We start from the raw sequence: 54,197 nt of genomic DNA, 5'->3' as shown, positions 1-54,197 counted from the left end.
GGCGGCCATGACGGCTGAGGTACGGCGAAGCCTCGTCCTCGCGACTGCGGGCCTGCTCGGCGGCTTCGCCATGGTGGTCGCGTTGTTCGGGACCGGAGAGCTTCTCAAGCGCAACGCGGCGGTCAATCCTTCTGCCGAAACACCGGCCACGCCGGACAAGCCTTCGGCCGGGACACAGACCGGCGACCGCGCAGGCAACGCGCCCTCGACGGACTCCCCTCATGCCGCCCTCGGCGCCCTCTCGCAAGAGGGGATCGGGCCGGGCGAACCGAGCGCGGCCGATGCGAAGCCGCGTGCGGAGGACGGCACGCCGACCTTCGACATCGTGCGCGTCGAGCCCGACGGAGCGAGCGTGATCGCCGGGCGCGCGGCGCCGAACAGTCGCATCGAATTGCTGCGTGACGGAAAACCCTTCGCCAGCGCCCAGGCCGACGCCGCCGGGCAGTTCGCCCTGACGCCGCCCGACCTGCCGCCGGGCTCGAGCGAAATCGCCCTGCGCGCCACCGGTCCCGACGGAAAGCCGCTGCCGGGGCGTGAGAGCGTGACCGTCGTGGTGTCCGAGAAGCGCAACACCAAGCCGCTGATCGCCCTGACGACCCCGGACGCGCCGACGCGGGTTCTGTCCCAGCCCGACGCGCCGGACGCCTCCGGCAAGCCGCCCGCCGCAATGGCCGCCGAAACGCCCGGCCGGGCCGCGCCCGAGACCCGAGGGCCGGCGGGCTCGCGGGGCGCCGGCAAGACGGGATCGGAAGCGGGCGCCCTTCGCATCGTCAGCGTGGACGCCCAGGAGGGCGGGCGCCTGCACGTCACCGGGCAGACGACGGCGTGGAGCAGCCTGCGCCTCTACCTCAACGACACCATGGTCGCCTCGGGACAATCCGGAGCCGACGGGCGGGTGGCCTTCACGATCGGGCGCGGGGTGAAGCCGGGCGCCTACCGCATCCGCGTCGATTCCGTCGACTCGGGGGGCAGCAAGGTCAAGGCCCGCGCCGAGGTCGCCTTCGCCTATCCCGACAGCGTGCCGCCGACGCGCGTCGCCGACAACAGTCCGGCCGAGAAAGGCGCGTCCGGCGCGGCGGGCAAGCCGGCTGCACCGAACACCCAAACGGCGCCCGGCCTAGCGCGAGCGGCTTCCGAGACGCCCGCCGCCGCGGCGGATCAGCCCATGGCGGGCAGTCCGGCGCAGCCTGCGGCGAAGCTCAAATCCGGGGAGGTGGGCGCCGCGGCGGGAACCGAGCCGGAGCGTCCGGCTGCGTCCGGTACCGCATCGCTGGCCGCGTCGGCGCCGACGCCGGGCCCGGATGGCAGAGCCGCCGCGCTCACACCGCGCCGTCCGGACGGCGCCGAGGCGGGCGCCGTGTTCGTGCCGGAGATCGCCACCGCCCGGATCACCCGCGGCGACAGCCTGTGGCAAATCAGCCGGCGCACCTATGGCCGCGGCAACCGCTACACCGTGATCTACGACGCCAACCAGGACCAGATCCGCGACCCGAATCGGATCTATCCGGGCCAGATGTTCGTGCTGCCGAAGAACGAGGCGAAGCCCGGCGCGCCGTCCGCCCGAAGCGGCTCGGACCGCCGGACCTGACGCAACGGGCGGAGGCCCGAGGCACGGGCAGGATGTGCGATCCCGTGAGAGCGCCTATATGCGCCTCGCGACGGCCGCCTGGCGCCGAAAGATCTCTTCGAACCTCATCATGGCAAATGCACCCGTGCCGGCGGGGGAGGGCGCGTCCGCGCCCCTCGAACGCCCTGGCCTTCTGACGACCTATCGCCGGCTCTGGCCCTATCTCTGGCCCCATGGCCGCGTCGATCTTCAGCGCCGGGTCTTCCTCGCCTTCGGCCTTCTGTTCGTCGCCAAGGCCGCGACAATGGTGATGCCCTTCACCTTCAAATGGGCCACCGACGCGCTGGTCGCGGCCATCGGCTCGAAGGACGGCGCCGGGGAGGCGGCCGCCGCTGCGGTGCCGGCGGGGCTTCTGTCGGCGCCCTTCCTGCTGATCGCCCTCTACGGTCTGTCGCGGATCGCCATGGCCGGGCTGACGCAGGTGCGCGACGGGCTGTTCGCCAAGGTCGCGATGCATGCCGTGCGCAAGCTCGCGCTCCAGACCTTCGAGCACATGCACCGCCTGTCCCTGCGTTTCCATCTCGAACGCAAGACCGGCGGCCTCACCCGCGTGCTGGAGCGCGGCCGCTCCGGCATCGAGGAATTGTCGCGGCTGATGGTGCTGACGCTGGTGCCGACCATCGTCGAACTGGTCCTCGTGCTCGGCATCCTCGCCTACGAGTTCGACTGGCTCTACTCGGCGGTCGTGGCGGCGATGATCGCCAGCTATCTCGGCTTCACCTGGAAGGCGACCGAGTGGCGCATCGGCATCCGCCGCCGGATGAACAACTCGGACACCGAAGCCAACACCAAGGCGGTCGATTCGCTGCTGAACTTCGAGACGGTGAAGTATTTCGGCGCCGAGCGGCGCGAGACTGAGCGCTACGACGCGTCGATGGAGCGCTACGAGAAGGCATCGACCCAGACATACGTCTCGCTCGCCGTGCTCAATGCCGGCCAGGCGGTGATCTTCACCCTCGGCATGACGGCGGTGATGTTTCTGGCCGCCCGCGACATCATGGCGGGCAACACCACCATCGGCGGTTTCGTGCTCGTCAACACGATGCTGGTGCAGCTCTCGATGCCCCTGAACTTCATGGGCATGATCTACCGGGAGATCAAACAGGCCTTGATCGACATCGACGACATGTTCCTGATCCTCCACCGCAACCCGGAGATCGCCGACCGGCCGGGCGCGGCCCCGCTCAGGGTCGAGGCCGGCACGGTGCACTTCGAGGACGTGCGCTTTTCCTACATCCCCGAGCGGCCGATCCTGCGTGGCGTCTCGTTCGAGGTGCCGGCCGGAAAGACCGTGGCCATCGTCGGCCCCTCGGGGGCGGGCAAATCCACGCTGTCGCGCCTGCTCTTCCGCTTCTACGAGCCGGGAGCCGGCCGCATCACCATCGACGGCCAGGACATCACCACCGTCCGCCAGGACAGCTTGCGCGCGGCGATCGGCATGGTCCCGCAGGACACGGTGCTGTTCAACGACACGATCGGCTACAACATCCGCTACGGGCGCTGGGACGCGACCGAGGCCGAGGTGCGCGAGGCCGCCCGCCTCGCCCAGATCGACCGCTTCATCGAAAGCCTGCCGGAGGGCTACGACACGCCGGTGGGCGAGCGCGGGCTCAAGCTCTCGGGCGGCGAGAAGCAGCGCGTGGCGATCGCCCGCACCATCCTGAAGGGACCGCCGATCCTCGTGCTCGACGAGGCGACCTCGGCGCTCGATTCGTTCACCGAGCGCGAGATCCAGACCGCCCTCGACCGGGTCAGCCAGGGCCGCACCACGCTGGTCATCGCGCACCGGCTCTCGACGGTGATCAACGCCGACGAGATCCTCGTGCTCGACCAGGGCCGCGTGGTCGAGCGGGGCAATCACGCCGAATTGCTCGCCCGCGGGGGCGTCTACGCCGCACTCTGGAACCGCCAGCGCGAGGCGGATGCCGCCCGCGAGGCGCTCAAACGGGCCGAGGACGAACGCCTCCTGCTGGAAGAGGCGCGGCGCTCCGAGCCGGTCGCCTGACGGTCGCTCACGAAACGCCCGCTGCGCCGCCGCACCCAAACGGGCAGACGACCGGGCATCGGGCGTTTCGCGAAGACTTCTGGCCGGCTGATCCGAACCGGCCTTCACCTTGCGGAAAGTAGTTTTTGCGAAGGATATCAGTGCATCCAACCGCAACGAGGCCGCCCGATTCGCGCAATCGACCAGAGGCATCCGGATCTGCCGCGAGGGGGACCGGGCGAGAGCGCTGAAATCGAGCGCCTGCGGATGCAGTTGCGCATCCAGGCCGCGATCATCGGCGCGCAGCGGGCGGCCCTGGCGCGGGCCGAGGCACCGTTCGAGCCGGCCCTGCGGGTCGCCGGCATGGGATTGTGGACCTGCAGCCTGCCGGATGAGCGGCTGACCTGGAGCAACGGCGTCTACGATCTGTTCGGCCTGCCCCGCGGTGTTCCGGTCGAGCGGCCCGACACGCTCGCGCTCTATACCGATGCGTCGCGGCGCCGGCTGACGGCGCTGCGCGACCGGGCGATCGCGGAGGCAGGCGGGTTCAGCCTCGACGCGGAACTCGTACCGCCCGGTGGCGGGCATCGCTGGATCCGCATCACCGCCACGGTCGAAACGCGGAACGGCCGGCCCATGCGGCTCTACGGGCTGAAGCAGGACGTCACGGAGGAGCGCCGCCGGCTCGAGGAGCTGCGTCTTCAGGCGGAGACCGACGCGCTGACGGGGCTGGCCAACCGCGCCTGTTTCGACGCCCGCCTGCGGGAGCCTGTGAGCGTCCTGCTCCTGATCGACCTCGACGGCTTCAAGGCGATCAACGACACCCACGGACATCCGGCCGGCGATCACTGCCTTCGCGAAGCCGCCCGGCGAATCAGCCTCACCTGCCCGCGCGCCGAACTCGTGGCCCGCATCGGCGGTGACGAGTTCGCCGTGATTCTCGAGGCCGATGCGACCGAGGCGGCGGACTGCGCCGAACGGCTCGTCGCGGCCCTCGATCGTCCGTTCGACCATGGAGGACGGCGCTACCGGCTCGGCGCCTCGGTCGGTGTGGCCCTGTGCCAGGGCGTGGCGGACCCGTTCATGCTGGCAGACACCGCCCTCTACGCCGCCAAGGCGGCGGGACGGCGCACCTACCGCCTGTTCGACGCGGGCGGCCTTGCCGCGGCCCCACGGGTCGCGCGCCCGCCACGGGGCGGTTGACGGATGCCGAGGCCCCTGCCATCCGGCAGCGGAGCGCCCCGCGCGAAAAGCTACAAGAGACCATGACCGACCTCATCGAGACGATCCGCCGGACGCTCGTGCCGATCCACAAGGAGGGCTACCCCTTCATCCTGATCGGCATCGTGCTCACCGTGGTGCTCGGCTACTTCTCGCAGTTCTTCGGCTGGATCTTCCTGATCCTGACGCTCTGGGTCTGCTACTTCTTCCGCGATCCCGAGCGGGTGGTGCCGGTCGGCGACGGCCTCATCGTCTCGCCCGCGGACGGGCGCGTGAACCTGATCTCGACCGTGCTGCCGCCCGCCGAGCTCGACCTCTCGCATGAGCCGATGCTACGGATCTCGGTGTTCATGAACGTGTTCGATTGCCACGTGAACCGCGTGCCGGTCTCCGGCAAGATCGGGCAGATCCACTACACGCCGGGCCTGTTCCTCAACGCCGAACTCGACAAGGCGAGCGAGGACAACGAGCGCAACGGCCTCGTCATGGAGACGACCCATCGCGGCCAGCCAGTGCGCATCGGCGTGGTGCAGATTGCCGGCCTCGTGGCCCGGCGCATCGTCGGCTTCGTCTCGGCCGGCGAGACCAAACAGGTCGGCGAGCGCTTCGGCCTGATCCGGTTCGGCTCGCGGGTCGATGTCTACCTGCCGGTCGGCACCCGTGTGCTCGTTGGCCTCGGCCAGAAGGCGGTGGCCGGCGAGACCGTGCTGGCCGACCTCGGCGGCGGCGCGGAGCGGGCCTTCCGCCGCATCTGATCTCTGAGCAGAAGAGCGACATGGCGAGAAGCGACGAGCCGAAAGACACGTCGAGAGACGAGTCGAGCGACGACATGGACGATCTGTTCCCGCCCTTCGCGCCGGACGTGAACGATCGGCCGCGCCGGTTCCGGCCGGTGCCGTTCCGGATGATCGCGCCGAACATGATCACCCTGCTCGCGCTCTGCCTCGGGCTGACCGCGATCCGGCTGGCCTTCGAGGGCCGGTTCGAGCCGGCGGTGATCGCGGTGATCGTCGCCGCCGTCCTCGACGGGATCGACGGCCGCGTGGCGCGTCTGCTGAAGGGCACCTCGCGCTTCGGCGCCGAACTCGATTCGCTCGCCGATTTCGTCAATTTCGGCTGCGCCCCGGCGCTGATTCTCTACAGCTTCACCCTGCACAATCTGAAGTCCGTCGGCTGGATCGTCGCCCTGGTCTTCGCCATCGCCATGTGCCTGCGGCTCGCCCGCTTCAACGCGATGCTCGACGATCCCAACCGCCCCGAATGGAAGAAGGATTACTTCGTCGGCATGCCGGCGCCGGCCGGCGCCATCACCGGCATGCTGCCGCTCTATCTGCACTTCCTGGGCCTCGACTTCAGTGCCTGGGGCCGACCGGTGGTCCTCGTCTACGTGCTTGCCATCGCGCTCCTCGTCGTCTCCACCGTGCCGACCTTCTCGGGCAAGACCTGGGGTAAGCGCGTGCCGCGCGACCTCGTGGTGCCGATCTTCCTCGTGGTGGTGGTGGGCTTCGGCCTGCTCATCAGCTTCCCGTTCGAGGCGATGGCGGCGGTGAGCGTAGCCTATCTCGCGATGATCCCCTTCGGTACCGCCCAGTACCGCAAGCGGTTGAGACAGGAGAGCGCGAACGCGCCCTCCGGCGTGGCGACGGAACACCCGGCCGCTCCCAAGGCGTAGCGCGTCGCCGGAACCGACCCGCGCGCCGCGTGCCGCCGGATAGGGTGATGGCACCGCCACCCCATCCCGACATCAATGCCGGGCTCGGTTCAAGCCAACAGAACCCAGTCCTTGTTATCGAATACGATGATGGTGTGCTTTCACGCGGTCCAGGGATTGCTTTAGCCGCTCAGGCGCAAAGTCTGCCTTCTGTCACAGACTTGGCGGAATGGACTGTATTCGGCGGCGTGAACCACTCGTAAAAATCGAGGGGTGATGCGCAGGCACGTCGATCCTGCTGCGACGCGGGACACGGGATGTCGTCGGACACGATCGTGGAGCACTTCCGCCACATCCTGCTCTGGCCCCTGCAACTCGTCCCGACCGGCAAGGAGCCGATGGCCTGCCATTGGCAGAAGCTCGGGCCGCCCTGGCACATTCTCGAGGACAAGTTCTCCGGCGATGGCCATTCGTTTCAGGAGCGCCATTACCGCGAATTCGTCTCGTTCCTCCCGCACGTCCAGCATTTCCTCTACGGCGAGGCCCATCAGCGCGAGGCCGGCCGGGGCTACGGCGTGTCACCGATCCATGTCGTGCGCCGCGACGACGTCAAGGCCGCCCGCGTCACCCTCGGCGAGGATGAGCCACCGATCGATCTCGATGTCGTTCATATCGACCTGTACTTCTTCCACGACTTGGACGTGGCCCTGCTCAGCGTCGAATTCGCGGCCGATCGTCTGCCGCTCGCGACCGCGCAGGATCTCCTGTTCCGCCTCGGCCGCACCTTTCCCTCCGGCTGGGACGATCAGGGGCGAGCGCTCCATTGCCTGAAGCGCATGGAATGGCTCGACACCGGCGGCGCGGTTCTCGCCGCCTCCGATTTCGAGGATCGTGAGCGCTACATCACCGCCGTCTGCCGCTACCGCTCGGCGCAGGTTGCGGCCCATTGGGATTTCCTGCTGGTGCCGATGGTCCCCCACCACTCGGAGGTCGCCGGGGCGCTCCGCTACCGGCATCTGGAAGATTACCGGATCCCCGGCATGGGCTTCCTCGCCATGCGCGATCCCTCGACGATCACGCGCACCGACTATGTCCGCCTCGGCCTCAATACCGGGCCGGGCCATTCGAACGAGCTTCCCTATTCCGACGCGTATCTCGCGCATTTCGAGGAAGAGTATTGTCACGACCGCTTCTATGACCCGGGGCGCGGCGCCGCATCGGGCATGCGCCTGACCTGCAGCGGGTGGGGCCTGACGATGGTGACCGGTGTCTCCCCCGCCTCGGTCGATCCCGAGCGCGGGCTGCTCGGCGAGTTCCGGCACCTTTACTTCCAACTGTTTCTCATCGCCCGGTTCCACAAGGCCGCGCTCCTGATGATGGCCGATCGGCTGGCCGTCTCGGTGAATGCCCTCGACATCACCGACCGCCGCAGCGTCGGGCGCTTCGCGCAGGATATGCGGCTCTCGATGGAGAGCTTCCTGCGCTTCAATCACCGCTACTGGTTCCACCAAGCCTCGAACCAGACGCAGGCGAGCGAGATTTTCTCGCTTCTCACGGGCAAGCTCGGCACGGAGCGCCTCTACGAGGACGTGCGGCAGTCTCTGGGGGCGATGTCGGCCTATCTCGACAGCGAGTCGCTGCGGCGGCAGTCACGGTTCTTCCTCAAACTCACCGTCGTCACGATCTGCTTCATGGTGGGCGCGATCACGGCGACGGTGCTGGGCATGAACGTGCTCGATTTCGCGCACGCGACGCGCCTCGAAAAGCTGGTCGCCGTCGTCGTGGTGTTTGCCGGGGTTTTGGTGCTCACGGCCTATACGGTCGTGAAATCGCGGCGTCTGGCGACCTTCGTCGATGCCCTCTCGGATGAGCGCATGCCCCTGCGCGCGAAGGTGCAGTCGTTCATGGAGATCTGGCACAAAGCGGAGCGTTGACGATCTGCGCGACCGCTCTGCCGATGTGCCACGCTTCGGCATGACGCGCGGAGACGGGCAAGGACGGCGTCGTTCGCTGCCCCGTGAGCGTTGACGAGGTGGCGCGGCGTGACGTCTGCAATCCGTAGCGGCATGGACAGTGCCGCCACCAGAATCGGAGTGATCGCCATGACGGGAACGAGCGCGTTCGTGCGGCGGCTCGGGGTTGGCGTCCCGATCATCCAGGCGCCGATGGTGGGCCCGAAGGCGCCGCTCGCCGCCGCGGTGAGTGCGGCGGGCGGCCTGGGATCGCTCGCCTGCGCCGCGCTGACACCCGAACAGATCCGCAGCGAGGTCGCGGCGATCCGCCGTGAGACCGACGCGCCGTTCAACCTGAACTTCTTCTGCCACACGCCGTCGGCGCCCGATCCGGCGCGGGAGGCGGCATGGCGCGCAGCTCTCGTCCCGTACTACGAAGAATTCGGGCTCGACCCGGCGGCGCCCGTGACGATGGCGAACCGCGCGCCGTTCGATGCGGCGATGGCGGCGGTCGTGTCGGATCTGCGCCCGGCCGTCGTCAGCTTCCATTTCGGCCTGCCGGCCGAACCGCTGCTGCGGCGGGTGCGCGACGCCGGCTGCCTGATCCTGTCCTCGGCCACCACCGTGCGCGAGGCGCGCTGGCTCGCCGAGCGCGGCGTCGATGCGGTGATCGCGCAAGGCGCGGAGGCCGGCGGTCACCGCGGTATGTTCCTCACTGACGCGGCGGCCTCGCAGGTCGGCACCATCGCCCTTGTGCCGCAGATCGTGGATGCCGTGGATGTGCCGGTGATCGCGGCGGGCGGCATCGGCGATCCCCGCGGGGTCGCGGCCGCCTTCGCCCTGGGCGCCCGCGCCGTGCAGGTCGGCACTGCCTATCTGCGCTGCCCCGAGGCCGGCATCTCCGCGCCCTATCGTGCGGCGCTGGCGGCGGCCCGCGACGAGGACACGGCTCTCACCAACGTGCTGACCGGGCGCCCGGCCCGTGGCCTGCTCACCCGTGCTTTGCGCGAACTCGGCCCCGTCAGCCCGCTCGCTCCGGCCTTTCCCGGCGCGGCGGTGGCGCTCCAGCCCCTGCGCATGGCCGCGGAGGCGGCGGGCTCGGGCGATTTCTCGCCGCTCTGGTCCGGGCAGTCGGTCGGCCTCTCGCAGGAGCGGCCGGCGGCGGAACTGACCCGCCTGCTGGCGAGCGGCGTGCCGAGCTAGAGCGCAACGAAAAAGGGCCGCCCCGAGGGGCGGCCCTTTCCGATTTCGAGACGATCTCGAAAAATTAGCGCGAGTAGAACTCGATCACAAGGTTCGGTTCCATCTGCACCGGGTAGGGCACCTCGGTGAGGCCCGGGATCCGGGTGACGCGGGCGGTCATCTTGTGATGATCGACCTCGATGTAGTCCGGCACGTCGCGCTCGGCGAGCTGCGAAGCCACGACCACGATCTCGAGCTGGCGGGAGGCTTCCTTCACCTCGATCACGTCGCCGGCCTTGACCTGGTAGCTCGGGATGTTGACCCGGCGGCCGTTGACCTTGATGTGCCCGTGGTTGACGAACTGGCGCGCGGCGAACGGGGTCGCCACGAACTTCGAACGGTACACCACGGCATCGAGGCGGCGCTCGAGCAGACCGATCAGGTTCTCGCCGGAGTCACCGCGCAGGCGGATCGCCTCGGCGTAGTAACGGCGGAACTGCTTCTCGGTGATGTTGCCGTAATAGCCCTTGAGCTTCTGCTTGGCGCGCAGCTGCGTGCCGAAGTCGCTCATCTTGCCCTTACGGCGCTGGCCGTGCTGGCCGGGGCCGTATTCGCGGCGGTTCACCGGGCTCTTCGGGCGGCCCCAGATGTTCTGGCCCATGCGGCGATCGAGCTTGTGCTTCGCCTGGACGCGTTTTGACATCGCTGTTCCTCTGGAACAAATTTATGAGGAACGCGCCCTCCTCTCCCTCTTCGCCGGAGCGGCGAGGGCGACAGGGCGGCTGTTACCGCCCACGGGTGCGCATGAAATGCGACGGGGCCCCAAACCGGAGCCCCGTACACGAGCCGGTGCCTAGACGAGAACGCGAGCACGGTCAATGCCGGGCCCCGTGCCGCGACTCCGCCGCACCCCGATCCTCACCTTTCGTTAACCCTCGTATCGCCTGAATCGCGCGAGAGAATCCCCGAACTTTGACGGAGCGCCGACCCATGCCGACGCCAGCCACCCGCGCCAGCCTGATCGGGCTTGCCTTGACCGGCGGCCTTCTCGCCGCCCCCGCGCGAGCCGACTTCCAATCCTGCCTTGCCGGCATCCAGGCGCAGGCCGCCGCGGCCGGCGTCTCGGCCCAGACCTTCCGCGCCGCGACGGCCAACATCGCCTACGACGACAAGGTGATCGAGCTGTCCCAGGCGCAGCCGGAATTCAAGACGCCGATCTGGGACTACATGTCGGCGCTGGTCGATGAAGAGCGGGTCGAGGACGGGCGCGCGGCCATGCGCCAGCATGCCCAGGCGTTGGCGAGCGCGGAGGCGCGCTACGGCGTCGATCGTCACACCATCGCCGCGGTGTGGGGCGTCGAATCCAATTTCGGCAAGAACCTCGGCAAGATGCCGTTGGTGCAATCGCTCGCCACGCTCGCCTGCTCCGGCAACCGCCGCCGCGACTTCTTCCGCGGCGAGTTGATCGCGACGCTGAAGATCATCGAGCGGGGCGACATCGAGTCCTCGCGGTTGACCGGCTCCTGGGCCGGCGCCTTCGGCCAGACGCAGTTCATGCCCACCACCTACCAGCGCCTCGCCGTGGACGGCGACGGCGACGGCCGGCGCGACGTGGTCGATTCGGTGGCCGACGCGGTCGCCTCCACCGCCAACTTCCTGCGCGTCGCCAAATGGTCGAACGGGCAGCCCTGGGGCTACGAGGTGCGGCTGCCGCGCGGCTTCAACGTCGCGGCCGCCGGCCGCAAGAACAAGCACGCCATCGGCCACTGGGCCTCGCTCGGTGTGACGCGCGTCGATGGCAAGGCGCTGACGGGGGAGGGGCCGGCCGGCATCATCGCGCCCGCCGGCATCCACGGCCCGGCCTTCCTCGTGACGAAGAACTTCGACGCCATCTATTCCTACAACGCCGCCGAGTCCTACGGTCTGGCCATCGCCGTCCTCTCGGACCGCCTGCGGGGCCGCCCCGGCGTCCAGGCCGACTGGCCGACCGATGATCCGCCGCTCTCGCGCGCCGAGCGCCGCGACCTCCAGACCCGCCTGACCGCCCGCGGCTACGATGTCGGCGAGCCGGACGGGAAGGTCGGCTCCAAGACCCGCGAGGCAATCAAGGAGATCGAGCGCCAACTCGGCATGCCGGCCACCGGGCGACCGGGCGGCAAGGTGCTGGAGGCGCTGCGGCGGGGATGATGTCTCCCCCGTAGCACCGCTGTCTTCGCTCAGAGTTCCGGGAAGCGAACTTTCACCTCGTTGACGAAGGCGTCCGCCTGCTCGACGGCCCAACGGCCGTCGTCCGCAGGCAGCACGTCGCCGAAATAGTCTGAGGAAAGACGAAGCTTCTCGACCTGATTCAGAGAACGTCCGAAAGCCGGATCGATCCGGCCCGTTGCGACAAGATGCTGGCCGAAAGCCGCGATCAGCCCGCGGTGCGTCTTGATGGTCGCGAGCGGACCGACGTCTCCGGGAAGCATCATCAGCGCGGCACGAGCCGAGTCGAACATCGCGTAATACGCGCGATTGCAGGCGCCTTCGGCATCACCATCACGAAGAAGCACCCGCGCGCTCGCTAAGGCCCTCTCAGCCTTCCGCATGAAGGAGGCGGGGATGTCGGGCTGCGGGCTCACACGCGCACCCCGTCGCGCCAAATCGCATCGAGGAGCGCCGGGTTGCTGAACGCAACCCGGCGGTCGAGTTCGTCCTCCCAGAGCGGAAGCGGATCGACGAGCACACCCGTTTCCATCAGAACGTCGAATGCGATTCCGGCCATATCCCGTGACGCGGAACGCCGATCGCCCGACGTGCCTGCGAGCACGACGGCCAAATCCGCATCGCTGTCCGCTTCATGGCTTGCGCGTGCGCGGCTCCCGAACAAGATGCCGCCTCGCACGGGATAGCGGCCATCAAGCCGCTCAAGAAACACCTTAGCGACATCGAGGATCTTGCGATCAACCGACGTGCGAGCTGTGCTGATCGTCCTCATCGCAATGGGTGTCCAGTGCTCGACGTACTCGGGCGACGCCAATTCATGTAACATCGCATGAGGGCCATACTAGCCGCGGATTCCCCTTATGCGGCTTCCGGTGGGTCGCTTCAGGTTGTGCCCCGCTCCGTCATCGCGCGCGTCCGGGAACCGATCTAGGACGCGACATCCCCAGACAGGACTTCACCCTCGATCGCTTTCGCTTCGCCTCGCGATCACGGGCCGTGTCCCGAAGCGATCGACCAGATGCCACATCACACTGCTCTCGGGCCGAAATGTCGAGATTAGAGAGGCGTCGATCGAACGGGGCCGGAAAACAAAAAACCCGCCCCGATCATCTCGGGACGGGCGCATCGGCAAAAGCGGCCCCGTAGGGCCGCTCCTGGAGAAGGATTACTCCGCGGCGGTCGCGGCGGCAGCCTTCTGGGCCTTGGCGGCCTTCTCGGAGCGGTCCGACCGCTCGACGATACGGGCCGACTTACCGCGACGGTCGCGCAGGTAGTAGAGCTTGGCGCGACGGACCTTACCGCGGCGGACCACCTTGATCGAATCGATCATCGGGGAGTGCACGGGGAACACGCGCTCCACGCCCTCGCCGTAGGAGATCTTGCGGACGGTGAAGCTCTCGTTGAGGCCGCCGCCGTTCCGGGCGATGCAGACGCCCTCATAGGCCTGGACGCGGGTACGCTCGCCTTCCTTGACGCGGACGTTGACGATGACCGTGTCGCCCGGCTCGAAATCCGGAATGGTCTTGGCGAGGCGGGCAACTTCTTCCCGCTCAAGCTGCTCGATGATGTTCATTGAAAAAGCTCCGGCCGTTAGCGCCCGTCCGGTAAAGTCCGGGCGTCAGGATTTCGGCATCCTGTTGTGAGTTGGGCGGGGCTGTACAGGATGCGCGCGGCTTTGTCGATGGGGTCCGCGCCCCGGTCCGGCGATCATCCGACCGGGCGCGTCACCGCACGATCACGCTCTCGGCCACCAGCAATCCGCCAGTGGGGATCAGTTCCGCAGGGAACCGGTCGTCGTGACCGCGGCCTGCGGCTTCGCCTTGTGAGCCTCGGGGGCCTTCTCGTCCTTGCCGGGCTTCTTGCCCAGAACCTTGCTGAAGGCGCTCACGTCGCCATCCGCGTCGGCCACGGTGACACGGGCCGGCTTGGCCGAGCCCGGCTTGGCGTGACCCGCCTTGCCGTCAGCCGCCTTGGCCAGCTCCTGCACGGCGACCACCGTCGTCGGCTTCGCGGGCTCCTTGGCCTGCTCCTTACGGGCGGCCGCAGCCTTGGTCGGGCCGGGTGCCTCGGCGGAGGCGGCAGCGATCAGGACGGGCTTGCCCTTGGCATCCACCTCGAACTCGTTCGGCCCGAGCGCGAGGCTCTCCGGCCGGCTGACATCGCCGAGATGGTAGCGGCCGTACTCCTTGGCCGTGTAGGCGAGCTCCTTCTCCTTTTCCTTCTCATTCTCGATGAGCGCCGCGAGGGTCGGCCCTTCCGGCTTCTGGGGGCGGAAGACCGGGTTCTGGCCGCCGTCGTCGTAGACGACGCGGGTCGCGGGCGTGCCCTTGGCAATCAGCTCGGCAACCTCGTGGCTGTCGCGGTCGCGCTTCTCGGCGACGAGCGGATCGACCCGCGGCGTGCAGTTGCCCGCGGCCACGTCGGCACCGCCGAACACGTATTTGGTGCCGCAGGCCGCGACCCGCGGCTCCTCCTTGAGGGTCTCGAAATAGTCCGAGCCCTCCTTGAGGTTCTTCCAGAACGGCGCGTTGGGGTCGTTGCGGAACTTGGCGATGTTCGAAGCCGTCATCCGAAACGGATAGGACTGGAACTGGAAGGCGCGCTGGCCGCCGTTGAAGGCCTCGCGGGCGATCGCGTAGATTTCCGACATCGAGGCGTCGGTCATCGCGAAACAGCCCGAGGACGAGCAGGTGCCGTGCACCATGATGTAGTTGCCGGTGCCGCCCTTGGCCCGGTCGATGGCGTTCGGGTAGCCGACATCGAAGGAGAGGTAGTAGCTGGAATTCGGGTTCATCTGACCCGGCGTGATCGCGTAGAACCCCTCCGGCGCTTGCCGGTCGCCCTGCTTCAGCTTGGGGCCGAGCTGGCCCGACCAGCGGCAGATCGGGAAGGTCTTCAGCAGCGCGTACTGGCCGTTGGCGCCGCGCTTCCACACCTCCATCTCCGCTTCCTTCTTGAAGGCGCGGATCAGAATCGGGTCGGATTGGCTCATGCCCTTGGTCTGCATGAGCGAGAGCGTCTGCGGCGGAATCGGCGTCAGGCTGCGGGTCGAAGCGCCGCCGAGCATGGCGCTGTCCTGGCAGGCACCGAGGGTCATCGCCAGAGCAACGGCAGCAGCCGCCACAAACGGACGCACAGCCATGGGGAACCCGTCCTTACGTGTCCTCGCCCGCAGGGCAATTCCTGCCCTTTTGCGAACGTCACTCCCCGAACCCTATAGGCTCGCTAAGCTTACCCAGAGCTTACCGCAAGGCGGCGATCCACATTGTGGATAGCCGTGGTAAATTCGTCACGGTTCCGCGGGAAATGCGCTGCGCTCGCTCATGAGCGCCTTCACGAAGGCATCATCGGCGGGATCGGCGAAGCGAACTCCCACGGACGGCGAACAAATCTCGATTCGGAGCCAGTCGAGATGCGGTTCCTGCGCCAGCACACTTGCTGTCCGGCTCTCCCCTTGGTGCAACTGAAGCATCACGAGGTGATTCTCCGCACCCCGCGCCGTCAGCGCGTCGCGGATCGCGTGAACCGTCGCCGCCTCGGTGGAAAGGGCGGTCATCAGGTAGAAGCGGTTGCGGGCGCCGGACCGGTTCAGGGCCGCGCGCAGCCGTCGCACGCCGGCTTGCAGGAAACGGTAATCCTCGTCGCTGGCCGCCGGGTCGTGGTGGTTGAACACGAACGGGATCGCGTGCCGCTCGCGGTAGAGGAGATGGCGACAGCGCGTCTCGTTCGGCGCCTGCCGCTCAGGCAGGGGCGTGCTCTCATAGTGGCGCCGGTCGAGCAGATCGGAAAAGTCATCGGCGAGGCAGTCGCGGACCATTCCCGGCGAGGAGAAGATCCAGTCGAAGGGCGCCGACCATGTGCGCAGGCCGAGCCCCTTCAGGATCTGCGCGGTATGGCAGTGGCTGCCGAGCGAGATGTGGTTGACGGCACCGGGCTCGCGGAGGTCGCGCCCGCCGAGACGGCGCAGGCCGTTCAGCAGGCCCGCGCCGAGCCCCCGTTTCACAGTTTGCGGCCGATCTCGAGAAACTTCTGCGCGCGCCGGTCGCGGATTTCGTCCCGGCTCAGGCCTTCGAACTCGGCCAGCGCACGCGAAATGGCGTCACCGGTCGCGTCGAGCGCCGCTTGGCGGTCGCGGTGGGCGCCGCCGGTGGCTTCGGGGATGATGGAGTCGATGATGCCGAGGCGCAGCAGATCCTGCGCGGTGATCTTCATGGCGGTGGCGGCGTCGTGCGCCCGGCCCTGGTCGCGCCACAGGATCGAGGCGGCGCCCTCCGGCGAGATCACGCTGTAGATGGCATGTTCCAGCATCATCACCGTGTTGGCGGTGGCGATGGCGATGGCCCCACCCGAGCCGCCTTCACCGATGACGACGGCGACGTTCGGCACGCCGAGCCCGAGGCAGGCTTCCGTGGAGCGGGCGATCGCCTCGGCCTGGCCACGCTCCTCGGCCTCGATGCCGGGGAAGGCGCCGGCGGTGTCGACGAAGGCGAGGACCGGCAGGCCGAAGCGGTCGGCGGTCTCCATCAGGCGCACGGCCTTGCGGTAGCCCTCCGGTCGGGCCATCCCGAAATTGTGCCGAATCCGCGCCTCGGTGGTGGCACCCTTTTCCTGGCCGAGAACGCAGACCGGGCGGCCGCGGAAGCGCCCGAAGCCGCCGAGGATCGCCTCGTCCTCGCCGAAGGTGCGGTCGCCGGCCAGCGGCGTGAATTCCTCGATCAGACCGGCGCAGTAATCGACGAAATGCGGCCGCTGCGGATGGCGCGCGACCTGCGTCTTCTGCCAGGGCGTGAGGGCGGCGTAGATCTCGGCGAGAGCCTGGGCCGCCTTGGTCTCGAGGCGCCCGACCTCCTCGCTGATCGAGACGGCGCCGTCGCGCTGGCCCAGGGCCTTGAGTTCCTCGAGCTTCGCTTCGAGTTCCGCCACGGGCTTCTCGAAGTCGAGATAGGAGCGCATCACCGCCATCGATCGTCGGTCCAACTTCTTGCTCGGCAGCCGTGCACCCGCCCGGCGCCCTGCGACCGGCGCGAGGTGTTCGGGTAAGCGGGCATGGGTGTCAACCGCCGCTTAGCGTCAGCGCGTGCGGCGCAGCAAGATCGACTTCGCCGAACCATTGGGGCAAGTCGGGGGCGAGAGGGTCCGCGCGGCCCGTGAAACGGAGGGAATTCATGAGCCTGCAAGGGAAATCCGCCGTCGTCACCGGCTCGACGAGCGGCATCGGCCTCGCCATCGCCAAGAGCTTCGCCAAGGACGGCGCGAACGTCGTCCTCAACGGGTTCGGCAATCCCGAAGACGTCGAGCGGACCCGCAGCGGCATCGAGAGCGAGTTCGGGGTCAAGGCGGTCTACTCGCCCGCCGACCTCACCAAGCCCGACGAGATCGGTGGGCTGATCGCGCTCTCGGTCGAGACCTTCGGCAGCATCGACATCCTCGTGAACAATGCGGGCATCCAGTACGTCTCGCCGATCGAGGACTTTCCGATCGAGAAGTGGGACCAGATCATCGCCCTCAACCTCTGCTCGGCCTTCCACACCCTGCGTGCGGCGGTGCCGCACATGAAGGCGAAGGGCTGGGGCCGGGTCATCAATACGGCCTCGGCACACTCGATGGTCGCCTCGCCCTTCAAGTCGGCCTATGTCGCGGCCAAGCACGGCGTCGTCGGCCTCACCAAGACGGCGGCGCTCGAACTCGCGACCCACGGCATCACCGTGAATTGCATCTCGCCCGGCTATGTCTGGACGCCGCTGGTGGAGAGCCAGATCCCGGACACGATGAAGGCGCGCGGCCTCACCAAGGAGCAGGTGATCGAGGACGTGCTGCTCAAGGCGCAGCCGACCAAGGAATTCGTGACGGTCGATCAGGTCGCCGCGCTCGCCCTGTTCCTGTGCTCCGACAGCGCCAGCCAGATCACTGGCACTAACATCCCCATGGATGGCGGCTGGACCGCGCAGTAGCCCCGGCAAAGAGTGGAGCGCGGCGGGAAATGCCGCGCTCCGAACGTGTCGCTCAGCGGCGCGAATGCAGCAGCAGGGCGAGGCCGTAGCCGACGGCGCCGGCGATCAGGAGCGCCAGGAACGGGTTCTCCCCGACCTGGGTCTCGACCCGCTCGCGCCCGTCGCGCAGATACGTGCCGCCGTTACGGCTGACGCGGTCATAGGCGTCCTCCGCATAACCGCCGACATCGTCGGCGATGTCGCGCACGGTGTCCTTCGCCTGCCCGTAGATGCGCTGGGCCCGGCCCTCGGCTTCCCGGTAGCGGCCTTCCAGCGAATCCCGGTCGGAGCCGAGCGCATCGCCCACCACGCCCTGGGCCCGGCCGCCGAGATCCTTCGCGGTGCCGACGACGCGATCCGTATCAACCATGGCGGAACTCCTGTTCTTTTTAGGCCCGCCACCTTGAGAGTTTCGGGCGGGCATCGGACAGGAGAACGTGCGAGGAGGGAATCGGTCCCGCGACGCAGGGAAAAAGCGGCGTCCGCTGCCCCGCTGAGAACGTGGCTCAGCCCGCTTCGGCCAGCACAACCGCCCGCGGCGGCGGCAGGTTGGAGCGTAGTTCGCGGCTCACAGCCGACGAGGTCGCGACGGTGCCGAGATTGACGTAGGTCTCGTGGTTCTTCTCGATCGCCGACAGATCGTAGAGGTAGTTCACCATCAATCCGTAGGACTGCTTCAGACCCTTCTTCGAGGTGTCGCCGAGGAAGTTCATGCGCTCCAGCCGGGCGCCGTTACCGAGATGGAAACGGGCCACCGGATCGATCGGGCGACCCCTCTCGTTCTTGGCGCGCAGGAAATAGGCGGCCGCCGCCGGCAGCATCGCGCGCCGCACCGCCTCGGACTTCGTCTTGTCGCTGCGCCAATCGTCGGTATCGAGCAGGCGCAATGCCTCGACATCCTCCCGGGTCAGGCACTGCGGCGCGTCGGCACCGCGCTCCCGGTCGAGCCAGGTGCGGAAGCCGGGCACCGGCGAGAGGGTGACGAAGGTCTTCAGCGAGGGAATTTCGCGGGCGAGATCCTCGACCACCTGCTTGATGAGGAAATTGCCGAAGGTGACCCCGGCCAAGCCCTTCTGGCAGTTCGAGATCGAGTAGAAGATCGCGGTCGTGGCGCTCCGCGCGGGCACGGGTTCGCGCCCATCCGCGAGAATCGGCTGGATCGCCGGAGCGATGGCGTTGGTGAGCGCCACCTCGACGAAGATCAGCGGCTCGTCGAGCAAGGCCGGATGGAAGAAGGCGAAGCAGCGCCGGTCCGTCGGCTGGATCCGGCGGCGCAACTCGTCCCAATCGGCGATCTCATGGACCGCCTCGTAGCGGATGATCTTTTCGAGGATGTCGGCCGGCGTCGACCAATCGATCGGACGCAGCACGAGGAAGCCGCGGTTGAACCAGGAGGCGAACAGGTGCTCGAAATCGCTGTCGAGGCTCACCGCCGCGTCGATCGTCTCCGGGGCGGCTTCCCGATCCTTCAGGCGCTTGCGCAGCGCGAACAGATCCTCGCGCATCCGCACCAGCGCCAGGGTGCCGCCGCGGGCGAGGTTGAGCCGCCGGATCAGTTCCTGCGAGCGCGGCTCGGCCGCCACGTGCAACCGGCCGAGACGGGCCCGCGTCGGATCGGCCCGGTAAGCGGCGATGGCCGCATCGACCGCCTCGTGATCGGCGCCGAATTCGGTGGCGATGAGTTCCAGGAAGGCGAGCCGATCCTCCACGGGGAAGGCGGCGTAGCGATCGAGGATCAAGCGGGCGAGCGCGACGCCCGAGGCTTCGCCACGCCGGGAAATCAGGTCTTCGCAGAACCGGGCGAGGTCGGCCGCGCTGGCCGTCCGTGCCAGATCGGAGCGGGCCAAGCCGATGAGGTCGCGGCCCCGGTCACTGATGGTCTGGATGAGATCGCCGAGGAACGAGATCGCCGCCATGACCGAACAAGCCCTTGGATCCGCCGAGCCGACGCAGACAAGGCTCGGCCGTTACCGGAACCTAAAGCCTACGCCGCCGCGGCGCCAGATATGGCACGCATGCGGGCGCCCCAGTGGGCGCCTCCGGCAACACCATTCCGCTGAGTGAAGTGCGCTGTGCCGGCAGGCCATGGTCGGCCGAGGCCGACCCGTCGGCAGCCGTCAGAACTCGGCCTCGGCATGCGGCGCGAGATCAACCGTATCTGCGCGCTCGCGCCAATCGTTCACGCCGCGGGAACGGGCGAAACGGATCTCCGCGGCCTTCAGGGCGCGCTCCGGATCGCGGGCGCGGGAGATCTCGACGAAACCGACCGTGAAGGGCACTCCGAGGATCTGCTTCGCGAAGTGGACGCGGTAATTCGGCATACACGACTCCTCATCTTGAAGCGGCCTCCGGCCACCCATACAAAATGTGCGCCACCACGCGCCCATCTGTAAATGATTGGCCGGCCAAGCTGCTGCAAAGGCTGTGTGTTTTTGTTACAATTGATCATATAGGCAGTCTTTTGCGGGATGCTACCGGCATGCGTCCGGGTGTCCCTGGCAAGGCGCCGTCGCCCTTGGAGAAGACGTGCCTTCGACCGGGCGTTTCGCGGGAGCCTGAGCGAAACCGGACATTCTGCCGCGCGACGGCTGCCTCGCACCGTGTCGCCAGGGCTGGCGGTCCGGCGGCGGCCTGCATTATGGGGCGGTCCATGCCGTTTGCCCCGCCCCTCCCTGCCTGTCCGTCCCAGCCCTCCGAGATGCGGGCGGCGCAGCGATGAGCCGTGATGCGGGCGGCGACCGCGCCCTTTCCCCGACGACGCGCATCGGGCTCACCCTGATCGCGGGTGGGGCCGTCGCCAACATCTACTACAATCAGCCTCTGCTCGCGGTCCTCGTCGCCGAGTTCGGCGAGCGCGCGGCCCTGCTCTTGCCCACGGCCAGCCTCGTCGGCTATGGTTTGGGCATCCTGTTCCTCGTGCCCCTGGGCGATGCCCTACCGCGGCGCGATCTCATCGTGTGGCAGTTGCTGGGGCTGGCCGTCGCCCTGGTCGTCGCCGCGCTCAGCCCGAACCTCGCGGTGCTGGCGGGGGCGAGCCTCGTCATCGGCGTGCTCGCCTGCGCCGCACAGCAGGCGGTGCCCTTCGCCGCCGAGCTCGCGCCCGATGCGAGCCGGGGGCGCATCGTCGGCGGCGTGATGACCGGCCTGCTCTCCGGCATCCTGCTTGCCCGCACCGCGAGCGGCTTCGTCGGCGCGCAGTTCGGCTGGCGCGCGGTGTTCTTCGCCGCCGCCGGCCTCGCCGTCGCCATGGCGGGGGTGGCGTGGCGCACGCTGCCGCGCAGCGCACCCAAGCAGCGTCTGCGCTATCGCGCGCTGATGATCTCGCTGCTGCATCTCGTGCGCAGCCAGCCGATCCTCCGCAATGCCAGCCTGTCCCAGGCCCTGCTATTTGCCAGCTTCAACGCGTTCTGGGCGACGCTGGCGCTCCTCGTCGAGGCGCCGCCCTTCGACCTCACCGCGGCGGGTGCGGGCCTGTTCGGGGTCATCGGCGTGGCGGGCGCGCTGATCGCCCCCTATTCCGGCCGCTACAGCGACCGGCGCGGCGCCCGGCCGGTGGTGATCGTCGGCAGCGTTCTGGTCGCGGCGGCCTTCGCGGTGCTGGCACTGGCCGGAGAGGTGTCGATCCTGGCCATCGGAGCGGGCGTGCTGCTTCTCGATATCGGCATCAACGGCGCGCTCATCGCCAACCAGACGCGCGCCTACGCCCTCGCACCGGGCGCCCGCGGGCGCATCAACACCGTGCTGTTCACCGCCATCTTCATCGGCGGGGCGGCGGGCGCCTTCCTCGGCTCGCGGGCCTTCCTCCTCGCCGGCTGGCCCGGCGTCTGCGCCGTGGGCGGTGCCTTCGCACTCGCCGCGCTCGTCGTGTCCTGGCTCGGCGGCCGAACTCAGCCTATTTGAGCACCCGCGAGAGGCGGCACCACGCCGCCTTGTCCGGGGGCAGGCCGAAGCGCAGCCGCTCCGGCGCCTCGACGAAGCGCCGCACATAGATCCCGGCCTCGCCGAGCGCCTGGAACAGGCCGGGCCCGTCGGGGAAATCCGCCGTGCGGAACAGGGCCGTCCCGCCGACGATCCGTCCACCGGCCCGCCCGATCATCCGGTCGAGGCGGCCCGCATCCTTCGCCCGCGCGACTGCGGCCTCGCGGCGCCACGCGGCATCCGGCAAAGCCGCGCAGCCTGCGGCAATGGCGGGCCCCGAAACCGCCCAGGGACCGAGGGCGGCTTCGATGCGCCGCGCCAGGGCCGGCTCGGCGAGCGCGAAGCCGAGCCGAAGCCCTGCCAGCCCGTACGTCTTACCGAACGAACGCAGGATCACGAGGCCGGGCCCCGGCCGCGCGGCCTCCACGGGTTCCAGATCGGCAAAGGCCTGATCGAGCACGACGAGGCCTCCCCCGGCGACGCGCGCCAACGCCTCGGCCGAGAACACGCGCCCATCGGGATTGTTGGGGCTGACCGCGACCACGATGTCGGCGCCCTCGGCCTCGTGCGGATCGGCCACCATCCGCACCGTATGGCCGGAGCGGGTCCAGGCGGCCGCGTGCTCGGCATAGGTCGGGCCGACCACCGCGACGCGGGACGGCGGCATCAGCCGCGGCAGGGTTTCGATCAGGATCTGCGTGCCGGGCGCGGCGACGACATGGTCCGGCCCCGGCGCACCATAGGCCTCCGCCGCCGCGGATTTGAGCCGGGCGAGGTCGGCGGGGGAGGGCAGGCGGTAAAGGGCGCTGGCTATGAGGGGCGGCAGCGGATAGGGCACCGGGTTGATACCGGTCGAAAGGTCGATCCACGGCTCGGGCGCCCCCGGAAACAGCCGGCGGGCCGCGTCGAGATCGCCGCCATGCGCGACACCGTCGCGCGAACCGTCCGTCAGCCCCTCGCGTCCGCCCATCCCGCCCCGCACCGGCCCCTGCCAACGATGTCTTGGATCGCCCTGACCCATCCGCCCGACACCCTCGGCATCCTGGCCCTCGCCCTGCTGATCGAGGCCATGGCGGGTTATCCGGACCGCCTCTACAGGGCACTCGGCCATCCTGTCACCTGGATCGGCCGGCTGATCGCGGCGCTCGAGCGCGGGCTCAACCGAGGCACGCCGCGAACGCGCCGCCTCAGCGGCATCCTGGCGCTCACCGTGCTCCTCGCCGTGGTGGCCACCGTCGCCCTGGGGCTGACGGCGCTCGCCGCGCTCACGGGCCACGGGTTCGGCCTGGTGATCCTCGCGATCCTCGCCGCGAGCCTGCCGGCGCAGCGCAGCCTGTTCGTCCATGTCCGGCGCGTCTCCGTCGCCCTGCGGACGGAGGGGCTGGCGGGCGGGCGCCAAGCCGTGTCGATGATCGTCGGACGAAACCCCGAGAGCCTGGACGAAGCCGCCGTGTGCCGGGCCGCGATCGAGAGTCTTGCCGAGAATTTTTCCGACGGCATCGTCGCACCGGCCGTCTGGATCGGCGCCGGCGGGCTCACCGGCGGCGCGCTCTACAAGGCGATCAACACCGCCGACAGCATGATCGGCCACCGAACCCCCCGCTACGAGGCCTTCGGCTGGGCCTCCGCCCGTCTCGACGACCTCGTGAACCTGCCGGCCTCGCGGCTCACCGCCCTCCTGCTGATCACGGCAGCAGCCCTGAGCCGGGATGTCTCCGCGGTCGGCGCGTGGCGGGCAATCCGCCGCGACGCGGGCCGCCACCGCTCGCCCAATGCCGGCTGGCCCGAGGCGGCCATGGCCGGGGCGCTCGGCTTACGGCTCGCGGGCCCACGCATCTACGGCGACACCCGCGTCGAGGATGCCTGGATGGGCGACGGGCGGGCCGAGGCCAATGCCGACGACATCGTGCGCGCGCTGAAACTCTACCGCACGGCCTGCGCGCTGCAATTCACGCTGGTCGCGGCCGGAACCGGCCTCTGGCTCACCTTCGGCCGGTAGCGTCGCTCAAGCCAAGCGCAGCAGCCCGTCGCAATCGAGATGCGCTTCGAGGTGGTCGGCGAAGCGGTCGAGCACCTCTTCGATGCCGGCCTCGTAGCGGGTGAGACCCGGCGCAGCGCCGAGCCGGGCGAGCCAGGCGGCGCGCTGGCGGTCGTCGGCGAACAGGCCGTGGACATAGGTGCCGGTCACGAGCCCGTCGCCGGAGACGGCCCCGTCGACCCGGCCGTCGGCGAAGCGCAGCAGGGGCCGGGCGGTGTCCGGCCCGGTCGTGTCGCCGACATGCATCTCGTAGCCGGAGAACGGCTCACCATCGGCGAGGGTCGTGCCGGTGGCCGCGACGAGGCGCTTTGCATCCGTCATCACCGTCTCGACGTCGAGGAGGCCGAGGCCCGGCCGGTCACGCGGCGCGCCCTCGATCCCCTGCGGATCGGCGATGGATCGGCCGAGCATCTGGTAGCCGCCACACAGCCCGAGCACGCGGCGGCCACGGCGCAGATGGGCGCGGATATCGATGTCCCAGCCCTGCGCACGGAGACATTCGAGGTCGTCGATCGTGGTTTTCGAGCCCGGCAGGACGATGAGATCGGCTTCCGCCGGAACAGGAGTGCCGGGCGGCACGAAAGTCACCGCGACGCCGGTCTCCTGCCGCAGCGGGTCGAGGTCGTCGAAATTGGCGATGTGGGGAAAGCGCAGCACCGCGATCAGCGGCACGGCGCCGTCGCGGCGCGCTTGCGGGGCGTCGAGCGCCACCGCGTCCTCCGGCGGCAGGCGGGCCGCGTCGGGGAAGAACGGCACGAGGCCGAACGGCGACCAGCCGGTGCGCGCGGCGATCAGAGCCATGCCGTCGGCAAACAGCGTCGGATCGCCGCGAAAGCGGTTGACGATGAAGCCGCGGATCATCGCCGCATCGTCGGGCTCCAGCACCGCCTGCGTGCCGACGAGGCTGGCGATGACGCCGCCTCGGTCGATATCGCCGACGAGCACCACCGGCGTCCCGGTCGCCCGGGCAAACCCCATATTGGCGATGTCGCCCTGTCGCAGGTTCACCTCGGCCGGGGAACCCGCGCCCTCCACGAGCACGATATCCGCCTCGCTGCGCAGCCGCTCGAAGCTGTCGAGCACGGAGGCCATCAGGCGCGGCTTCCAGGCCTGGTATTCCCGCGCCCGCGCCGTGCCGATCATCCGCCCCTGCACCACCACCTGCGCGCCGACCTCGCTCTGCGGCTTCAGGAGCACCGGGTTCATGTGGACGGAGGGCGCGACCCGCGCGGCGCGGGCCTGGAGCGCCTGCGCCCGACCGATCTCGCCGCCATCGGCGGTGACGGCGGCGTTGTTCGACATGTTCTGCGGCTTGAACGGACGCACCGTCAGCCCGCGCCGGGTGAAGGCGCGGGCGAGACCGGCCACCAGCAGCGACTTGCCGACATCGGATCCGGTCCCCTGGATCATCAGGGCGCGGGTCATCGGCGGTTCTTCGGTCGAGGGACGGGCATGACGCTGCCATGGCATCGGGGCCGGGCGGCGTCGAGCCGGATTCACACGGTTCCGCGCTCGGTACGCCGTGCCCTGAGCCAGGGGAGCGCACCCGCGGCATCGGCGACGGCCGGCACATCTGGCAGGGCAGGGCGGGCGACGATCACCACGGGAAGCCCGAGCCGGCGCGCGGCCTCGATCTTCGGATAGGTCGCCGCGCCACCGGAATTCTTCGTCACCAGCACCTCGATGCGCGCCTCGCGCATGAAGCGGATCTCGTCCGCGAGGGTGAAGGGGCCGCGGGCGCTGACGGTCACGAGGTTCGGCACCGGCAGCGCATCGCCCACCGGCTCGATGGTGCGCACGACATAAGCGTGTTGCGGCGCGCGGGCGAAGGCCGCCAGCTCCTGCCGACCGATGGTGAGGAACACCGTTCTCGGTGCGGTCCCGAGCGCGTCGAGACAGTCCGGGACGTTTGCAGCAGCGATCCAGTCGTCGCCGGGTTCGCGCTCCCAGGCGGGGCGGCGCACCGCGAGCAGCGGCACCGCGACAGCTCTACACGCCGCAGCCGCGTTGGCCGAGATCCGCGCGGCGAAGGGGTGGGTCGCATCGATCACCGCCTCGATGCCGTTCTCCGAAAGCCACCGCGCCAGCCCCTCCGCGCCGCCGAACCCGCCGATGCGGGTCGACACCGGTTCGGGCCGCGGCGCGGCGGTGCGGCCCGCCAGCGACAGCGTCACCGCGACCTCCGGCTTCCGCGCCAGCCCGGCGACGAGCGCGCTGGCCTCGGTGGTGCCGCCGAGCACGAGGAGGCGCAGGGGCGGCGCATCGGGATTCGGCGTGGGATGGGACGCGGGAGAACCCTGGTCGGCGGCGCCGGACATTCGTACAACCTGTCTTGCCCGCATCAGCCCGGCAAAGGCCGGGCGAGTTTTTCGACGTGAGACCCTTCTGCCGCGATTGCCTGACGATGCAAGCCGAGGGCGCCCTGCGCTGCCGCGGATGCGGCTCGCCGCGCCTGCTCTCGCACGCGGCCCGCGACGCCCTGAGCATCGCCCATGTCGATTGCGACGCCTTCTACGCGGCGATCGAGAAACGCGACGACCCGTCCTTGCGCGACAAGCCGCTCATCATCGGCGGGGGCAAACGCGGCGTCGTCTCGACCGCCTGCTATCTCGCCCGCATCTCCGGCGTGCGCTCGGCGATGCCGATGTTCGAGGCGTTGAAGCGCTGCCCCGATGCCACGGTGCTGCGGCCGGATATGGAGAAGTACGCTCGCGTCGGGCGCGAGGTGCGGGCGATGATGCTGGCGCTCACGCCGCTGGTCGAGCCCGTCTCCATCGACGAGGCGTTCCTCGACCTCTCCGGCACCGAGCGCCTGCACGGGACGAGCCCGGCGCTCACGCTCGCCCGCTTCGCCGCACGGGTCGAGGCGGAGGTCGGCATCACCGTCTCGGTGGGATTGTCCGACAACAAGTTCCTGGCCAAGATCGCCTCGGATCTCGACAAGCCCCGCGGCTTCTCGATCATCGCAGGCGAGGATGCCGCGACCTTCCTCGCCGACAAGCCGGTCGGCATCCTGCCCGGCATCGGCGAGAGCGCGCGAAACCGCCTCGCTTCGCTCAACATCCACCGCGTCGGCGACATCGCGCGGGCCGATCCGGCGCGTCTCCAGGCATCCCTCGGGCGGGACGCGCTGCGTCTCTTCGACCTCGCGGCCGGCCGGGACCGGCGGCCGGTGCGCCCGACGCGGGAGGCCAAGAGCGTGTCGTCCGAGACGACCTTCTCGACCGATCTCACCCGGTTCGAGGATCTGCGGCCAATCCTCTGGAAGCTCTGCGAAAAGGTGTCGGCGCGGCTCAAACGGGCGGAGCTCGCCGCCGGCAGCGTCACGCTGAAGCTGAAGGATTCTCACTTCCGGCTGCGCACCCGCACCCGCGGCAGCCTGAAACCCACGCAGCTCGCCGACCGGCTCTTCCACGAGGGCGAGCCCATGCTGCGGGCGGCCTGCGACGGCACCGCCTTCCGGCTGATCGGCATCGGCGGCGGTGATCTCTGCGGCGCGATCCATGCCGACCGCGGCGACCTCGCCGATCAGGGCATCGAGCGGGTCGCCCGCCGCGAGGCGGCGCTCGACCGGCTGCGGGAGAAGTTCGGCAATGCCGCAATCCAGCGCGGCCTCGTCTTCACCGGCGAACCGGAGCGGCGCCGCAACTGAGGCGCGACGGCTACTTCTTGCAGGCGGCGTCGGCCTTCGGGTCGGCTTTGGCGAGGTCGAGCCGCGTTAGATTCCCGTCGATGGCGAAATCCCCGTAATCAAGGTGCAGCCGCCCGCTGACGCCGTCCTCGTAGAGATCGAAGGTGAGAGTGTAGATCGGCGTGCGCTCACCCGCTCCGGCGGTGAAGTAGCTCAACGTCACCGGCCACCGGCGCATGGTGCCATGGTCGCCCTCGCGCAGCGGCTTGTCGCGCTCGGTGTCGGCGGCGGGCGCCGCGTTCGGGCGGCCGATGATCGCCAGCGTGTCGTAGACCTTGCGCCCGTCATCCGAGCCGTCGAACACCTTGGCCGAAACCGTCGTCTCGCCGGCCTTGGCCGCCTCGATCAGGCGGATCATGTGGTGGATCGGAAACAGGACCGCACCCTCGGCCTGGAACTGGTCGCGCTTGGGCTCCTTGAGCTTCACCTTGAGCGCGTCGGCGGCCTCCGCCGTTCCATCGACGGCCGGGGAGGGCGCATTGTTGAGGATGGTCGTGGTGCGGAAGCGGAAGCCCTTGCCGTCGCCGTTCTCGAAGGTGGTGCTGCGCAGGTCCGAGGTGCGGTCGCCGGACTCGCCGGAATTGAGCATCGTCACCTGACGCGTCTGCATGGTGTAGCCACGGCAGGCGTCGCCCGAGAAATCGATGACGATGCGCCCGCGCACGCCCTCGACCGCCCGCGTCCCCTCGGATCGGGCCAGCGACAGGTCGTAGACCGCGCGGTGGTTGGTGAGCCGGATGGCGGCCTCGGCCGGAACCGGCGCGGCCGGCCCCGCGGCCATCGCGCTTCCCGGCATCGCGGCAAGGAGGAAAAGGGCCGGCGCGAGGCGCAGTCGCATGCGATCTCCCAAAGTCCGTTCAAGGTCCGTTGTCCACAGGCGGTGGGCCGGCGGATGACGTCCGTCACATAGTCATCCCGTCCGCCCGGACAATCTTTTTCGACCGTGCTTCCGAGGCGAGCGTGGCAATCTTGGCAATACATGCAACCGCCCGGCACCGCGGCAGGTCCGCCCTCGCCCAATCCGCACGCTCGAAAAAGAGCAAGTTTATGCAACGCGTTAACGGATGGCGGAGGATTGGCTTGCTCCATTGCGGAAACCGATCCGGGCCGGCGTTCGACGGGTCCGATTGCCGGGGGAAACCGGGTCGTGAGACGCGCGGACCCTTGCTCCGCGGCCGAGCTGTCCTGTAGTCTCCACAGCGTCGCCAACGGCATCTTTGGCGTCTGTTAACCGACATGTGCAGGGCCGGATCGCGGGCCCTGGCCATGCCTGCTGTCGCCATGTGCGGCCGCAGCGCCGCGCTGTCGGCCGGTCTCGCGTTCAAGGATGTTTCGACGTGGAGGGGACAATGACGGAAGCAGTCCCGAGCTGGACGGATGAGCGCGTCGAGCTGCTTCGTCGCCTGTGGGATGACGGCCTGAGCGCCAGCCAGATCGCCCTGCAGATCGGTGGCGTCTCGCGCAACGCCGTCATCGGCAAGGTGCATCGCCTCGGGCTCTCCGGTCGCGTCAAATCGATGGGTCCGACGTCGCAAGGCCGTCGCCGAGAGGGCTTGGCCGCCGAGGTCGAGATGGAGGTCGTGGTCGTCGAGGAGCCGACGCTGCCGGAACCGCCCGCGATCGTGGCGCACCGACCCGCCCCGGATTTCCCGCTGCCGCAGAAGCCTGCCCCCGAGCCGGTGGCCCTCGCGGTGTCCGAGCGGGTCACCATCATGGACCTGCGCGAATCGATGTGCCGCTGGCCGATGGGCGACCCGACCTCGCCGGACTTCCGCTTCTGCGGCGGCCGCGCGATCACGGGCCTTCCGTACTGCACCCAGCACGCGCAGATCGCCTACCAGCCGGCCGCCGAGCGCAAGCGCGATCGCCGCGTCGCCGGCTTCCGCTAAGAGCCACGACCGGAGCACGCCCGCAACGGCGGGCGGTGGCCCGAGTGAGTCGAACGGGGACGGGCGCTGCCCGACCCGCGGAACCACCCCTCATACCCAATCCGGTTGATCTCTTCGGGAGGGCGGATCAGGGCCTCGGCCGGATCCCATCGCGCGGGCGCGATGGTGCCCTGATCAAGCGCCGCGTGGGTTGCGCGATCTAGCTCCCCGCTCCCATCAAGCCGAAGCCGTATCACTCCGCTCCGGCGAACATTTCGTCGAACGAGTAGCCGGAGCCGCGCACGGTGCGGATCGGGTCGCTCTGGCGCGGGCGGTTGATCGCCTTGCGCAGGCGGCCGACATGAACGTCGACCGTGCGCTCGTCGATATAGACGTCGTGGCCCCACACGCCGTCAAGCAACTGCTCCCGCGAGAAGACCCGGCCGGGGCTCTGCATCAGATATTCGAGCAGCTTGAACTCCGTCGGCCCGAGATGAATCTCGCGGCCCTGCCGGCGGATGCGGTGGCTGACGCGGTCGAGCTCGATGTCGCCGGCCACGAGCATGTCGGAGACGTGGGTGGGCTTGGCGCGGCGCAGGAGCGCGCGGACCCGGGCGAGCAGCTCCGGCACGGAGAACGGCTTGACGACGTAGTCGTCGGCGCCGGTCGAGAGGCCGCGCACGCGGTCGGTCTCCTCGCCTCGGGCGGTCAGCATGATGACCGGCAGGCGTTCGGTCTCGCGGCGGGCCCGGATGCGCCGACACAGCTCGATCCCCGAGAGGCCCGGCACCATCCAGTCGAGCAGCACGAGATCGGGCGTCGTCTCATGCAGGCGAAGGTCCGCCTCATCGCCGCGAACGGCGACATCGACTTGGAAGCCCTCCGCTTCGAGATTGTAGCGCAGCAGGGTCGTCAGCGATTCCTCGTCCTCGACGATCAGGATGTGCGCACTCGTCATCGCCCGTCTTTCCATCCGTCACGCCCGGCCCTCGAGAGAGGAGCCGGAGACGTCTCTTGATCGCCGCGCCGCGTGAAAACCTAGGCGCCCGGCGTAATCGTCGCGTAGTTCGAAGCGTCGTTCTTGGGCCGCTCGGCCGTCGGCGTCTCGCCGGTGACGAGGTATTCGATGGTTTCGGCGACGTTGGTGGTGTGATCGCCGATCCGCTCGACGTTCTTGGCGCAGAACAGCAGGTGCGTGCAGAACGAGATGTTGCGCGGATCCTCCATCATGTAGGTGAGGAGTTCGCGGAACAGTGAATTGTAGAGCGCGTCGATGGCGCTGTCCCGCCCCCAGACCTCGCGGGCGGCGGTCACGTCGCGGCTCGCATAGGCATCGAGCACATCCTTGAGCTGTTCCTGCACGAGGTCGCTCATGTGCTGGACGCCGAGCACGATCTTCTGCGGCTGGGCCTGATCGCTGATCGCCACGACGCGCTTGGCGATGTTCTTGGCCAGATCGCCGATCCGCTCCAGGTCGCCCGAGACGCGGATGCCGGAGATCGTCTCGCGCAGGTCGATGGCCAGCGGCTGACGGCGGGCGATGAGAAGAACCGAGCGCTCCTCGATCTCCCGCTGCAGCAGGTCGAGGCGCTTGTCGGCGACGATCACCGCCTGGGCGAGGGTGGTATCCCGGCGCACCAGGGCGTCGGTGGCATCCGTCATCATCTTCTCGGCCACGCCGCCCATTTCGGCGATCGAACGGCGCAGGTTCTCGAGGTCGGTGTCGTAGGAGGAGACGATATGGTCGGCCATGTCGCGAATTTCCCGATCAGGCAGTCGGACGAGGGCGCTCTCAAACTGCGATGGACACGGGGTCCGGCGGAAGAGGGCGCGCCTCAACGGGGGCGCGGGGGGCCGCGACTGGGGTGCAGTCGCGGCCGATCTCAGCCGAAGCGGCCGGTGATGTAGTCCTGGGTCTGCCGCTTGGCCGGGTTCATGAAGATCTTGGTGGTCGCGTCGAACTCGATCAGCTCGCCGAGATACATGAATGCCGTGAACTGCGAGATCCGCGCGGCCTGCTGCATGTTGTGGGTCACGATGACGATCGTGAACTCGGTCCGCAACTGCTCGATCAGCTCCTCGATGCGGCCGGTGGAAATCGGGTCGAGCGCCGAGGTCGGCTCGTCGAACAGGATCACCTCGGGGCGCTGCGCCACGGTGCGAGCGATGCACAGGCGCTGTTGCTGGCCGCCGGAGAGGCCGGTGCCGGACTGCTTGAGCTTGTCCTTCACCTCGTCCCACAACGCAGCCTTGCGCAGGGATTCCTCCACGCGCACGTCGAGTTCGGCTTTCGGAAGCTTTTCGTAGAGGCGCAGGCCGAAGGCGACGTTGTCGTAGATCGACATCGGGAAGGGTGTCGGCTTCTGGAACACCATGCCGACGCGCGAGCGAAGTTCGTTCAGGTCGATCTTCGGGTCCAGAACGTTCTGCCCGTCGAGCAGGATCTCACCTTCCGCGCGCTGCTCCGGATAGAGGCTGTAGATGCGGTTGAAGGTGCGCAGCAGGGTCGACTTTCCGCAGCCCGAGGGACCGATCAGCGCGGTCACCTGCCGGTCGCGGAAGTCGAGGTTGATGTCCTTCAGGCCATGGAAGTTGCCATAGTAGAAGTTGAGATCCTTGCAGGCGATGCGCACCGGAGCTTTGACGTCGGCCGGGCTTCGGCCTTCGAACTGGCTGCGGATCGCGGGGGAGGCGCTCATCGGATTGTCTCGCAGGTGGGAGGTCTGTCCGGGGGGCGGCCTCAGCGCGCCCGCTGGTCCTTGATCACGAGGCGGGCCACCACCGACAGGGCCAGGATGGTGACGGTGATGAGAAGGGCGCCCGCCCAGGCGAGGCTCTGCCAGTTCGGATAGGGCGACAGCGCGAACTGGTAGATCATCACCGGCAGGTTGGGCACGCCGCCGAGCAGGTTCGCGTTGAACCAGCTGTTGTTGTTGAGCGCCGTGAACAGCAGCGGCGCGGTCTCGCCGGCGATGCGGGCCAGCGCCAGGATGATGCCGGTGACGACACCGGCACTCGCCGCCCGCCAGGTAATCGCGCGGATGACGAGGGAGCGGGGCGCGCCGAGGGCGGCGCCGGCCTCACGCATCTGGCTCGGCACGAGGCGCAGCATGTCCTCGGTGGTGCGCACGATCACGGGGGTGGCGATGATGGCGAGCGCCACCGCCCCGGCCCAGCCGGAATAGGTCCCCATCGGCCGCACCATCAGCGTGTAGACGAACAGGCCGATCAGGATCGAGGGCGCCGAGAGCAGCACGTCGTTGAGGAAGCGGATGATGTCCGCGATCTTCGAGGTGCGGCCGTATTCCGCGAGGAAGGTGCCGGCCATCAGCCCGATCGGCGTGGCGATGACGATGCCGATGAACGTCATCACGAGGCTGCCGAGGATCGCGTTGGCGATGCCGCCGCCGACGGAGCCCGGCCCCGGCGTCGGCTCCGTGAGAAGGGAGGGGGTGAAGCCCTTCACGCCCTCGACGATCAGCATCAGCAGGATCGAGCCGAGCACGGCGATGCCGAGCAGCGTCGCGAACGTGCTCGCCAGGATCAGGATGCGGTCGGCGATCCGGCGGCCGGAGCGCACACGGCTCGCCCTCCGGGGGCGTTCGGCCGTTGCGAGGGAAGGGCTGGCATCCATGGCTCGTGGTGTTCCGAGGCTGGCGGCGTTGCGGAGATTTCGGTTCAGGCGACCTTGGTGCGCCGCACCAGCAGGCGCGCGATGATCAGCACGAAGAAGGTGATGATGAAGAGCAGGCAGCCGAGCGCCATCAGCGAGGAGAGCTGGAGCCCGTCGGCCTCGTTGAACTCGTTGGCGATGCGCGAGGCGATGGTCGAACCCGGATCGAAGATCGAGGCCGAGAGGCGGTTGGCATTACCGATCACGAAGGTGACCGCCATGGTCTCGCCGAGCGCGCGGCCGAGGCCGAGCATGATCGCGCCGATGATCGAGACCGACGCCTGCGGCACGAGGACGTGGCGCACGACCTCCCAGGTGGTGCAGCCGATGCCGTAGGCGCTCTCACGCAGCACGGTCGGGATCTGATCGAGCATGTCGCGGGTGATCGAGGCGACGAACGGCACGATCATGATCGCGAGGATGATGCCGGCGGTGAGCACGCCGACGCCGGAGGGAATGCGTGCGTAGAGGACCGTGCCGACGATCGGCAGCCCCTCGACGACGTTCGAGACCGGCACCTGCACGAAGCGGGCGAAGAGCGGCGCGAACACGAACAGGCCCCACATGCCGTAGATGATGCTCGGCACCGAGGCGAGCAGCTCGATGGTCATGGCGACGGGCTTGCGCGCCCAGCCGGGGCAGAGCTGCGTCAGGTAGATCGCGATGCCTAAGGAAACCGGCACGCCGATGACGAGCGCCAAGAGGGCGGCGGCCACGGTGCCGATCACGGCGGGCAGCGCGCCGAACTGTTCGGTGCCGATGTTCCAGGCACTGGAGGTGATGAAGCCGAAGCCAAACTCGGTGAAGGCGGGGATCGCCCCGTAGATGATCGATCCGAGGATGCCCGCGAGCACCAGCAGCACGAGCAGGGCCGAACCGTAGGCCGCACCCTGGAACAGGCGGTCAGCGGTCTTGCTCGGTGCAGTGCGAGGCACGCCGCTCTCGCTGGCCAAGGCGATGGACTGGGTCAAGGCGGTCATCCGCGGAAGGGCTCTTCGAATGGAGGGCGTTTAGCGCGCCGTGGCCCGTGAGGCGAGCCGGACACTCCGAGAAAGACCCTCTCCCGGGTGGGGGAGAGGGCCTGAGACGGTCGCTTTACATGCCGAAGACGGGTTTGCCGTCCTTGCCCTTGATGCCCTTCCACTCCTCGTGGATCAGGCCGACGACGTTGTCGGGCAGCGGCACGTAATCGAGGTCGACGGCGAGCTTGTCGCCGTTCTTGTAGGCCCAATCGAAGAACTTCAGCACATCGCCGGCCTTCGCCGGATCCGCCGGATCCTTGTGGACCAAGATGAAGGTGGCGGCGGTGATCGGCCAAGCGTCATCACCGGCCTGGTTGGTCAGCGCGATCCCGAAACCGGGGGTCGACTTCCAGTCGGCGCTGGCGGCGGCGGCCTGGAACGCCTTGTCGTCGGGCTGCGGGTACTTGCCGGCCTTGTTCTGGATCAGGGCGTAGGCGAGCTTGTTCTGCTTGGCATAGGCCGACTCGACGTAGCCGATCGAGTTCGGAACCTGCTTGACGGTCGCCGTCACGCCCTCATTGCCCTTGCCGCCCTGGCCGACCGGCCAGCTCACGGTGGTGGCGGCCCCGAACTCCTTCTTCCACGGCTCGGACACGGACGAGAGATAGGTGGTGAAGATGTTGGTCGTGCCGGAGGCATCCGAACGGTAGACCGGCGTGATGTTCGCGTCCGGCAGCTTCACGCCCTCGTTGAGCGCGGCGATCTTCGGGTCGGACCACTTCAGGATCTTGCCGGCATAGATGTCGGCCAGGAGCTCACCGGTCAGCTTGACCTTACCGGCCTCGATGCCGGGGACGTTGATCACCGGCACCACACCGCCCATGACGGTCGGGAACTGGACGAGGCCGTCCTTCTGGAGCTGGGCCGGCTTCAGCGGCGCATCGGTGGCGCCGAAATCGACGGTCTTGGCCTGGATCTGCTTGATGCCGCCGCCCGAACCGATCGACTGGTAGTTCAGGCCCGTGCCGGTTTCCTTGCGATAGGCTTCGGCCCACTTCGAATAGACGGGGAAGGGGAAGGTGGCACCGGCGCCGGTGATGTCGGCGGCGAAGGCCGAGGTCGCGAGCTGGGCGGCCGCGAGGCCGACGGCCAGAGCGTAAGTGAAGGGTTTCACGAGCATCTCCGTAGGGTGTCGGGCGCAATGTCGGGGCCGGTCCTGATGGGAACCGGTCTCGCTGCGACGCTGCTGCCATCTAGTGCACCGACGCGCCGCCTCTATGACGGCGACATGACGGTGACATGACAGGCCCCGGGAGGCCCTCGGCAAGCCCTTGGGGAAAACGGAATTTCACTGAGGATCGAGGCCACGGCGGGACCACTCGGCCCGCCGGGAGCGCTTTGGCCCGCGGGAGCGTGACCGGAACGAGAGCGCGGATCAGTGTCTCTGGCAAAACGTCCGCCGCATCATCGCGGCCCATGCAACGATGATCGGTGCCCGGAAGTTTCAGGAGGTACGCTCAGTCGTTCCACTCGCATGATCGTCACGAGATCTTGCTCGTGAGATCCTGAGTGGGACCGGGTCTACACTTGAAACGTCCGAGGAGACCGTCATCGTGACGGAGCCACATTCATCCCACGAGGAGAAGCCTCTCCTCGATCCGGCCGATCCTCAGGAGGCGGCCTACCTCGCGCTCCATGCGGAGCGGGCGGCGCTTGAGGACGAACTGACGCTGCAGCAACAGCGTCAGCGCTTCGGCAGCGACGACCAGGAGATCGCGACAGCGCGCGCGGCCGAATCGTCGCTGCTCAAGGATCTCGATCGGGTGCTGACCATGATCCGTGCCGCTGAGGTCCGGCGCCAGCAGCCGATGGCCCGGCGCTGGCAGTGATCCTCAAGCCGAGGATCCCTTAAGACTGGGTCTCCTGAGATGACGAGACCCGACCCTCACGCGCTGCGGCGGCGGTCGCGCTCTTTCTGCCGGAGTTGCAGCAGCAATTCGACTTGGACGTCGGTGATCGGCTGCGCGTCGCAGCGCTCGACATAGGCGTCACGCAGGCCCTGTCCGATCCGATCGCGACTCTCGCCATTCAGAGCGGGCATGGTGGCTTCGACGATCGATCCACCGGGGTAGTCCGTCGCGAGATGTACCATGAATCGACCAGGCCGAATCTGAAGGAACCGTGTCGCAACCGGCGAGAGGGAGCGATGGTCACCAAGATTGCATCGAGATGGTTAACAAAAACTTACCGTTGACGAGGCGGCCGAAAATTCTTCGACGATGATTCACGGTGTCGAACGCGATCGCTGGAGGGACAATGGTTGCCGACCCCTCAGTCGCGCGCACGACCGTAAAGTCTGAATATCCGGGTCGTCACGTCCCGCTTGGTGGAAGCGAATTCTTCCGCTGCCGAAGTCTCGGAGACCAAAATTCGTGTGCTAGCGCACATGATGCGGATATGATTTTCCGCGCGCTGCAGCCATTTCGCTCAGAAACTCTGCTGCGGCAACGCGTTGGCGGCCTCATCGACGCCACGCCAATCGTCACGGTTCGGGATGATTGGCCACGCTGGGTCCGTTTGAATCAGTGTCGTTGGGCTGCCAGCCCCCCAATGCGGTACGCAGGCGACAGGCGGGTCGGTCTTCTCCTGAGAAGCCGGCCCGTCACGCGCTGAACCCACCGAACACGCGGCCCACCGCGTTTCAGACTTTCGTCGGTTCAGCCCTTACGGCTCGCGCCGCCCGCATTCCGCTTTGTCGGCTTGCCCTTCCTTGGCACCGCCTCGGGGATCGGTGCTGTCCTCCCCGGAGGCCGTGCCACTGCTATGACCCTGGGGCGTCAGGCGGGGCCGATCCGGGGCTTCGACTTTGTCCGGCTGCTTCGTCTCGGCCATGAGGCACCTCCGGCACGATCAACCCGGCACCAGCCTGCGCGGTTCTCCGCACACGGTAGAGCCGGCGACCGCCGCCCGAACGATGTTCTAAAGATGCCGAGCGCCGATCATCTCGTCTTTTCGCCAGAGGGTGCGACACACCTTGATGGATGCCTGGGCCGAGGACGTCAGCATGAACACGTCCGGGACGAGGGATGCGTCGGGAACGACGATCTCGACGTCCTGCGCGGAGATGTCGTGGACCCAGCACCCGATCGAGGTGTGCTCATCGACCGCGATCAACCCGGCCTGACCGGGCGTCGGAGGGGCGTCGACGGGGAATCCTGCATGACTGGACATCGATGTCCTCACGTGAGCAGCGAAGCGTGTCAGGCGCCTGATAAGAAGCCGTTGCACCATCCCGTAAAGTTGGAGCGATCCGCGCGGAGCGAGCCCACGCCCCGCCGATTGGCGCACGCCGCCCCCTTTAAGGGCCAGGATCACCCGATCGCGGCGATCCACAGGATCAGCGCAACAGCCACACGACCAACCCGACCCCCAGGGCTGCTACAACAATGGCCCCGTAATAGGCGGGCATGACCCAGCGGTTGGCGCCATGCCCGGTCTGCATTCGGCTGGCCCTCTGGCGGCGCGGTCGGGTCTCCTCTTCGCGTGCCAGCGCGACGCGGGATGCTTCCGCGGGTGTCCCGGCTGCTTCGTCATCGGTCCCGAGGGGCGACAAGCCGGGATCGTGGGCGGCAATCTTATCGCCGGTGCGGCCGGAATCGATCTCGGCCTTCAGTTGCGCGCTGGTCGGACGCGCCGACGGAGCGGGCGCTTCCGGCACATGGTCGGCCGGAGGGGGCGGGGTCTCGGAACGGAGTGGCATCGATCACACGCTTCCTTCGCATCGAGTGTCGTCGTGATCGCCGCCCGCACCGTCCTTCGATGCGGGGCTGGTATCACTGCGCGCCGGCGCCGCCGCTTCCACCACCCCCGCTGCCCTGGGGAACGGCCCGCTCGGGCTGGTTGGCATTGCCGCCCGCCGCGGAGTTTCGGGTGACGGTGCTGGCTCCAGTCGCGCCGCGGGAGATCGTCTGGCCCCGGCCGCGTCCGCCGGTCACGCTGCCGGCGCTCGTGACGATCCCACGGCTCTTGTGACGGGAGCGGGCATCGGCCGAGGTCGCCGTCAGCGGGACGAGGCTCGCCGCCAGGAATCCGGCCGCGCTTGCGAGGGTAAGGAAGCGTTTCATGGTGGTTTCCGATGATCTGTCCATCGAGAAACCCAAAGCCGCGATTTTGTATCCAATTGCCACCGGGAGCCGGTGACGCGCTCCGACTGCCCCAATCGAAGCGGGCCGGCGGCAAGCTGAAGGGATACAGAGGCGTCGTCCGACGCTTTCCTCCTCAGCCGTATCCCGGAGCTTCCGAAGGATGACGCCGCGACGTTGGACCGATCCGCACGCACACGCAGCCGACCGATGACGGTAAACCACCTCACGCTCGATCGCCTTCGGGAATTGCCCCTGCCGATGCCCGAGGAGGGCAGCAAGGAGCAGCGCGGCACGGTGCTCGTGGTCGGCGGATCCGCCGACGTTCCGGGCGCGGCCTTTCTGGCGGGTGTCGCCACGCTCCGAGCCGGGGCCGGACGCCTCCGCATCGCGACCGTGAAGAGTGCGGCGTCGGCGATGGCGCTCGCAATGCCCGAGGCGCGCGTCATCGGCTTCACCGAGACGGAGGAGGGCGGGATCGATCCGGCCTCGGCCGGGGCGCGCCTGCCGGCCTTGGCGGAACGCTGCAACGCCATCCTGATCGGGCCGGGGCTGAGCGCCGGGGACACGGCCGACGCCCTCCTCATGCGCTGCTCCCGGCACGCGCCGCGTCAGCGCTCGTGCTCGATGCCGGCGTCATCGCCGGCCTCGGCGCGCAGGCCGATGCGATTCGCGCCTGCGGTGGCCGCGCCGTGATCACGCCCCATGCCGGCGAGATGGCCCGGCTCCTGGGCATCGACCGAAGCGAGGTCGAGGCGGATCCCTTGGCAGCGGCTCACCGGGCCGCCGACAGGCTCGGATGCGTGGTGATCATGAAGGGCGCGCAGAGCTGGATCGTGGCCCCTTCCGGTGAGCCCTGGCTCTACGGGGGCGGCGGGATCGGGCTGGCGACCTCCGGCTCCGGCGATGTCCTGGCGGGCATCGTCGCAGGCCTGCTCGCGCGCGGCGCGGAAGCCACGACCGCGGCGGCATGGGGGGTTTATCTGCATGGGCAAGCCGGGCGCCGGCTCGCCGAACGCATCGGACCGCTCGGCTTCCTGGCGCGCGAGATCGCCGACGAGGTGCCCGCCATCCTGCGTGCGGCCGATTCGGTTCTGCCATCGTAGATTTCGGCGCCGGGAACACAGCTAAAACGGCGCGGGTTCTGCCTTACCTCAGATGAGGGAGCGTAATCATGACGCAATCGGAGCCCGTGAAACCCGGCGATGAAGCATCGCCCGGAACGCCCGGAACGGGTGAGAACCTGTGCCCCCGCTGTAGCGGAAGCGGACAGTTCGAAGCCAAGTCTTGCCCGGACTGCAACGGCACCGGAAAAGTGATCGCCGGCATCGGCGGCGGCTGATCGCTCTCACCATAGACCATTGCCCGCAGAGCGTGTCGGCGCTGCAAAACAGGCTCACGCAGCGCCGTCTTTCATGCTAGAACGAAAATAGAACAAGTGGGCGGCCGATATCCGGTGAGGTTTCCATGATCGCGACGGCGTGCCCGACGCGTGAATGGCGGCCGGCTCGGCCCTGGTGCGGGAGAACGACGGTGACGATGCGGACGACCTACCTCGTGCAGACCTTCGTCTTGAAGCGCAAACGCCTGTGCCCCGGCGACCAACAGGTATCGCCGTCGGTGAACGGTGCGCTGAAGCGGGCCGAGGCAATGGCCACGCGGCTGCCGGGCACCGCCGCGATCCAGATCGTGGCCGACGACGAAACCGGTGAGCTGGAAAGCGCGACGATTCTCGGCCGATTCGGCGAGGTGCCGGAAGACTTCGCCGAGACGCTTCAGGCCGCCTGACGAACGTATCGAGAGAAGAGGCACCACATGGCTTTCAAGCCGAAATCAGCCGCGGAGACGAAGGCTCGCGATCTGGGTTTGGCGCTCGCGCGGATCGCCGAGAACGAGGGCATGCCGGCCCATGTCGGCGTGGACGCTCTGCGCCGGTCGAGCCCGCGCCTGACGCCGCTGGCGATCGGGCAGATGGTGCGCAAGCACCGCGACATCCTCGAAGAGACGCTGATCGAGCGGGGGCTGACGCTCGTGGATTATGCCGACCAGGGGCCGGGACGCGGCATGGAGTTCGAGGTCGCCAGCGCCTGAGGGCGCGTCGGTCTCGCGCTGACTTCTTGGTGAGGGCGGCTCCTCCGCCGGTTCGACACCGGCAGCGGGGACGTGACGCGACCATTGGGGCGGGTGCCAGCCAGGAACGATCACGGCGCGCAGGTCTTGTCCCGGCACTTCGAGAGCCCGAGGAGGCCCGCCGTGGACGATGATCGTGTTTGGTCGTTCGAAAAGAGCCTGTGGACCGGTGACCCGGATCATTACCGCGAACTCGTCGATGACGAGTGTCTGATGGCGCTGCCGCAGCCGCCCTATGTCTTCGGCGGCACCCAGGCGATCGAAGCGGTGGCGAACACCCCCCGTTGGTCCAATGCCGAGTTCGACGATGGCCGGATCGCGCGCCCCCAGGAAGGTCTGATCGTCATCGCCTATTCCGTGAAGGCGTCACGGGGCGATGAAACCTACGAGGCGCATTGCACCTCGACATACCGCCGGCTCTCGCACGAGGAATGGCGCGTCGTGCAGCACCAGCAGACCCCGCGCATTCTCGCCCCGGTCGTCGACGAAGAGCACTGACACAACGGGCGCGTCGGAGCGGTCACGGACGACATCTCTCGTCGCGATGCGTGGCCGTGTGCGATGGAGCCGCCCTCGGAGAGCCGGGTGGCTCCATTTCTCGTCAACGCGCCGCTAGGCTGAGTTGAGGCGCAAAACGCATCGCTCAAGCGAACAGCGAGCGCGTGACGGCGATGGAAGGAGAAATTCAGCAAAACCCATGAAGCGGAGGGCACGCCATCAGCGCGGCGGCACCGTCTCTCACACAGTCAATCCTGCGCAGCGGGAAGCGCGGAAACTGCACGTTTGTAAGGGTTTGGAAGAGTTTGGCTCCCCGAGCAGATCGCAAATAAATATTTAAAATCAGACTCTTAAGCCCCGCACCTAGCCTAAAGGCACCGATTGGCGCGCAAGGGGAATTTTCCGCGGCCCCCGCACCTGCCTCGGCTCGTCGAGTGGGGAAATGAATTGCACTCTAAGGCGAGGCGCACTTTGGGCAGAGGTTCTGTTGGCGAGGGCAGCCAGTGCGCGATAGGCTCGCCGCATGGACGATTCGCCACCTTTCCGACCCGACACAGCCAAGGACGCCATTGAGGGCGACGGCGATTTCCTCTTGCCGATCTGCGAGCCGAAGCCCGGCCTGCTGATGGGTGAATCGCTTGCCGTGATCGTGCTGACGACGGTCGAGGGACAGCGCGTCGGCGTACCGCTCGGAATGCAGGGGCTCTCCGACCTGCACGAGGTTACTCGCGAGGCGCTGCGGATGCTGCAGGCGACAGATGAGGACAGTGTGCAGTGAGTGGCTCTGATGCCACCGTCGGCGAACTGTTCAAGGCCAAGGCCGTCACCGACGAGCAGGTGAACGCGGCTGTCGATGCGTACCTCGCCGATCCCGGCACCACCGCCCATCCGATCGCCGACGGCTACAGCATCGATCTCGCCGCGGCCGTCGCCGGGCATGGCTGGGCGAGCGCGGTTGTCGCCAACCCCGAGAGCAGCCCGACCCTGAAGCGCGGGGCGATTCGGACCGCCATCCTGTTGGCGCGGGCGACAAAGGCGTGAGTGACCCCGACCAATCTGCCGCCGAGATGCGCGGCCTGCTCCGGTTCGCGCAGGGCCTCGGCCTGGACGAGGTGGCCGTGCGGGAGATCTACGAGGCGGTCGGGCGTGAGGCTGAAGCGGCCGGCGCCAGCGATGATGACCGCATGGCCGAGGTGCGGAAGCGGATGCTCGCGGCGGCGCGAGGATAGCGAGCGCGCAGCGCACAGAACCGGTGGATATCGCCTGCGGTGCTGCGCACCGGCCACAGACACGCAAGGTTGCGTCGTGGATGCTGGGTGTCCCGAAACGAAAAACCGCCCCGAACGATTCGGGACGGTTTTCGCGGAGGGAGCTGGCCGAGGCCGGAACACCTTCTGTGCAAGCGGATCATCACCATGGTCCGTTGAAAGTGTCCAGCCTTCGGTCGGCGTTTCGTTAACGCGCACGACTGGAGCTGCGACTTTGCAACAGCATTTTGACCTCATCCCTCACCGCGTCGGCGGTGATCTCGTCTGCCAGCGCCCGAGCGACGGCTACATCAACGCCACCGCGATGTGCCAAGCGACCGGCAAACTCTACGCGGACTATGCCCGCCTGCGCACGACGAGCGCCTTCCTCGACGCTCTGTCGGCCGATATGGGGATTCCCATAACGGAACTTGTTCAGACACTTAGAGGCGGCGAACCGCATCTTCAGGGCACTTGGGTTCACCCTGACGTGGCGATCAATCTCGGCCAGTGGTGCTCGCCCGAGTTTGCCGTTCAGGTAAGCCGTTGGGTGCGAGAATGGACATCCGGCCGGGCGGCGATCCGACCCCAACTGCCCTACCACCTGCGTCGGCACCTCGCGAACCACCCGAACGTGCCACCCGGGCACTTCTCCATTCTCGTGGAGATGACAACACTGCTCATCGCCCCCTTGGAGGCGCTTGGCTACACGCTGCCGGAGCGCATGCTGCCGGACATCTCGCAGGGTAAAATCTTCTGTCGGTTCCTGCGGGAGGAATGGGGGATCAACACCGACGCCTTCCCGACCTACCAACACGACTTCGAGGACGGGCGCACGGTCTTCCCGAAGGCCTACCCCGACGACATGCTTGCAGCGTTCCGCCGTCACTTTTGGACGGTTTGGCTGCCCGAGCGCGCTGAGGAGTACTTCGGAAGCCGCGATCGAGCGGCTCTACAATACCTGCCGATCCTGAACGCGAAGGCGACGGCGGCCGGATTGCCAATGCCGCTGAAGAAGCTCCCGCCGCGTCCGATACCGAAGCAAAAGCGTCGCGCCTGAGCTTGAAACAAAAAGCCCCGCCGCGGCTGAGCCGGGCGGGGCAAGTATGGATCGATGTGAAACACCCGCTGGAGGGCGGGCATGATGTAGACGGCTAGCGGCGCGCAGATAGTCCGCAGCGTCACCCCGGCGGCGGTCCTCTCTCCACGCACGGCGCCCGCACCACCTCCTCCGGCGTCTCCCGCGCGAAGGTCGTAAGCGGCCCGATGGTGATCTCTGAGCGGGCGTGAGGACGATCGCCCGGCGCCGTCATCACCGGGCTGATGCGCGTGCTCGGCCCGATGTAGAGGTAGGCGCGGGCATCCTTGGCCGGCTTCCCGCTCGCGAGCAGGCCGGCCAGGGTGACGGCGATAAAGCAGGGTGCCATCACCGATCCCGCTCGTGGTGCGCTCGGTTCTCGATCGCCTGCTCGCGCTCGATCAGCCCCAGGATTTCCGTCTGCCGCCTCGTCTCCTCTCGGATGACCCGGACGCATTCCGCGATGCGCCCGGTATCCTCCGCCTGTCGCCGGGCGAGGTCGCGCAGCTCGCGCATCAGATCGACTGCCTCGCGGGGCCCCTGCAGGAACGGGGCTGGCACATCGGCGATGCCGACCGGAGCCGGCGGCGGCAGGTGATCGCGGTCGCCCCGCGCCCGGGTGACCATCCAGCCGATCAGCATCATGGTGCAGCCGCCGACGAAGATCTGGAGGAACTGCTGGGTCGCGATCACGTCCTTCAGGAAGGTGAGCCAATCCATCAGCCCCGAACCTCCTCAAGTGCCGCCAGAGCCTTACCGATCCGGCTCTTGCGCGACACGCCGTCCAGCACGGCGATGTAGACGGAAATGGCTTCGAACCCGGCGAGCGTCCCGAACACCGGAATGACGAAGCTCGGGGCGTGCGCCACCGTGAAGGCATCATAGATCAGGGCCATCGCGAACTGGCCCATGATGAGGCACTCGCCCGCTTCCTTGGGGCCGTAGACGACGTTCGCCTGCCCCTCACGCTCAACGACCCAATAGTCCCCGTCCTCGCCGTCTGAGGGCTGCGGCGGCAGCGTGCCGGTAAGCAAGCCAGAGCCGCGACGGCCAGCCTGCCCGGCGACGGCAACGGGCGTGATAATCGCCTGCCGACCCTGGCCGAAGGTGATCCCTTGGCGATCGGCGACAAAGTCCCGGATCTGGGCCGGGTCGCCGTAGAACAGGCGCACCGGCGCAAACAGGCGCCGCGCGCCGTCCACCACCTCCAGCAGGTCGGCGGTCAGCTCACCGCGCGGGAAGTTCGCCTGTGCGAAGGTCCGCGAGACCTGATGCACGAAGGTGTTCTTGACCGTCTGGTCGCCACTGCCATCTGTCGGCGGGAGGAGTGTCAGCCCATCCTGAAAAGTGAGGATCTTGAGCTCTTTGACCGGCTCGGCAACGCCTTGCTTCGTCGTGGCTGGCGCGATCCAGGCCTCGAAGACGCGCCCCTCGACGGACAGCGGGTTGCCGGCAGAGTCGAACAGAGGGATCTCCCAATAGGGGTCCGTCTGGGTCGAGATGATGAACTGCGGCAGACCGGCCATGGATGGCTCTCTCGCGTCAGGCAGCCGAACGGCCGCGGCGCGGCGGTGGGCCACGCGCGGGGTCGGTTAGGGTTGCGGGTGTTGGGTGGGCGGCTTAGGCCAGCCCTTGAAGGCGAGCGCTTATGCGCGCAGCGCGATATTGGTCTTTGGAACCGAGATGACGGTGTAGTTCCCGTCCGCCGTCAGGACGAGGACGTTCGCGAGCGACAGTTCTTGGGGGCCGAAAACAAGAACGCCTAATTCAAAAGGAAACGGGGCGACATCGGGCGGGAAGCCAAAACGGTTTGTAATATTGACCTGGGCGCCACGACCCGGCCCGAATGGCGTTGTCGGCTGATTGTAGAGCGCCCATAGAAAGTTCAGGCAATCGGCCGCATTGCTGATCGCGAGAACATCATTTCTTTTTACAACAATTGCCATTTCCGTCTCCTTTTAGCGCGGAGCCAGATGGGCTTTGGGAATAGCTACGACGACGGCATCACCGCCTCCGGTTAGAACCAAGACCCAGCAAACTGGCGGCTCGTTCGGGCATTCGACCACCACGCCGACCTCGTACCAGCCGATGTTGGCGGGCAGCGACGAGCGATCAATGATGTTGACCCATTGTCCTCGCACAAAGGGGCTCTGGGGCAGGATCGCCCGGAAAATAAGGTAGTCCATCGCCTGCTGAGGCGTGTCGATCACGAGATTGTTCGGGCGTGAGACGAGGATTGCCACGGTGCTCTCCCAGCTACTCGGCTTCGCGCTTGGCAAGATTGTCCGTCTGTACTTGGATCGCGATCTGCTGGCCGCCTGCAGTGAAGACGAGCACCCACGAGAACAGCTGGCCCGGTAGGTCGCAGAGCACGACGCCCACATCGCCGACGGCAATCTCTGGCGAGAGGCCTGCCCGGCTGGTGATGTCGACCGCCTCGCCGGTCTGAAAAGGGCTTTGGTCCTGCATGCCCTGGAACGTTTCTCCTAGATATGCAGCGATCTCGTCGGGCGTGTTCAGCGTGCGCTGTCGCGACTCGGCGAAGGTGAGCATGGCGTTTGTCCCTATGCTTTCGGCTGGAAGCCAGCGAGATGAAGTTCGTTGATCTGGACTTGGCCGGCGCCGGGGGAGGTGTAGCTGTATCGTATCCGAACACTTCGAAGACCGACCGGAAGATATCGGATGCAGGAGCATCGAAAATCGAATGTATTATTGCCGGCGCCTGATGTTATGCTTTGCAGTAAATCATTAAATCTGAAATAACCGGCAAGCGCTCCATCGACAATCAGCTGCATCCCGGACAGCTGTGTATTCTGCGGGCCGGTGATCGTGATTTTACCAAAAACTTCAATGCACGCTGGAAAGTCTGAATTCGTGACATTGTAATTGAAATTTAGATTGGCATCGATTTGATCCGATACCGACCCTTGCCCCGCGATTAGCGTGTAGGAAGGAATGTCGATCCTGAGCGGGATCGAAGCCTGCCCAGAGGTCAGCCGCAGGTACGGCACGCTGAGCGTCCCCGAGCCCGCATCGTAGAAGAAAGCCGGCACGCCACTGGCGCCGGGCGACGTGATGACGAACTTGTCGGCATCAAATCGAACAAGGCTCGTGCCGTTCAGCAGATCGATGGAGAAACCTGCGCCTCGGGTCTGCCCCCCGACGGTGGCCGCAAGCAGCATCTCAAACCGCGCCTCGACGCCAGCGATGCCGGAACTAGCCTGAAGCGTCATCCGGCCGGTGGCGGTGCCGCGGTCGGTCTGCGCCTGAACCGCATCGACCCGGCTTGCAATTGCACCGTCCGCCGTGACCCGCGCGCTGCTCTCGCTGCTGACGCCGGCCAAAGCCGCATCGGTCCGCGCGACCACGGCGTCGATCCGCTGCGCCAGCACCCCGTCGCTGCCCACGCGGGCGGTCTGTTCTGAGGTGACCCCAGCGAGCGCCGCATCCGTGCGGGCCACCACGGTGTCGATGCGCTGGCCGATTAGGCGAGGCGAAGATCGTCGGCGCGCTGGTTGTCGGCCGCGTTCTCGGCGTCGATCTCCTCGGCGTCGTAGCCGCCCTCGGCCACCTTCCGGCTGCGCGAGGACAGACCCGCCTGGATCTCCTTGGTCTTGCTCTCGACGTCCTGCACGGGGTGGATGTACGGCCACGCCTGCGGGATCCAATTCACCGCGTAGACGTCTTCGCGGCGCATGCCCTCGGGCAGCTTCAGCGCACCGGAGAGCAGGGCGAGATCGACCCAGCGGCGCCAGACTGGCCGGCACAGCTGATAAACGACGAGGTGGTGATAAGCCGTGTTATTTTACAGACACTTAGCCCGCGCCGTTGCTTAGGCGTTGCAGCCAGTACCCTCGATTTGCAACAGCGGCGCCGAGATCCGCGCCATGACCGCCTGTAGGCGGACCGCCCTGGCGTCGTCCGTGAGCATCGCGTGGCAGTAGGTCTTTAGGGTCGTGTCGAGGTGGCTGTGCCCCATCATCTCGGGAATGTCGGTCAGGGGCACACCCGATGCCGCGAGCATGCTGGCCGCGAAGTGGCGCAGCGCGTGGAAGTGAAAACGGTCCTCCGGGTGCTCCATCCCGACCTGCCGGAGAAGCGGCTGCCACATCGTCTCGTGGAAGTGCGTGGCCGAGAGCGGTGAACCGCCGCGCGTGGCGACTAGCAGCCCGTGCGGATTCGGCCGGTGATGGTCGCGCAGGTAAGCCACGATCATCGCGCCAATCTGCGCCGGTAGGGGGAAGTCCCGCACGCCTGCGGCAGTCTTCGGCCCCTTGATGCCGTCGTGCTTGGAGAAGCTGTGGCGGATGCGGAGCACGCCCCGGTCGAGGTCGATGTTCTCGACGGCGAGGCCGGCAATCTCGCCGTAGCGCAGCCCGCACACCGCGGCGAGATGAACGATGATCCGGCGTAGGTCCGAGGTGCGCTGCTCCCAGTTTTTAGGCCGCTGTTCGGTCGCCTTCAGCAGCGTTTTGACCTGCTCGACGGTGAAGGCTCGCACCTTCCGGTCCTTGATGCCCTTCAGTTCATCCAGCACCTCGTCCACCGGCTTCGTCTTCATGTGGCCGTGCTTGCGGGCGAAGTCCTGGAGCTGCTTGAGCACCACGATGCGGTCACGGGCCGTGCGCGGCAGTAGCAGCCCGGTTCGGACAGGCTCCTCATAGCAGGCCATGATCTCGGCATGCGTCAGCTCAGATGCGATCCGGCGACCGATCCGCGGGAGGATAGTGTTGCGCAAAGCCGACTCGATGTTGCGAGCCCGTCCGTTGAGCAGTCGCCCGTCGTCCACGCGAGCACGAATGTGGAGCAGGAAGGCCTCGGCGAGCGCGGCCACAGTGAGAGTGTCGCGTCCGGAGACGTGAACACCTTCCTCGATCTCCTGCACGACTTTGTTTTTGAAGGCGTCGGCCTGCTTCTTCAGCGTGAACGTCTTGTGGCACCGCTGACCGGCCGCATCTTTGTAGTCGACAACCCATTTGCTGGTGCCGTCTGGATACTGCCGCTTTCGTACGCTCGCCATAGTCAGGCGCTCCTCTCTGTGGTGGTGGGAAGGGCTTCGTAGGTGAACCCGAACTCGGTCTGGCGCCGGCCCTCCCGCATCTCGGGGACGACAGGCAGGCCGAGGGCGAGCCAGAGGCTACCGGCGGCGCGGGTGCCGAAGGTCTGCCGGGCCTCGGTGACGAGGGAGCGCCGGACGGGCACCGGCTCCTCGCGAGCGGGCTCGGCCAGTTCGAGCCGCGCCACCGTGGCGCGCTCGCCGTAGAAGTGCCGGAACAGGACGGCGAAGCACTCACGCTTGTAGGCCAGCACCCGCCCGCGGGCGTCGGCCTTCACGCGGCTGGCGTCGATGCCGAACAGCCAACCTTGAATGAGGTCGAGACGGAGGCAGACCGTCTCTTGCTCGCCGCCGGGCGTAGGCATCCGCGTCACACGGATACCTTCGGCCAGGATCGGATCACGGTGGAGCCGGTCATGCTGGCCGGACCACTTGAGCCCGAGGCCGTCCGAGATCGGCTTGACGGCCACGAAGACGCTTTCGCCGTCCTCTACGGCGAAAAGGGTGTCGTCGTGGAAGTTGATGGTGACGAGTTTCGACATGGTGCCCTCACGATTGCCGCTCCCCAGATCGGGGGAGCGCAAGTGCCGCTCGCACGGGATTGCGCGAGCGGCGGTCGTGAGGCCCGGCCGGGCTGAGGGGTTTCGGCGCAACTTGCGCCGAAACCGGCGCAACTTGCGCCAGTTTCTGTGACCCCCAGAGCGGCCGGGCCGGGGTATCAGCGGCAGGCGTGCGCCCGCGCCATCAGGTCGCCAGCCAGACGCTTGCGCTCCTCCGCGCAGCGAAAGGCTTCATCCGCGAGGTCGGCGAGGTCGGCGAGGTAGGCAGAGCGGGCGAGGTCGAGGTGCGCCCACCGGATCTGCGCCAGGGCAAGAAAGGCGAGGATCACGCGCATCATTTCAGACGCCCGTTCATGCCCGCGGCCTCGCACCATCTCGTGCGAAGCACCTCTCCAAGGCGTGAGATGGTGTGGCCGAGCTGAGCGAGCGCAGCGCGCTGCTCCTCGTCAGGCAAAGCGTGAGCCGCCATGTGCACGGCCTCGCCCCAATCACGAACCTCGAAGATGGGCACTTCCATCTCGCGCACAGCCTCGAGTCGGTCGGCGGCACTCATGCTGCCTCCAGCTCGTCGCGAAGGCGCTGCTCGTGCCAGCCGTCGTCGTCGGCAAGGCCGTTGTCGTCGCCGGCCTCACCATCGGAGCCGTCACCGACCGCCCAGGCGCTCTGGTCGATGCGGTCGCAGGCGCCGAGGGAAGGCTCGAGATCCGCGTCGCGCGTCAGTGCGTCGAGCAAGGCGATGTCCGCCTCGATCCGATCAGCGATGGCGCGGCGCAGTTCGCGGATACGGGCATAGTCGGTGACCGGCTCGTCGGCGCGCATGGCGCGGATCGCAGCCGACACGGGTCCGCCCAGCGCAACGACGCGCGGCGGCCTCACGGGTGTATGGATGGTCATCTCGGTTCTCTGGGATCGAACCGGCTTGTCACGGCCGGCGGCGCTCGCCCTTGTCACGGGGATCGTGCCTGCTGCCAGCGATCGGCACTGGCACCGGGAGGGTGACAACACGCCCAGAGAACGTGCATCGCAGCCTTTACCCCGAAGGGCTGTTGTATCGCCGCCTAGCGTTGCCGCTTGACGGTGCTGCGATACTCCCGGCATAGTGAGCCGGTCGCGCTCACCGGGAGGTGAGCACGTTCTTTACGGGGCCGAACACCCGGCAAGGTGGAAGGCTTCCGCTCTGGACTGAGACGCCAACCCCGGCAAGGGTCCGTCTCGGGAGTTGTCACGCTCCAAAACGCAGAATGCACGAACACCCCGCGCCCGGCAAGGCGGCGGGGGTTTCGTGCTGCGCGTTAGGTAGAGGCATCCTGCCCCTGGGGACGGAATCATGCGCCCGCTGAACTATCCGTATTTCAAATTTCTCGGTGCCGTCGAAACGCTGGCGACTAGCGCACTTCCACTGCAAAAACGTCTTGAATTCGCGCATACTGGCTTTATTGCTGTGAAGCGCGACGACTTCGATGCATACCCAGAAATTATGGCCGCATACGACGACCTCTATGAGGCTATTACCAAAATCAAAGATCCCGATGCCGGGTATGTTCCGGCCACGACCTCTCGTATGACCGACGAAGAGGCCGAAGCTGCCGCAGATAAACTGTTTACGCTCTACAACCTAATTTCCCGCGTTTATCATAGCGAGGAGTGATCCGAAGCGCTGAAAACGCTTTCCGGTCAATCCAACCTAGCCCGCCACCCGACAAGGTGCGCGGGTTTTGCGTTTCCGGGTCCTTTCCGAAGCGGCGGTCGCACGCTATCGTCACCGACTCGGGCCGCCGGAGACCGCCGCGCCCCACCTTGGCTCGAAGGGGCGCGCCGGTAAGCCCCTGATTTCAAAGGGCGCCCCACCTGCCCCACCTTTCGCGCGCGTATGGAAAAATCCGCGCGGTCTTGGCGCGCCCCGCATGTCCTCCGAAATTACTCTAACGCTCGCAAAAGGTGAGGCAGGTGGGGCACGTAGGAAAACAACAAAAAAATCATTGACTTACGCGCGCTCCACCTTGAACGGCAGTTGGGACGCGGGGCGGATACCTCGGACGCCTTGTCAACTCTATGTGGCCGGGCCCATATTGGGTCCATGGTGTTCCGTCGAAACATCGCACCGTTCGCCGCCGGCTTCGGTGGAGGCCCTGGAGGGGAAGCCCCGATCCGGGAGCTTGATCGCGTGCGCCTGCTTGCGACCGTAATCGGCGATACCAAAGAGAAGATACCCATGGGCACCACGGGAACCGTGGTCGCGGTCTACGCTCAGGGCGAAGCGTACGAAGTCGAGTTCGCGGCGCCTCTTGATACACTGGCGACGGTGGATAGTCGGCAAGTGCTCCTCGTGGAGCGCGCGAGCGAGTGAGTGACGACGACGCGTGGCCGGCGCGCTTCATTGTAGCGCCAGCAAAAGTCACTGACTATCTGCTGAGTGCCGATCACCCTGAAGGCGGACCCAAAGCCGCATTTCTTAAGCAATTTGGGTTTACGGCGGCAAACCCCTTAGATCTGTACCATGCCCTTATCTCTCATTCGCAGAGAGAGAATTTTGCTGGCACGATCGAGGGCCACAAGGCGCTGAAACTGTATTTTCATGGGCTCTTATTTTCTCTGACGCCCGAACAGCCGAACGTTCGGACGGTATGGCAATTGGATGAGGGCGACGCCTCTCGAACGGCTCGCTTCATCACGCTGAAGCCACTCCCGAAGCTGCCGGTTCGGTAATCCGGGCAGCAGGAGTTGCCGTTTAGCCGTGCATGGCTGATTGCAGCACCTCGACGCCCGTACCGCAGCACGACATCAAGGTTGAGGCTGCTTAGGGCCACCAGGGTCCGAGCAGGTCCACGCTGCGTGAGTTTAAGATATGCTTACTTGGGCGGAACGACTGGCCTTCTGGAACCAATACGAGATCCTGAAGCATCTCGCCCCAGAAAACGCCGGAGATTACACAACAAGCTAGGAAATACTTTCTCACGGCTATGGGCAGTATTGCTCCGAACTCAATCCATCGATTTACAAGGAGACAACTGCCAAGTAAGTATCACGCGGAGTGGAGGAAATACTGAACGTATTTCGTGCAATTAAATTTTCAAGCATTAAGCTGGGCTATAAGCCCAAGAGCCCGTCTGCTGAGTTCGAGGGGTTCGATGCCAACGACGACGGCGGCCAGTATGCCTTCGCTCGCTTCGTGCGCCGAACGCTCGGCAAGTGGGATGAGTTGAAGGATTGCCCGGACAACTCTCACAGCAGCGTGTCGCTCCCGCACTATCGGGCGATGCTCCGGACGTGGCGCCGACTCGGCGGCAAGCTCGAGCTGACCGAAGCAGAAATCGAGATCGCCGAGGCGCGGTAAAGCGCGCTTCGGTCCAGACGCGCGAAAAGTCCCGCCCAGCCGGAGCCGGACGGGCAAGCAGTACCACGAAGGATCGGCAGTCGTGTCCAAGCCCAAGTCCGACCTGAAACTTCGCGAGCGAGCGAAAGAGCATCTTGAGCAAGCCAAATCGCTGTTAGCATCGCCCACAGAAACAAATATATGCTACGCCGCCCTCGAATTGCGTTTATGTATAGAATGTCTAGCATACAGGCTTCTTGAATTATATAAGCCACAATCTTCTTTCGAAGCTATAAGTAAGTGGCAGCCGGATAAAATGCTTAAAGAGCTCGTTGCGGTGGCGGGAGGAGTGACAAGCGATCTTGTGATCAAGATAGACTTCCCTGGAGCCGAGACTGTAGAGGCCACGGAGAAGCGCCCGGATGTCAAATGGGTAAGAAGCAATTGGCAAGCGCTTGGAAGTTTTTTGCACACACCTACTATTCATCAGATGTCCAAAGGCCGCAAGAAAGACAGCGCGGATGCTGAGGCACGGCTGCAAGCGATAATCGAAGAGTTGGACCGAATTTTCTCATCTGAGATTTTTGATATCGTTCTGGAGTTTGGCACCGCATGGCCTTGCAGCTGCGGTTTTATGATTAATCGATCTCCTCATTGGCTCGCGTCAAACAATCGAACATCATGCTCGGAATGCGGCACAGAGTACGAAGTATATGCGGCCGACAACGAAATAAGATACAGACCTATTGTTATTGATTGGCTGTGCTCAGAATGCGGCACAAAAAATGAAATCCCAATTCACAAAATCAAGTCTAATGCCGAATGCAAATGCTCATTTTGCGGAACTAATTACAAGTTAAAGGAGCAGTTCAGAATTACAAAAAAAACTTAGATATTCTGCTTATTCAGATGACAGGCGAACAAAATTGAGACTATGGTGTTGCCTCAAAGTTGCGCTCCGTCCATGCCCGACCCATCCGCAGTTGGATAAGGCAAGGATTGCGGACGGTGGCGGTCAGACGTCCATCTGTCGAGCGGTCGAGACATTCACGTCGCTGAACAGGTCCGTCCTCTCGTGCAAAGTCTTGAGGCTGGGCAGGGTGTTCTCGAAGCGGACAGTGAGCTTGCCGCGGGGCGCCTTGGGCGCCCCGGTTAGCATCGAGCGGATCTTGCCGTCCGGCATCCGCATTAGCCAGTCGCCGATGTCGACGCCCTTCTTGACGTTGAGGCCCGTTGTCCGGCCGGAGTCGCGCCGGGTCCGCCAGCGCTGGAACGGCGCGGCCACGCAGGCCTCTTAAGTGAGATCGGCGGCGCCTGAGGTTGCCACACCCACGACGGTCCCAAAGTTCTAGAAGAGCGTTTATATGCTCGACAGCGCGCCACAGAATGCGCTGCCCCGCAATAGCGCCGCGAAGGATGTGGTAGCTCCGCCTATGCCCACTGCTCCGGGATGTGCGTCGAGATCCCAGCAACGGCGATGATGGTGTGCTGCGCGACGGCGCCGACAGTGGAAAACCGGGCGCCGTCAGTCGGGAGTCGGGAAGGCGCGCCGATGGTTCAGCAGTTCCAGTAAGCGGCGCTCGTAACGCCTCTCGTTCGACAATTACTCAGACGAGCGGCGGCGGGTACGCCAGCCCGTTCGAAGGGTCGAGACGGGTGCCGATTCCGTCGGGCCAGCGGTGGGCGATCTCGGTCCAAGCCGTGCCGCGGTTGATCTGGGCGATTTGCACGAAGCCGCCGACTTGGCAGGTGCCGTTCGCTTCGTCGCCATGGATCGGGATGCGCTGCTGCCGGCCGGCGCAGATGATCCGCACCGCGATCTCGGCGCAGCCCATGCCCTGTTCGCCGAGCGGTCGGTCTGGGTCCAAGCCGGCGGCGGCGCACGCCTCGCGGCCATAGCCGGGTGTCCATGCCGTCGCGAGGGCGGGGGTCAGTTCCCAAGCCTTGTAGGGCTCCTGCAACCCGCCCGGCTCCCATGGCTCGGAGTTGAGCCAGTAGGTTTCCCACTGCTGCCGGGCCTCGGAAAACCCGCCGATCAGCATGGCGAAGGCGCGGCTGTAGCCATAGTCGTTGTCAGCGGCGAGCCAAGCGTTGGCTGTCAGATCCACGATCCGAGCGAGCACGCCGTCGAAGTCCATCGCCTCGCCCAGGCCGGCCCGCAGCGCGACATGGTAGAACCACGGACCCTGAAGCGTGACGACACAATTCTTC

General features: G+C 67.1%; 64 protein-coding genes and 2 pseudogenes (1 of these 66 cut by a window edge). 27 read left to right on the top strand and 39 right to left on the bottom strand.

Annotation, left to right across the window (positions count from 1 at the left end; all coding sequences use genetic code 11):
* Positions 1-7 precede the first annotated feature (7 nt).
* The 7 genes from ASF53_RS11860 to ASF53_RS11830 all read left to right on the top strand — a co-directional run bounded on the left by ASF53_RS11860 (position 8) and on the right by ASF53_RS11830 (position 9,638).
* Complete coding sequence (locus tag ASF53_RS11860; protein WP_056198139.1) at positions 8-1,588, top strand: LysM peptidoglycan-binding domain-containing protein; 1,581 nt, start codon at positions 8-10, stop codon at positions 1,586-1,588.
* A 109-nt stretch (positions 1,589-1,697) separates the two neighbouring features.
* Positions 1,698-3,632 carry an ABCB family ABC transporter ATP-binding protein/permease gene (locus tag ASF53_RS11855; protein ID WP_056198478.1) on the top strand — a complete coding sequence of 645 codons (1,935 nt, stop codon included), beginning with the start codon at positions 1,698-1,700 and terminating at the stop codon, positions 3,630-3,632.
* A gap of 246 nt (positions 3,633-3,878) precedes the next feature.
* Positions 3,879-4,814, top strand: coding sequence for a sensor domain-containing diguanylate cyclase (locus ASF53_RS11850; RefSeq protein WP_056198137.1), 936 nt, complete (start codon positions 3,879-3,881; stop codon positions 4,812-4,814).
* A 20-nt stretch (positions 4,815-4,834) separates the two neighbouring features.
* Positions 4,835-5,587 carry a phosphatidylserine decarboxylase gene (locus ASF53_RS11845; protein WP_286134374.1) on the top strand — a complete coding sequence of 251 codons (753 nt, stop codon included), beginning with the start codon at positions 4,835-4,837 and terminating at the stop codon, positions 5,585-5,587.
* A gap of 74 nt (positions 5,588-5,661) precedes the next feature.
* On the top strand, positions 5,662-6,504 hold the full coding sequence (locus tag ASF53_RS11840; RefSeq protein WP_056198133.1) for a CDP-alcohol phosphatidyltransferase family protein: 843 nt from the start codon (positions 5,662-5,664) through the stop codon (positions 6,502-6,504).
* Between the two features lie 296 nt (positions 6,505-6,800).
* On the top strand, positions 6,801-8,417 hold the full coding sequence (locus ASF53_RS11835; protein ID WP_056198131.1) for a hypothetical protein: 1,617 nt from the start codon (positions 6,801-6,803) through the stop codon (positions 8,415-8,417).
* Positions 8,418-8,585: 168 nt separating this feature from the next.
* The gene (locus ASF53_RS11830; RefSeq protein WP_056198474.1) at positions 8,586-9,638 is read left to right on the top strand and encodes an NAD(P)H-dependent flavin oxidoreductase; all 1,053 of its coding nucleotides are present in this window, start codon (positions 8,586-8,588) and stop codon (positions 9,636-9,638) included.
* Positions 9,639-9,702: 64 nt separating this feature from the next.
* Here the strand turns inward: ASF53_RS11830 and rpsD are convergent, their stop codons facing one another.
* On the bottom strand, positions 9,703-10,320 hold the full coding sequence (gene rpsD / locus ASF53_RS11825) for a 30S ribosomal protein S4 (RefSeq protein ID WP_003603696.1): 618 nt from the start codon (positions 10,318-10,320) through the stop codon (positions 9,703-9,705).
* Between the two features lie 287 nt (positions 10,321-10,607).
* Between rpsD and ASF53_RS11820 the strand changes: the two genes are divergently transcribed.
* Positions 10,608-11,804: a lytic murein transglycosylase gene (locus ASF53_RS11820; protein ID WP_056198130.1), complete on the top strand. Its 1,197-nt coding sequence runs from the start codon at positions 10,608-10,610 to the stop codon at positions 11,802-11,804.
* 29 nt (positions 11,805-11,833) lie between these two features.
* Here ASF53_RS11820 and ASF53_RS11815 read toward each other — a convergent pair whose 3' ends face one another.
* The 6 genes from ASF53_RS11815 to ASF53_RS11790 all read right to left on the bottom strand — a co-directional run bounded on the left by ASF53_RS11815 (position 11,834) and on the right by ASF53_RS11790 (position 16,775).
* On the bottom strand, positions 11,834-12,205 hold the full coding sequence (locus ASF53_RS11815; protein WP_056198471.1) for a HEPN domain-containing protein: 372 nt from the start codon (positions 12,203-12,205) through the stop codon (positions 11,834-11,836).
* Positions 12,206-12,234: 29 nt separating this feature from the next.
* Positions 12,235-12,594: a nucleotidyltransferase domain-containing protein gene (locus ASF53_RS11810; RefSeq protein ID WP_056198128.1), complete on the bottom strand. Its 360-nt coding sequence runs from the start codon at positions 12,592-12,594 to the stop codon at positions 12,235-12,237.
* A gap of 393 nt (positions 12,595-12,987) precedes the next feature.
* Positions 12,988-13,395: a 50S ribosomal protein L19 gene (gene rplS, locus ASF53_RS11805; RefSeq protein ID WP_056198127.1), complete on the bottom strand. Its 408-nt coding sequence runs from the start codon at positions 13,393-13,395 to the stop codon at positions 12,988-12,990.
* A 198-nt stretch (positions 13,396-13,593) separates the two neighbouring features.
* On the bottom strand, positions 13,594-14,964 hold the full coding sequence (locus tag ASF53_RS11800) for a L,D-transpeptidase family protein (RefSeq protein ID WP_056198125.1): 1,371 nt from the start codon (positions 14,962-14,964) through the stop codon (positions 13,594-13,596).
* A 147-nt stretch (positions 14,965-15,111) separates the two neighbouring features.
* Positions 15,112-15,825, bottom strand: a complete 714-nt coding sequence (locus ASF53_RS11795; RefSeq protein ID WP_056198123.1) for a DUF1796 family putative cysteine peptidase — start codon at positions 15,823-15,825, stop codon at positions 15,112-15,114.
* Entirely contained in the window at positions 15,822-16,775 is a 954-nt protein-coding gene (locus tag ASF53_RS11790; RefSeq protein ID WP_200943226.1) for an acetyl-CoA carboxylase carboxyltransferase subunit alpha, read from the bottom strand. Before ASF53_RS11790 ends, ASF53_RS11795 begins: the two co-directional genes overlap by 4 nt.
* A 212-nt stretch (positions 16,776-16,987) precedes the next feature.
* Between ASF53_RS11790 and ASF53_RS11785 the strand changes: the two genes are divergently transcribed.
* Positions 16,988-17,773, top strand: coding sequence for a 3-hydroxybutyrate dehydrogenase (locus ASF53_RS11785; RefSeq protein WP_056198119.1), 786 nt, complete (start codon positions 16,988-16,990; stop codon positions 17,771-17,773).
* 52 nt (positions 17,774-17,825) lie between these two features.
* Here the strand turns inward: ASF53_RS11785 and ASF53_RS11780 are convergent, their stop codons facing one another.
* From ASF53_RS11780 to ASF53_RS11770, 3 genes are all read right to left on the bottom strand, one after another.
* Positions 17,826-18,182, bottom strand: a complete 357-nt coding sequence (locus tag ASF53_RS11780; protein WP_056198117.1) for a CsbD family protein — start codon at positions 18,180-18,182, stop codon at positions 17,826-17,828.
* 136 nt (positions 18,183-18,318) lie between these two features.
* The gene (locus ASF53_RS11775; protein WP_056198115.1) at positions 18,319-19,728 is read right to left on the bottom strand and encodes a malonyl-CoA decarboxylase; all 1,410 of its coding nucleotides are present in this window, start codon (positions 19,726-19,728) and stop codon (positions 18,319-18,321) included.
* Between the two features lie 201 nt (positions 19,729-19,929).
* Positions 19,930-20,133: a hypothetical protein gene (locus tag ASF53_RS11770; RefSeq protein ID WP_056198113.1), complete on the bottom strand. Its 204-nt coding sequence runs from the start codon at positions 20,131-20,133 to the stop codon at positions 19,930-19,932.
* A gap of 394 nt (positions 20,134-20,527) precedes the next feature.
* Between ASF53_RS11770 and ASF53_RS11765 the strand changes: the two genes are divergently transcribed.
* Positions 20,528-21,712, top strand: coding sequence for an MFS transporter (locus ASF53_RS11765; protein ID WP_056198111.1), 1,185 nt, complete (start codon positions 20,528-20,530; stop codon positions 21,710-21,712).
* Here ASF53_RS11765 and cobD read toward each other — a convergent pair.
* Positions 21,705-22,700 carry a threonine-phosphate decarboxylase CobD gene (gene cobD, locus ASF53_RS11760; protein ID WP_056198110.1) on the bottom strand — a complete coding sequence of 332 codons (996 nt, stop codon included), beginning with the start codon at positions 22,698-22,700 and terminating at the stop codon, positions 21,705-21,707. The genes ASF53_RS11765 and cobD overlap by 8 nt on opposite strands.
* 27 nt (positions 22,701-22,727) lie before the next feature.
* On the opposite strand from cobD, the gene cbiB reads away from it, so the two are divergent.
* The gene (gene cbiB, locus ASF53_RS11755; protein ID WP_056198107.1) at positions 22,728-23,729 is read left to right on the top strand and encodes an adenosylcobinamide-phosphate synthase CbiB; all 1,002 of its coding nucleotides are present in this window, start codon (positions 22,728-22,730) and stop codon (positions 23,727-23,729) included.
* 6 nt (positions 23,730-23,735) lie between these two features.
* Here the strand turns inward: cbiB and ASF53_RS11750 are convergent, their stop codons facing one another.
* Together ASF53_RS11750 and ASF53_RS11745 are read right to left on the bottom strand one after the other, a co-directional pair.
* The gene (locus ASF53_RS11750) at positions 23,736-25,193 is read right to left on the bottom strand and encodes a cobyric acid synthase (protein WP_056198105.1); all 1,458 of its coding nucleotides are present in this window, start codon (positions 25,191-25,193) and stop codon (positions 23,736-23,738) included.
* 71 nt (positions 25,194-25,264) lie between these two features.
* Positions 25,265-26,086, bottom strand: coding sequence for a cobalt-precorrin-6A reductase (locus tag ASF53_RS11745; protein WP_056198102.1), 822 nt, complete (start codon positions 26,084-26,086; stop codon positions 25,265-25,267).
* A gap of 56 nt (positions 26,087-26,142) precedes the next feature.
* On the opposite strand from ASF53_RS11745, the gene ASF53_RS11740 reads away from it, so the two are divergent.
* A complete protein-coding gene (locus tag ASF53_RS11740) occupies positions 26,143-27,420 on the top strand; it encodes a DNA polymerase IV (RefSeq protein WP_082482652.1) in 1,278 nt (425 codons plus the stop codon).
* A 10-nt stretch (positions 27,421-27,430) separates the two neighbouring features.
* On the opposite strand, the gene ASF53_RS11735 is transcribed toward ASF53_RS11740, so the two are convergent.
* The gene (locus ASF53_RS11735; protein ID WP_056198099.1) at positions 27,431-28,297 is read right to left on the bottom strand and encodes a cell envelope integrity EipB family protein; all 867 of its coding nucleotides are present in this window, start codon (positions 28,295-28,297) and stop codon (positions 27,431-27,433) included.
* Between the two features lie 511 nt (positions 28,298-28,808).
* On the opposite strand from ASF53_RS11735, the gene ASF53_RS11730 reads away from it, so the two are divergent.
* Positions 28,809-29,348, top strand: coding sequence for a GcrA family cell cycle regulator (locus ASF53_RS11730; protein WP_056198097.1), 540 nt, complete (start codon positions 28,809-28,811; stop codon positions 29,346-29,348).
* Positions 29,349-29,580: 232 nt separating this feature from the next.
* On the opposite strand, the gene phoB is transcribed toward ASF53_RS11730, so the two are convergent.
* The 6 genes from phoB to pstS form a co-directional block, all read right to left on the bottom strand.
* On the bottom strand, positions 29,581-30,285 hold the full coding sequence (gene phoB, locus ASF53_RS11725) for a phosphate regulon transcriptional regulator PhoB (protein WP_003600784.1): 705 nt from the start codon (positions 30,283-30,285) through the stop codon (positions 29,581-29,583).
* 80 nt (positions 30,286-30,365) lie between these two features.
* The gene (phoU, locus tag ASF53_RS11720) at positions 30,366-31,079 is read right to left on the bottom strand and encodes a phosphate signaling complex protein PhoU (protein ID WP_056198095.1); all 714 of its coding nucleotides are present in this window, start codon (positions 31,077-31,079) and stop codon (positions 30,366-30,368) included.
* Between the two features lie 131 nt (positions 31,080-31,210).
* Positions 31,211-32,026, bottom strand: a complete 816-nt coding sequence (pstB, locus tag ASF53_RS11715; protein ID WP_056198093.1) for a phosphate ABC transporter ATP-binding protein PstB — start codon at positions 32,024-32,026, stop codon at positions 31,211-31,213.
* Between the two features lie 41 nt (positions 32,027-32,067).
* A complete protein-coding gene (gene pstA / locus ASF53_RS11710; RefSeq protein ID WP_056198091.1) occupies positions 32,068-32,961 on the bottom strand; it encodes a phosphate ABC transporter permease PstA in 894 nt (297 codons plus the stop codon).
* Positions 32,962-33,005: 44 nt separating this feature from the next.
* Positions 33,006-33,980: a phosphate ABC transporter permease subunit PstC gene (gene pstC / locus ASF53_RS11705; RefSeq protein ID WP_056198089.1), complete on the bottom strand. Its 975-nt coding sequence runs from the start codon at positions 33,978-33,980 to the stop codon at positions 33,006-33,008.
* A gap of 115 nt (positions 33,981-34,095) precedes the next feature.
* Entirely contained in the window at positions 34,096-35,136 is a 1,041-nt protein-coding gene (gene pstS / locus ASF53_RS11700; RefSeq protein WP_056198469.1) for a phosphate ABC transporter substrate-binding protein PstS, read from the bottom strand.
* Positions 35,137-35,575: 439 nt separating this feature from the next.
* Here pstS and ASF53_RS11695 point away from each other — a divergent pair, with 439 nt between their 5' ends.
* Positions 35,576-35,851 (top strand): hypothetical protein, encoded by a 276-nt coding sequence (locus tag ASF53_RS11695; protein ID WP_056198088.1) that lies wholly within the window; start codon positions 35,576-35,578, stop codon positions 35,849-35,851.
* Positions 35,852-35,907: 56 nt separating this feature from the next.
* Here the strand turns inward: ASF53_RS11695 and ASF53_RS11690 are convergent, their stop codons facing one another.
* From ASF53_RS11690 to ASF53_RS11675, 4 genes are all read right to left on the bottom strand, one after another.
* Positions 35,908-36,063 (bottom strand): hypothetical protein, encoded by a 156-nt coding sequence (locus tag ASF53_RS11690; RefSeq protein WP_286134347.1) that lies wholly within the window; start codon positions 36,061-36,063, stop codon positions 35,908-35,910.
* 878 nt (positions 36,064-36,941) lie between these two features.
* Positions 36,942-37,337 (bottom strand): hypothetical protein, encoded by a 396-nt coding sequence (locus ASF53_RS26665; RefSeq protein ID WP_286134346.1) that lies wholly within the window; start codon positions 37,335-37,337, stop codon positions 36,942-36,944.
* A gap of 22 nt (positions 37,338-37,359) precedes the next feature.
* A complete protein-coding gene (locus tag ASF53_RS11680) occupies positions 37,360-37,722 on the bottom strand; it encodes a hypothetical protein (RefSeq protein ID WP_056198085.1) in 363 nt (120 codons plus the stop codon).
* Positions 37,723-37,795: 73 nt separating this feature from the next.
* Entirely contained in the window at positions 37,796-38,086 is a 291-nt protein-coding gene (locus tag ASF53_RS11675) for a hypothetical protein (protein WP_056198083.1), read from the bottom strand.
* Between the two features lie 228 nt (positions 38,087-38,314).
* Between ASF53_RS11675 and ASF53_RS11670 the strand changes: the two are divergent.
* The 8 genes and pseudogenes from ASF53_RS11670 to ASF53_RS24945 all read left to right on the top strand — a co-directional run bounded on the left by ASF53_RS11670 (position 38,315) and on the right by ASF53_RS24945 (position 43,039).
* Positions 38,315-39,210, top strand: a pseudogene (locus ASF53_RS11670) (NAD(P)H-hydrate dehydratase).
* Between the two features lie 427 nt (positions 39,211-39,637).
* Positions 39,638-39,892 carry a hypothetical protein gene (locus ASF53_RS11665; protein ID WP_056198081.1) on the top strand — a complete coding sequence of 85 codons (255 nt, stop codon included), beginning with the start codon at positions 39,638-39,640 and terminating at the stop codon, positions 39,890-39,892.
* Positions 39,893-39,919: 27 nt separating this feature from the next.
* Positions 39,920-40,195 carry a hypothetical protein gene (locus ASF53_RS11660; protein ID WP_003600805.1) on the top strand — a complete coding sequence of 92 codons (276 nt, stop codon included), beginning with the start codon at positions 39,920-39,922 and terminating at the stop codon, positions 40,193-40,195.
* Positions 40,196-40,357: 162 nt separating this feature from the next.
* Positions 40,358-40,732, top strand: coding sequence for a DUF4440 domain-containing protein (locus ASF53_RS11655; protein WP_056198079.1), 375 nt, complete (start codon positions 40,358-40,360; stop codon positions 40,730-40,732).
* 523 nt (positions 40,733-41,255) lie between these two features.
* Positions 41,256-41,510 carry a hypothetical protein gene (locus tag ASF53_RS11650; protein WP_056198075.1) on the top strand — a complete coding sequence of 85 codons (255 nt, stop codon included), beginning with the start codon at positions 41,256-41,258 and terminating at the stop codon, positions 41,508-41,510.
* Positions 41,507-41,773: a hypothetical protein gene (locus tag ASF53_RS11645; RefSeq protein WP_056198073.1), complete on the top strand. Its 267-nt coding sequence runs from the start codon at positions 41,507-41,509 to the stop codon at positions 41,771-41,773. Before ASF53_RS11650 ends, ASF53_RS11645 begins: the two co-directional genes overlap by 4 nt.
* Positions 41,770-41,961: a hypothetical protein gene (locus ASF53_RS11640; RefSeq protein WP_056198071.1), complete on the top strand. Its 192-nt coding sequence runs from the start codon at positions 41,770-41,772 to the stop codon at positions 41,959-41,961. Before ASF53_RS11645 ends, ASF53_RS11640 begins: the two co-directional genes overlap by 4 nt.
* Before the next feature lie 253 nt (positions 41,962-42,214).
* Complete coding sequence (locus ASF53_RS24945) at positions 42,215-43,039, top strand: KilA-N domain-containing protein (protein ID WP_200943219.1); 825 nt, start codon at positions 42,215-42,217, stop codon at positions 43,037-43,039.
* A gap of 121 nt (positions 43,040-43,160) precedes the next feature.
* Here ASF53_RS24945 and ASF53_RS11630 read toward each other — a convergent pair whose 3' ends face one another.
* The 13 genes and pseudogenes from ASF53_RS11630 to ASF53_RS11575 all read right to left on the bottom strand — a co-directional run bounded on the left by ASF53_RS11630 (position 43,161) and on the right by ASF53_RS11575 (position 49,492).
* Positions 43,161-43,406, bottom strand: coding sequence for a hypothetical protein (locus ASF53_RS11630; RefSeq protein ID WP_056198070.1), 246 nt, complete (start codon positions 43,404-43,406; stop codon positions 43,161-43,163).
* Positions 43,406-43,777 (bottom strand): hypothetical protein, encoded by a 372-nt coding sequence (locus tag ASF53_RS11625; RefSeq protein ID WP_056198068.1) that lies wholly within the window; start codon positions 43,775-43,777, stop codon positions 43,406-43,408. The genes ASF53_RS11630 and ASF53_RS11625 overlap by 1 nt, the downstream gene beginning before the upstream one ends.
* Entirely contained in the window at positions 43,777-44,583 is an 807-nt protein-coding gene (locus ASF53_RS26660) for a hypothetical protein (RefSeq protein ID WP_286134344.1), read from the bottom strand. Before ASF53_RS26660 ends, ASF53_RS11625 begins: the two co-directional genes overlap by 1 nt.
* Before the next feature lie 120 nt (positions 44,584-44,703).
* The gene (locus ASF53_RS25720) at positions 44,704-45,003 is read right to left on the bottom strand and encodes a hypothetical protein (protein ID WP_156635521.1); all 300 of its coding nucleotides are present in this window, start codon (positions 45,001-45,003) and stop codon (positions 44,704-44,706) included.
* 12 nt (positions 45,004-45,015) lie between these two features.
* On the bottom strand, positions 45,016-45,300 hold the full coding sequence (locus tag ASF53_RS11615; protein ID WP_156635519.1) for a hypothetical protein: 285 nt from the start codon (positions 45,298-45,300) through the stop codon (positions 45,016-45,018).
* Positions 45,301-45,313: 13 nt separating this feature from the next.
* A complete protein-coding gene (locus tag ASF53_RS11610; RefSeq protein WP_056198064.1) occupies positions 45,314-45,610 on the bottom strand; it encodes a hypothetical protein in 297 nt (98 codons plus the stop codon).
* Positions 45,611-45,621: 11 nt separating this feature from the next.
* Positions 45,622-46,518, bottom strand: a complete 897-nt coding sequence (locus tag ASF53_RS11605; protein ID WP_200943217.1) for a hypothetical protein — start codon at positions 46,516-46,518, stop codon at positions 45,622-45,624.
* 26 nt (positions 46,519-46,544) lie between these two features.
* Positions 46,545-46,847 (bottom strand): annotated as a pseudogene (locus ASF53_RS11600) (phage portal protein); the annotation flags it as partial.
* A 42-nt stretch (positions 46,848-46,889) separates the two neighbouring features.
* Positions 46,890-48,077, bottom strand: a complete 1,188-nt coding sequence (locus ASF53_RS11595; protein WP_056198058.1) for a tyrosine-type recombinase/integrase — start codon at positions 48,075-48,077, stop codon at positions 46,890-46,892.
* A 2-nt stretch (positions 48,078-48,079) separates the two neighbouring features.
* Positions 48,080-48,655: a phage antirepressor N-terminal domain-containing protein gene (locus tag ASF53_RS11590; RefSeq protein WP_056198056.1), complete on the bottom strand. Its 576-nt coding sequence runs from the start codon at positions 48,653-48,655 to the stop codon at positions 48,080-48,082.
* Positions 48,656-48,831: 176 nt separating this feature from the next.
* Entirely contained in the window at positions 48,832-49,011 is a 180-nt protein-coding gene (locus tag ASF53_RS11585; protein WP_056198053.1) for a hypothetical protein, read from the bottom strand.
* On the bottom strand, positions 49,008-49,226 hold the full coding sequence (locus tag ASF53_RS26140) for a hypothetical protein (RefSeq protein WP_056198051.1): 219 nt from the start codon (positions 49,224-49,226) through the stop codon (positions 49,008-49,010). The genes ASF53_RS11585 and ASF53_RS26140 overlap by 4 nt, the downstream gene beginning before the upstream one ends.
* Positions 49,223-49,492, bottom strand: a complete 270-nt coding sequence (locus ASF53_RS11575; protein ID WP_156635514.1) for a hypothetical protein — start codon at positions 49,490-49,492, stop codon at positions 49,223-49,225. The genes ASF53_RS26140 and ASF53_RS11575 overlap by 4 nt, the downstream gene beginning before the upstream one ends.
* 508 nt (positions 49,493-50,000) lie before the next feature.
* Between ASF53_RS11575 and ASF53_RS25715 the strand changes: the two genes are divergently transcribed.
* The 5 genes from ASF53_RS25715 to ASF53_RS25705 all read left to right on the top strand — a co-directional run bounded on the left by ASF53_RS25715 (position 50,001) and on the right by ASF53_RS25705 (position 52,878).
* The gene (locus ASF53_RS25715) at positions 50,001-50,321 is read left to right on the top strand and encodes a hypothetical protein (protein ID WP_156635512.1); all 321 of its coding nucleotides are present in this window, start codon (positions 50,001-50,003) and stop codon (positions 50,319-50,321) included.
* A 516-nt stretch (positions 50,322-50,837) separates the two neighbouring features.
* Positions 50,838-51,020, top strand: coding sequence for a DUF4926 domain-containing protein (locus ASF53_RS11570; RefSeq protein WP_286134342.1), 183 nt, complete (start codon positions 50,838-50,840; stop codon positions 51,018-51,020).
* A complete protein-coding gene (locus tag ASF53_RS25710; protein ID WP_156635510.1) occupies positions 51,017-51,379 on the top strand; it encodes a DUF6883 domain-containing protein in 363 nt (120 codons plus the stop codon). The genes ASF53_RS11570 and ASF53_RS25710 overlap by 4 nt, the downstream gene beginning before the upstream one ends.
* A 325-nt stretch (positions 51,380-51,704) precedes the next feature.
* A complete protein-coding gene (locus ASF53_RS11565) occupies positions 51,705-52,007 on the top strand; it encodes a YfbU family protein (protein WP_056198044.1) in 303 nt (100 codons plus the stop codon).
* An 82-nt stretch (positions 52,008-52,089) separates the two neighbouring features.
* Positions 52,090-52,878: a hypothetical protein gene (locus ASF53_RS25705; RefSeq protein WP_156635508.1), complete on the top strand. Its 789-nt coding sequence runs from the start codon at positions 52,090-52,092 to the stop codon at positions 52,876-52,878.
* A 123-nt stretch (positions 52,879-53,001) separates the two neighbouring features.
* Here the strand turns inward: ASF53_RS25705 and ASF53_RS11560 are convergent, their stop codons facing one another.
* Positions 53,002-53,271 (bottom strand): hypothetical protein, encoded by a 270-nt coding sequence (locus tag ASF53_RS11560; RefSeq protein ID WP_056198042.1) that lies wholly within the window; start codon positions 53,269-53,271, stop codon positions 53,002-53,004.
* Between the two features lie 322 nt (positions 53,272-53,593).
* On the bottom strand, positions 53,594-54,197 hold the 3' portion of the coding sequence (locus ASF53_RS26655; RefSeq protein WP_056198041.1) for a hypothetical protein. It continues 119 nt past the right edge of the window; only the last 604 of its 723 coding nucleotides appear in the window; its start codon lies off the right edge, out of view; its stop codon occupies positions 53,594-53,596.

The organism is Methylobacterium sp. Leaf123 (assembly GCF_001423405.1).
In the GTDB taxonomy this organism is placed as follows: domain Bacteria; phylum Pseudomonadota; class Alphaproteobacteria; order Rhizobiales; family Beijerinckiaceae; genus Methylobacterium.
This window is presented reverse-complemented; position numbering and strand designations above follow the sequence as displayed.

Coding starts and splice junctions, on each gene's coding strand:
- ASF53_RS11855 (WP_056198478.1), top strand. CDS start 1,698: ATGGCAAATGCACCCGTGCCGGCGGGGGAGGGCGCGTCCGCGCCCCTC.
- rplS (WP_056198127.1), bottom strand. CDS start 13,395: ATGAACATCATCGAGCAGCTTGAGCGGGAAGAAGTTGCCCGCCTCGCC.
- cobD (WP_056198110.1), bottom strand. CDS start 22,700: ATGGGCGGACGCGAGGGGCTGACGGACGGTTCGCGCGACGGTGTCGCG.
- ASF53_RS25720 (WP_156635521.1), bottom strand. CDS start 45,003: ATGGCAATTGTTGTAAAAAGAAATGATGTTCTCGCGATCAGCAATGCG.
- ASF53_RS11610 (WP_056198064.1), bottom strand. CDS start 45,610: ATGCTCACCTTCGCCGAGTCGCGACAGCGCACGCTGAACACGCCCGAC.
- ASF53_RS11735 (WP_056198099.1), bottom strand. CDS start 28,297: ATGCGACTGCGCCTCGCGCCGGCCCTTTTCCTCCTTGCCGCGATGCCG.
- ASF53_RS11850 (WP_056198137.1), top strand. CDS start 3,879: ATGCAGTTGCGCATCCAGGCCGCGATCATCGGCGCGCAGCGGGCGGCC.
- ASF53_RS11630 (WP_056198070.1), bottom strand. CDS start 43,406: ATGGCACCCTGCTTTATCGCCGTCACCCTGGCCGGCCTGCTCGCGAGC.
- ASF53_RS11775 (WP_056198115.1), bottom strand. CDS start 19,728: ATGGCGGCGATCTCGTTCCTCGGCGATCTCATCCAGACCATCAGTGAC.
- ASF53_RS11835 (WP_056198131.1), top strand. CDS start 6,801: ATGTCGTCGGACACGATCGTGGAGCACTTCCGCCACATCCTGCTCTGG.
- ASF53_RS11650 (WP_056198075.1), top strand. CDS start 41,256: ATGGACGATTCGCCACCTTTCCGACCCGACACAGCCAAGGACGCCATT.
- ASF53_RS11750 (WP_056198105.1), bottom strand. CDS start 25,193: ATGACCCGCGCCCTGATGATCCAGGGGACCGGATCCGATGTCGGCAAG.
- ASF53_RS11830 (WP_056198474.1), top strand. CDS start 8,586: ATGACGGGAACGAGCGCGTTCGTGCGGCGGCTCGGGGTTGGCGTCCCG.
- ASF53_RS26660 (WP_286134344.1), bottom strand. CDS start 44,583: ATGGCCGGTCTGCCGCAGTTCATCATCTCGACCCAGACGGACCCCTAT.
- ASF53_RS11785 (WP_056198119.1), top strand. CDS start 16,988: ATGAGCCTGCAAGGGAAATCCGCCGTCGTCACCGGCTCGACGAGCGGC.
- ASF53_RS11730 (WP_056198097.1), top strand. CDS start 28,809: ATGACGGAAGCAGTCCCGAGCTGGACGGATGAGCGCGTCGAGCTGCTT.
- ASF53_RS11675 (WP_056198083.1), bottom strand. CDS start 38,086: ATGAAACGCTTCCTTACCCTCGCAAGCGCGGCCGGATTCCTGGCGGCG.
- ASF53_RS11680 (WP_056198085.1), bottom strand. CDS start 37,722: ATGCCACTCCGTTCCGAGACCCCGCCCCCTCCGGCCGACCATGTGCCG.
- phoB (WP_003600784.1), bottom strand. CDS start 30,285: ATGACGAGTGCGCACATCCTGATCGTCGAGGACGAGGAATCGCTGACG.
- ASF53_RS11765 (WP_056198111.1), top strand. CDS start 20,528: ATGAGCCGTGATGCGGGCGGCGACCGCGCCCTTTCCCCGACGACGCGC.
- phoU (WP_056198095.1), bottom strand. CDS start 31,079: ATGGCCGACCATATCGTCTCCTCCTACGACACCGACCTCGAGAACCTG.
- ASF53_RS11585 (WP_056198053.1), bottom strand. CDS start 49,011: ATGATGCGCGTGATCCTCGCCTTTCTTGCCCTGGCGCAGATCCGGTGG.
- ASF53_RS11840 (WP_056198133.1), top strand. CDS start 5,662: ATGGACGATCTGTTCCCGCCCTTCGCGCCGGACGTGAACGATCGGCCG.
- ASF53_RS11815 (WP_056198471.1), bottom strand. CDS start 12,205: ATGCGGAAGGCTGAGAGGGCCTTAGCGAGCGCGCGGGTGCTTCTTCGT.
- cbiB (WP_056198107.1), top strand. CDS start 22,728: ATGTCTTGGATCGCCCTGACCCATCCGCCCGACACCCTCGGCATCCTG.
- ASF53_RS26140 (WP_056198051.1), bottom strand. CDS start 49,226: ATGAGTGCCGCCGACCGACTCGAGGCTGTGCGCGAGATGGAAGTGCCC.
- ASF53_RS11810 (WP_056198128.1), bottom strand. CDS start 12,594: ATGAGGACGATCAGCACAGCTCGCACGTCGGTTGATCGCAAGATCCTC.
- ASF53_RS11575 (WP_156635514.1), bottom strand. CDS start 49,492: ATGCGCGCCGACGAGCCGGTCACCGACTATGCCCGTATCCGCGAACTG.
- ASF53_RS11820 (WP_056198130.1), top strand. CDS start 10,608: ATGCCGACGCCAGCCACCCGCGCCAGCCTGATCGGGCTTGCCTTGACC.
- ASF53_RS11770 (WP_056198113.1), bottom strand. CDS start 20,133: ATGCCGAATTACCGCGTCCACTTCGCGAAGCAGATCCTCGGAGTGCCC.
- rpsD (WP_003603696.1), bottom strand. CDS start 10,320: ATGTCAAAACGCGTCCAGGCGAAGCACAAGCTCGATCGCCGCATGGGC.
- ASF53_RS11590 (WP_056198056.1), bottom strand. CDS start 48,655: ATGTCGAAACTCGTCACCATCAACTTCCACGACGACACCCTTTTCGCC.
- ASF53_RS11745 (WP_056198102.1), bottom strand. CDS start 26,086: ATGTCCGGCGCCGCCGACCAGGGTTCTCCCGCGTCCCATCCCACGCCG.
- ASF53_RS11660 (WP_003600805.1), top strand. CDS start 39,920: ATGGCTTTCAAGCCGAAATCAGCCGCGGAGACGAAGGCTCGCGATCTG.
- ASF53_RS11790 (WP_200943226.1), bottom strand. CDS start 16,775: ATGCGCTCCTATCTCGACTTCGAGAAGCCCGTGGCGGAACTCGAAGCG.
- ASF53_RS11860 (WP_056198139.1), top strand. CDS start 8: ATGACGGCTGAGGTACGGCGAAGCCTCGTCCTCGCGACTGCGGGCCTG.
- pstC (WP_056198089.1), bottom strand. CDS start 33,980: ATGACCGCCTTGACCCAGTCCATCGCCTTGGCCAGCGAGAGCGGCGTG.
- ASF53_RS25715 (WP_156635512.1), top strand. CDS start 50,001: ATGCGCCCGCTGAACTATCCGTATTTCAAATTTCTCGGTGCCGTCGAA.
- pstA (WP_056198091.1), bottom strand. CDS start 32,961: ATGGATGCCAGCCCTTCCCTCGCAACGGCCGAACGCCCCCGGAGGGCG.
- ASF53_RS11625 (WP_056198068.1), bottom strand. CDS start 43,777: ATGGATTGGCTCACCTTCCTGAAGGACGTGATCGCGACCCAGCAGTTC.
- ASF53_RS11800 (WP_056198125.1), bottom strand. CDS start 14,964: ATGGCTGTGCGTCCGTTTGTGGCGGCTGCTGCCGTTGCTCTGGCGATG.
- ASF53_RS11690 (WP_286134347.1), bottom strand. CDS start 36,063: ATGCCCGCTCTGAATGGCGAGAGTCGCGATCGGATCGGACAGGGCCTG.
- ASF53_RS11595 (WP_056198058.1), bottom strand. CDS start 48,077: ATGGCGAGCGTACGAAAGCGGCAGTATCCAGACGGCACCAGCAAATGG.
- ASF53_RS11780 (WP_056198117.1), bottom strand. CDS start 18,182: ATGGTTGATACGGATCGCGTCGTCGGCACCGCGAAGGATCTCGGCGGC.
- pstB (WP_056198093.1), bottom strand. CDS start 32,026: ATGAGCGCCTCCCCCGCGATCCGCAGCCAGTTCGAAGGCCGAAGCCCG.